At 46.5% G+C, this 57,671-nt stretch carries 61 protein-coding genes and 1 riboswitch (2 of these 62 only partly in view); of the genes, 9 read left to right on the forward strand and 52 right to left on the reverse strand.

From position 1 onward, the window contains the following. The 3 genes from DCC85_RS11800 to DCC85_RS11810 all read right to left on the reverse strand — a co-directional run. Window positions 1-410, reverse strand: the start of a protein-coding gene (locus tag DCC85_RS11800) for a hypothetical protein (protein ID WP_234414148.1). It extends 862 nt beyond the left edge of the window; 410 of the gene's 1,272 nt are visible here — the first part of the coding sequence; its start codon is at window positions 408-410; its stop codon lies off the left edge, out of view. 20 nt (window positions 411-430) lie between these two features. Then, window positions 431-1,156 (reverse strand): phosphonate ABC transporter ATP-binding protein, encoded by a 726-nt coding sequence (locus DCC85_RS11805; RefSeq protein WP_108465767.1) that lies wholly within the window; start codon window positions 1,154-1,156, stop codon window positions 431-433. Window positions 1,157-1,236: 80 nt separating this feature from the next. Further along, window positions 1,237-2,421, reverse strand: a complete 1,185-nt coding sequence (locus DCC85_RS11810) for an MFS transporter (protein ID WP_108465768.1) — start codon at window positions 2,419-2,421, stop codon at window positions 1,237-1,239. Window positions 2,422-2,563: 142 nt separating this feature from the next. Between DCC85_RS11810 and DCC85_RS11815 the strand changes: the two genes are divergently transcribed. Together DCC85_RS11815 and DCC85_RS11820 are read left to right on the forward strand one after the other, a co-directional pair. Beyond that, window positions 2,564-3,481, forward strand: a complete 918-nt coding sequence (locus tag DCC85_RS11815) for an ArsR family transcriptional regulator (protein WP_108465769.1) — start codon at window positions 2,564-2,566, stop codon at window positions 3,479-3,481. 88 nt (window positions 3,482-3,569) lie between these two features. Continuing rightward, entirely contained in the window at window positions 3,570-4,298 is a 729-nt protein-coding gene (locus DCC85_RS11820) for an HAD family hydrolase (protein WP_108467835.1), read from the forward strand. A 29-nt stretch (window positions 4,299-4,327) separates the two neighbouring features. On the opposite strand, the gene DCC85_RS11825 is transcribed toward DCC85_RS11820, so the two are convergent. The 9 genes from DCC85_RS11825 to pdhA form a co-directional block, all read right to left on the reverse strand. Continuing rightward, on the reverse strand, window positions 4,328-6,586 hold the full coding sequence (locus DCC85_RS11825; RefSeq protein ID WP_108465770.1) for a type IA DNA topoisomerase: 2,259 nt from the start codon (window positions 6,584-6,586) through the stop codon (window positions 4,328-4,330). A gap of 157 nt (window positions 6,587-6,743) precedes the next feature. Further along, entirely contained in the window at window positions 6,744-6,983 is a 240-nt protein-coding gene (locus DCC85_RS11830; RefSeq protein WP_108465771.1) for a hypothetical protein, read from the reverse strand. A gap of 225 nt (window positions 6,984-7,208) precedes the next feature. Further along, a complete protein-coding gene (locus tag DCC85_RS11835) occupies window positions 7,209-8,696 on the reverse strand; it encodes a glutamate synthase subunit beta (RefSeq protein WP_108465772.1) in 1,488 nt (495 codons plus the stop codon). Window positions 8,697-8,818: 122 nt separating this feature from the next. Next, entirely contained in the window at window positions 8,819-9,307 is a 489-nt protein-coding gene (locus tag DCC85_RS11840) for a dihydrofolate reductase (RefSeq protein WP_108465773.1), read from the reverse strand. 37 nt (window positions 9,308-9,344) lie between these two features. Then, entirely contained in the window at window positions 9,345-10,139 is a 795-nt protein-coding gene (gene thyA, locus DCC85_RS11845; protein WP_108465774.1) for a thymidylate synthase, read from the reverse strand. A gap of 204 nt (window positions 10,140-10,343) precedes the next feature. Continuing rightward, complete coding sequence (gene lpdA, locus DCC85_RS11850) at window positions 10,344-11,759, reverse strand: dihydrolipoyl dehydrogenase (protein WP_108465775.1); 1,416 nt, start codon at window positions 11,757-11,759, stop codon at window positions 10,344-10,346. 3 nt (window positions 11,760-11,762) lie between these two features. Then, window positions 11,763-13,373, reverse strand: coding sequence for a 2-oxo acid dehydrogenase subunit E2 (locus tag DCC85_RS11855; RefSeq protein WP_108465776.1), 1,611 nt, complete (start codon window positions 13,371-13,373; stop codon window positions 11,763-11,765). 28 nt (window positions 13,374-13,401) lie between these two features. Then, window positions 13,402-14,379, reverse strand: a complete 978-nt coding sequence (locus tag DCC85_RS11860; protein WP_108465777.1) for an alpha-ketoacid dehydrogenase subunit beta — start codon at window positions 14,377-14,379, stop codon at window positions 13,402-13,404. Window positions 14,380-14,453: 74 nt separating this feature from the next. After that, entirely contained in the window at window positions 14,454-15,521 is a 1,068-nt protein-coding gene (gene pdhA / locus DCC85_RS11865) for a pyruvate dehydrogenase (acetyl-transferring) E1 component subunit alpha (RefSeq protein ID WP_108465778.1), read from the reverse strand. A gap of 252 nt (window positions 15,522-15,773) precedes the next feature. Between pdhA and DCC85_RS11870 the strand changes: the two genes are divergently transcribed. Further along, window positions 15,774-16,502: an alpha/beta hydrolase gene (locus tag DCC85_RS11870; RefSeq protein ID WP_108465779.1), complete on the forward strand. Its 729-nt coding sequence runs from the start codon at window positions 15,774-15,776 to the stop codon at window positions 16,500-16,502. Between the two features lie 46 nt (window positions 16,503-16,548). On the opposite strand, the gene DCC85_RS11875 is transcribed toward DCC85_RS11870, so the two are convergent. Beyond that, complete coding sequence (locus DCC85_RS11875) at window positions 16,549-17,208, reverse strand: trimeric intracellular cation channel family protein (protein WP_108465780.1); 660 nt, start codon at window positions 17,206-17,208, stop codon at window positions 16,549-16,551. Window positions 17,209-17,366: 158 nt separating this feature from the next. Between DCC85_RS11875 and DCC85_RS11880 the strand changes: the two genes are divergently transcribed. Together DCC85_RS11880 and DCC85_RS11885 are read left to right on the forward strand one after the other, a co-directional pair. Continuing rightward, window positions 17,367-18,011 carry a thiamine diphosphokinase gene (locus tag DCC85_RS11880; protein ID WP_108465781.1) on the forward strand — a complete coding sequence of 215 codons (645 nt, stop codon included), beginning with the start codon at window positions 17,367-17,369 and terminating at the stop codon, window positions 18,009-18,011. Between the two features lie 266 nt (window positions 18,012-18,277). Next, on the forward strand, window positions 18,278-18,793 hold the full coding sequence (locus DCC85_RS11885; RefSeq protein ID WP_199909915.1) for a C40 family peptidase: 516 nt from the start codon (window positions 18,278-18,280) through the stop codon (window positions 18,791-18,793). Between the two features lie 67 nt (window positions 18,794-18,860). Here DCC85_RS11885 and DCC85_RS11890 read toward each other — a convergent pair whose 3' ends face one another. From DCC85_RS11890 to rnz, 20 genes are all read right to left on the reverse strand, one after another. Next, window positions 18,861-19,550, reverse strand: coding sequence for a response regulator transcription factor (locus DCC85_RS11890; RefSeq protein ID WP_159081860.1), 690 nt, complete (start codon window positions 19,548-19,550; stop codon window positions 18,861-18,863). Between the two features lie 74 nt (window positions 19,551-19,624). Next, window positions 19,625-20,710 carry a MoeB/ThiF family adenylyltransferase gene (locus DCC85_RS11895; protein WP_108465783.1) on the reverse strand — a complete coding sequence of 362 codons (1,086 nt, stop codon included), beginning with the start codon at window positions 20,708-20,710 and terminating at the stop codon, window positions 19,625-19,627. Between the two features lie 80 nt (window positions 20,711-20,790). Continuing rightward, window positions 20,791-20,994, reverse strand: coding sequence for a sulfur carrier protein ThiS (thiS, locus tag DCC85_RS11900; protein ID WP_108465784.1), 204 nt, complete (start codon window positions 20,992-20,994; stop codon window positions 20,791-20,793). A 196-nt stretch (window positions 20,995-21,190) separates the two neighbouring features. Further along, a riboswitch (TPP riboswitch) is annotated at window positions 21,191-21,302 on the reverse strand. 22 nt (window positions 21,303-21,324) lie between these two features. Next, window positions 21,325-22,875: an ABC-F family ATP-binding cassette domain-containing protein gene (locus DCC85_RS11905; RefSeq protein ID WP_108465785.1), complete on the reverse strand. Its 1,551-nt coding sequence runs from the start codon at window positions 22,873-22,875 to the stop codon at window positions 21,325-21,327. A gap of 130 nt (window positions 22,876-23,005) precedes the next feature. Beyond that, the gene (locus DCC85_RS11910) at window positions 23,006-23,989 is read right to left on the reverse strand and encodes a hypothetical protein (protein WP_108465786.1); all 984 of its coding nucleotides are present in this window, start codon (window positions 23,987-23,989) and stop codon (window positions 23,006-23,008) included. Then, complete coding sequence (locus DCC85_RS11915) at window positions 23,976-24,515, reverse strand: hypothetical protein (protein ID WP_108465787.1); 540 nt, start codon at window positions 24,513-24,515, stop codon at window positions 23,976-23,978. The genes DCC85_RS11910 and DCC85_RS11915 overlap by 14 nt, the downstream gene beginning before the upstream one ends. Window positions 24,516-24,538: 23 nt before the next feature. Beyond that, a complete protein-coding gene (locus DCC85_RS11920) occupies window positions 24,539-24,946 on the reverse strand; it encodes a hypothetical protein (protein ID WP_108465788.1) in 408 nt (135 codons plus the stop codon). 10 nt (window positions 24,947-24,956) lie between these two features. Beyond that, the gene (locus DCC85_RS11925) at window positions 24,957-25,442 is read right to left on the reverse strand and encodes an ABC transporter permease (protein WP_108465789.1); all 486 of its coding nucleotides are present in this window, start codon (window positions 25,440-25,442) and stop codon (window positions 24,957-24,959) included. A gap of 20 nt (window positions 25,443-25,462) precedes the next feature. Next, entirely contained in the window at window positions 25,463-27,517 is a 2,055-nt protein-coding gene (locus DCC85_RS11930) for a hypothetical protein (protein WP_108465790.1), read from the reverse strand. Further along, window positions 27,507-29,279 carry an ATPase, T2SS/T4P/T4SS family gene (locus DCC85_RS11935; RefSeq protein ID WP_108465791.1) on the reverse strand — a complete coding sequence of 591 codons (1,773 nt, stop codon included), beginning with the start codon at window positions 29,277-29,279 and terminating at the stop codon, window positions 27,507-27,509. The genes DCC85_RS11930 and DCC85_RS11935 overlap by 11 nt, the downstream gene beginning before the upstream one ends. Window positions 29,280-29,281: 2 nt before the next feature. Further along, window positions 29,282-30,106: a hypothetical protein gene (locus DCC85_RS11940; protein WP_108465792.1), complete on the reverse strand. Its 825-nt coding sequence runs from the start codon at window positions 30,104-30,106 to the stop codon at window positions 29,282-29,284. Next, on the reverse strand, window positions 30,103-30,819 hold the full coding sequence (locus tag DCC85_RS11945) for a hypothetical protein (protein ID WP_159081862.1): 717 nt from the start codon (window positions 30,817-30,819) through the stop codon (window positions 30,103-30,105). The genes DCC85_RS11940 and DCC85_RS11945 overlap by 4 nt, the downstream gene beginning before the upstream one ends. After that, a complete protein-coding gene (locus tag DCC85_RS11950; RefSeq protein ID WP_108465794.1) occupies window positions 30,816-31,706 on the reverse strand; it encodes an SAF domain-containing protein in 891 nt (296 codons plus the stop codon). The genes DCC85_RS11945 and DCC85_RS11950 overlap by 4 nt, the downstream gene beginning before the upstream one ends. Further along, entirely contained in the window at window positions 31,706-33,184 is a 1,479-nt protein-coding gene (locus DCC85_RS11955; protein WP_108465795.1) for a serine/threonine-protein kinase, read from the reverse strand. The genes DCC85_RS11950 and DCC85_RS11955 overlap by 1 nt, the downstream gene beginning before the upstream one ends. Window positions 33,185-33,363: 179 nt before the next feature. Further along, window positions 33,364-34,434: an SAM-dependent methyltransferase gene (locus DCC85_RS11960; RefSeq protein WP_108465796.1), complete on the reverse strand. Its 1,071-nt coding sequence runs from the start codon at window positions 34,432-34,434 to the stop codon at window positions 33,364-33,366. Window positions 34,435-34,468: 34 nt separating this feature from the next. Further along, on the reverse strand, window positions 34,469-34,819 hold the full coding sequence (locus DCC85_RS11965) for a cyclic-phosphate processing receiver domain-containing protein (RefSeq protein ID WP_108465797.1): 351 nt from the start codon (window positions 34,817-34,819) through the stop codon (window positions 34,469-34,471). 26 nt (window positions 34,820-34,845) lie between these two features. Then, window positions 34,846-35,709 carry a deoxyribonuclease IV gene (locus tag DCC85_RS11970; RefSeq protein ID WP_108465798.1) on the reverse strand — a complete coding sequence of 288 codons (864 nt, stop codon included), beginning with the start codon at window positions 35,707-35,709 and terminating at the stop codon, window positions 34,846-34,848. Then, the gene (locus DCC85_RS11975) at window positions 35,702-36,514 is read right to left on the reverse strand and encodes an Fpg/Nei family DNA glycosylase (RefSeq protein ID WP_108465799.1); all 813 of its coding nucleotides are present in this window, start codon (window positions 36,512-36,514) and stop codon (window positions 35,702-35,704) included. Before DCC85_RS11975 ends, DCC85_RS11970 begins: the two co-directional genes overlap by 8 nt. Window positions 36,515-36,589: 75 nt before the next feature. Then, a complete protein-coding gene (locus tag DCC85_RS11980; protein ID WP_108465800.1) occupies window positions 36,590-37,402 on the reverse strand; it encodes a TIGR01457 family HAD-type hydrolase in 813 nt (270 codons plus the stop codon). A 208-nt stretch (window positions 37,403-37,610) separates the two neighbouring features. Further along, window positions 37,611-38,546 carry a ribonuclease Z gene (gene rnz, locus DCC85_RS11985; RefSeq protein WP_108465801.1) on the reverse strand — a complete coding sequence of 312 codons (936 nt, stop codon included), beginning with the start codon at window positions 38,544-38,546 and terminating at the stop codon, window positions 37,611-37,613. 401 nt (window positions 38,547-38,947) lie between these two features. Here rnz and DCC85_RS11990 point away from each other — a divergent pair, with 401 nt between their 5' ends. After that, a complete protein-coding gene (locus tag DCC85_RS11990; protein ID WP_108465802.1) occupies window positions 38,948-39,490 on the forward strand; it encodes a 1,2-dihydroxy-3-keto-5-methylthiopentene dioxygenase in 543 nt (180 codons plus the stop codon). A 77-nt stretch (window positions 39,491-39,567) separates the two neighbouring features. On the opposite strand, the gene DCC85_RS11995 is transcribed toward DCC85_RS11990, so the two are convergent. The 4 genes from DCC85_RS11995 to DCC85_RS12010 form a co-directional block, all read right to left on the reverse strand. Continuing rightward, window positions 39,568-40,374, reverse strand: coding sequence for an HAD family hydrolase (locus DCC85_RS11995; protein ID WP_108465803.1), 807 nt, complete (start codon window positions 40,372-40,374; stop codon window positions 39,568-39,570). A 44-nt stretch (window positions 40,375-40,418) separates the two neighbouring features. Beyond that, the gene (locus DCC85_RS12000; protein ID WP_108465804.1) at window positions 40,419-40,946 is read right to left on the reverse strand and encodes a hypothetical protein; all 528 of its coding nucleotides are present in this window, start codon (window positions 40,944-40,946) and stop codon (window positions 40,419-40,421) included. A 29-nt stretch (window positions 40,947-40,975) separates the two neighbouring features. Next, on the reverse strand, window positions 40,976-41,152 hold the full coding sequence (locus tag DCC85_RS12005; RefSeq protein ID WP_108465805.1) for a DUF896 domain-containing protein: 177 nt from the start codon (window positions 41,150-41,152) through the stop codon (window positions 40,976-40,978). 122 nt (window positions 41,153-41,274) lie between these two features. Beyond that, a complete protein-coding gene (locus DCC85_RS12010) occupies window positions 41,275-41,568 on the reverse strand; it encodes a LysM peptidoglycan-binding domain-containing protein (RefSeq protein ID WP_108467837.1) in 294 nt (97 codons plus the stop codon). A gap of 259 nt (window positions 41,569-41,827) precedes the next feature. Between DCC85_RS12010 and lexA the strand changes: the two genes are divergently transcribed. Further along, window positions 41,828-42,454: a transcriptional repressor LexA gene (gene lexA, locus DCC85_RS12015; protein WP_108465806.1), complete on the forward strand. Its 627-nt coding sequence runs from the start codon at window positions 41,828-41,830 to the stop codon at window positions 42,452-42,454. 181 nt (window positions 42,455-42,635) lie between these two features. Continuing rightward, window positions 42,636-43,505, forward strand: coding sequence for a YitT family protein (locus DCC85_RS12020; protein WP_234414149.1), 870 nt, complete (start codon window positions 42,636-42,638; stop codon window positions 43,503-43,505). A 61-nt stretch (window positions 43,506-43,566) separates the two neighbouring features. On the opposite strand, the gene DCC85_RS12025 is transcribed toward DCC85_RS12020, so the two are convergent. The 7 genes from DCC85_RS12025 to DCC85_RS12050 form a co-directional block, all read right to left on the reverse strand. Next, window positions 43,567-44,340 carry a M15 family metallopeptidase gene (locus DCC85_RS12025; RefSeq protein WP_108465807.1) on the reverse strand — a complete coding sequence of 258 codons (774 nt, stop codon included), beginning with the start codon at window positions 44,338-44,340 and terminating at the stop codon, window positions 43,567-43,569. Between the two features lie 111 nt (window positions 44,341-44,451). After that, entirely contained in the window at window positions 44,452-44,607 is a 156-nt protein-coding gene (locus DCC85_RS22975; RefSeq protein WP_234414150.1) for a hypothetical protein, read from the reverse strand. Further along, window positions 44,597-44,803 carry a hypothetical protein gene (locus tag DCC85_RS12030; protein WP_108465808.1) on the reverse strand — a complete coding sequence of 69 codons (207 nt, stop codon included), beginning with the start codon at window positions 44,801-44,803 and terminating at the stop codon, window positions 44,597-44,599. The genes DCC85_RS22975 and DCC85_RS12030 overlap by 11 nt, the downstream gene beginning before the upstream one ends. Before the next feature lie 149 nt (window positions 44,804-44,952). Continuing rightward, window positions 44,953-45,834, reverse strand: coding sequence for a glycosyltransferase family 2 protein (locus DCC85_RS12035; protein ID WP_108465809.1), 882 nt, complete (start codon window positions 45,832-45,834; stop codon window positions 44,953-44,955). A gap of 166 nt (window positions 45,835-46,000) precedes the next feature. Next, window positions 46,001-46,588 carry a hypothetical protein gene (locus DCC85_RS12040; protein ID WP_159081864.1) on the reverse strand — a complete coding sequence of 196 codons (588 nt, stop codon included), beginning with the start codon at window positions 46,586-46,588 and terminating at the stop codon, window positions 46,001-46,003. A 290-nt stretch (window positions 46,589-46,878) separates the two neighbouring features. Next, window positions 46,879-47,397, reverse strand: coding sequence for an NAD(P)H-dependent oxidoreductase (locus tag DCC85_RS12045; RefSeq protein WP_108465811.1), 519 nt, complete (start codon window positions 47,395-47,397; stop codon window positions 46,879-46,881). 158 nt (window positions 47,398-47,555) lie between these two features. Beyond that, on the reverse strand, window positions 47,556-47,996 hold the full coding sequence (locus tag DCC85_RS12050) for an Lrp/AsnC family transcriptional regulator (protein ID WP_108465812.1): 441 nt from the start codon (window positions 47,994-47,996) through the stop codon (window positions 47,556-47,558). A 122-nt stretch (window positions 47,997-48,118) separates the two neighbouring features. Here DCC85_RS12050 and DCC85_RS12055 point away from each other — a divergent pair, with 122 nt between their 5' ends. Next, entirely contained in the window at window positions 48,119-48,535 is a 417-nt protein-coding gene (locus DCC85_RS12055) for a carboxymuconolactone decarboxylase family protein (protein ID WP_108465813.1), read from the forward strand. A gap of 751 nt (window positions 48,536-49,286) precedes the next feature. Here the strand turns inward: DCC85_RS12055 and glnA are convergent. The 8 genes from glnA to DCC85_RS12100 all read right to left on the reverse strand — a co-directional run. Then, window positions 49,287-50,615: a type I glutamate--ammonia ligase gene (gene glnA / locus DCC85_RS12065; RefSeq protein ID WP_108465815.1), complete on the reverse strand. Its 1,329-nt coding sequence runs from the start codon at window positions 50,613-50,615 to the stop codon at window positions 49,287-49,289. 100 nt (window positions 50,616-50,715) lie between these two features. Then, window positions 50,716-51,126, reverse strand: a complete 411-nt coding sequence (locus DCC85_RS12070; RefSeq protein WP_108465816.1) for a MerR family transcriptional regulator — start codon at window positions 51,124-51,126, stop codon at window positions 50,716-50,718. A gap of 84 nt (window positions 51,127-51,210) precedes the next feature. Continuing rightward, window positions 51,211-52,464 carry a methionine gamma-lyase family protein gene (locus DCC85_RS12075; RefSeq protein WP_108465817.1) on the reverse strand — a complete coding sequence of 418 codons (1,254 nt, stop codon included), beginning with the start codon at window positions 52,462-52,464 and terminating at the stop codon, window positions 51,211-51,213. A 79-nt stretch (window positions 52,465-52,543) separates the two neighbouring features. Beyond that, entirely contained in the window at window positions 52,544-53,833 is a 1,290-nt protein-coding gene (gene hflX / locus DCC85_RS12080) for a GTPase HflX (RefSeq protein WP_108465818.1), read from the reverse strand. Window positions 53,834-53,874: 41 nt separating this feature from the next. Beyond that, window positions 53,875-54,849 (reverse strand): stage V sporulation protein K, encoded by a 975-nt coding sequence (gene spoVK / locus DCC85_RS12085; RefSeq protein WP_108465819.1) that lies wholly within the window; start codon window positions 54,847-54,849, stop codon window positions 53,875-53,877. A gap of 86 nt (window positions 54,850-54,935) precedes the next feature. Beyond that, window positions 54,936-55,592 (reverse strand): YdcF family protein, encoded by a 657-nt coding sequence (locus DCC85_RS12090; RefSeq protein WP_108465820.1) that lies wholly within the window; start codon window positions 55,590-55,592, stop codon window positions 54,936-54,938. After that, window positions 55,589-56,161 (reverse strand): ribonuclease FAU-1 family protein, encoded by a 573-nt coding sequence (locus tag DCC85_RS12095; protein ID WP_108465821.1) that lies wholly within the window; start codon window positions 56,159-56,161, stop codon window positions 55,589-55,591. Before DCC85_RS12095 ends, DCC85_RS12090 begins: the two co-directional genes overlap by 4 nt. Before the next feature lie 151 nt (window positions 56,162-56,312). Next, window positions 56,313-57,671 carry the 3' portion of a PBP1A family penicillin-binding protein gene (locus DCC85_RS12100; protein WP_108467839.1) on the reverse strand. The gene runs 1,314 nt beyond the window's last position, so the window shows 1,359 of its 2,673 coding nt (coding positions 1,315-2,673); its start codon lies beyond the right edge, outside the window; its stop codon occupies window positions 56,313-56,315.

The raw sequence follows: 57,671 nt of genomic DNA on the forward strand, positions 1-57,671 counted from the left end.
TTTCCGTCATTCTTCAAATCACGCAGATCAACCGACTCAAGAACCTGGCCTTCAACATCGAAATTAGTAACGGCTGTCCATGTATCTCCTTCGGTCGTGAAAATAACACCGTGAATACGAACCGCATCATCCGGGGTTTCGTAAAAAACAACAGCCTCGGACTTCCCATCATTATCCAAGTCCCTGACACGGATTGAGCTTGCATCGCCCAGCTCACGGGGCTTGATGATCGAACCGCCGTTAGGAAGCCGGCTTAAGTAAGCGTTGACTACACTCTTCAGCGATTCTTTATCTGATGATAGTAATGGTGGTGATATCAGCTGCTTTGGATCCTGAATAAAAGTACAGCCGCTGAGCAATACAATCGTAAAACAGGAGGTGACCATAAGCAGCCGTTTTAAGCTTTTCAAGTACAGCCCCTCTTTTCGTCTTAAATGGAATTCTTCTCGGCACTTGTCAGTCTTCTTCCTGTAATGTCCCACAATAACCGCCCTTCTTTGATTCCCCACAATCTTGTGCACCAGCGTTCTGCCAAGTCAACCGGAAGCACGGTAATTACAGTCTTCCCCTTGTTCTGACAAAGCGATTTCAGCTCGGACAGCACTTTATCTGCAGTCTGCGGGTCCAGGCCGACTACCGGTTCATCTGCGGCAAGAACGTTTGCTCCGTGCACCAGCGCCCGGCTAATCGCTACGCGCTGCTTCTCGCCACCGCTAAGCTTCCCCGCAGGCAGCTTGGCTTTATCCAGCAAGCCAAACCGCTCCAGCTCATCCATAGCCCCCATGTAATCATCGGAGCGAACCATCCCCGTCAGTCTACGCCACCAAGGCGTTTGTCCCTTTTGACCGATCAGTACATTCTTAAGTGCTGTCTTCTCTCCATACAACTCGGGATTCTGCTCTAAATAAGCAAACTGGGATCTATATTTCATAGAGGCTCGCCCGCCTCCATTAATGATAATCTGCTCATCCATCTTAAACGTACCGCTTGTCCAGCTCTCACGCAGTGAGAGGCACCGAAGCAGCATACTTTTGCCGCCACCGCTTGGCCCCACTACGCCAACAAATTCACCCTGCTCAAATTCAAGATGAATATCCTTCAGTACCGTCTTCTTATCCTCTGGCAATGTAAGACTCAGATCTTTAATGATGAACATAGCTAATCTCCTTCTCTCCCGCCATCTCTACTCTTTAGTGTAGGGTAAAAAGTGCATAAAATCCATGCGAACAATCGTTCTTATTCTTGGCTAGCTGACTTCCTTCTTGAGAGAAAACCGGATGCGGCGAAAAGCGCATAAGAAGCTCCCATAAAGATGAACAAGCTGCTCGCTGCCCCAAGTTCCATCGCGGCTCCGCTCAAATTAGGACCGACAATGGAGCCTATGCTGAAATGGAACGAAGCAATTACATTTGCCGCTGGAAGCAATCCCTTCGGAAGAATATCTGCCGCATAGGCAAGTCCCAGGGAGAAAAACGAACCGACCAGCCCGCCGGCTACCATAAAGACGGCCAGTAAGGCCCCCATATGGGTACCGCACAAAGGCACTATAAGAAACAGAATTCCACCAAGCATCCCGGCAGCCATGAGCACTTTCTTCCGGCCAATCCGGTCACTCAGCAGTCCCAGTGGAAGCTGGAGAATGAGCCCCCCAACGCCAAAGAACGGCAAGAGGGTCGAAATTTCACTCGGACTAAGACCGATCCGAAGTCCATAGATTGGAAAGCTGCCGTTCATTCCGGCCTCTAAATAACCATATAAAAGTGCCGGAATAAGCGCAAACCAGGCCATACGGTAAATCGCCATATATTTTCTATGACCCTGCTCAGCTCCAGGTTGCTGCTTCTCCGGAAACGCCGCCCGCAATTTGAAGCAGACAATGAGAAGCATAATCAGGATGAAAATCGCTAATAATGCAAAAGGAGCCATATGTCCAAAATGAAGGAGCTTAATGCCTAGCGGGCCTGCGCTGAAGCCTAGCCCATAGAACATGCCATAGAGTGAGATAATTTTTCCCCGCTGGGCAGGCGGGGTAACCAGCAGCAGCCACAGCTGTGCGGCAAAGTTAATTGCACTGTCACCTATACCTACAATCAACCGCAGAATAAACCAAAGACTTAGATTCGTAAACAATGGGAAAAGAGGAAGCGCTACCGTCACCATCACCAAACCGACAATTAACAGCTTTTTAAAGCCCATTCGATCCAGCAGCCGCTCGGCCACCAGCGACATGGCGAAGGAGCCGATATAGAGAGCCGTTGCATGCAGGCCATTGACCGATGAGGATATCCCCCTCTCCTCCATAAATATAGATAAAACCGGAAGTAACAGCCCTTGGCTAAGCCCTGCCACCACCACAATAGAGATAAGAATAAACACAGGAGCCTTGGCGCTTTTTGTAAGCGAAGATGTAATTGACAACATAATTCCTCCAAATCTTCCATACCAAAATAGATGCTACCAGAATGTGATATGCTCAAACTAAGACATTATAGTGGACAACAGAGCTTCCTACAAGCCATAATGGAAAAAGAATGCAGTGCTTTTTTAGGAGGTTAACTCTTATATGTCCTTTAAATTGAACATAGATGCTTCACCGATTTACGAGCTTCTCAGCAGCTTCATGATTTACACCACCAGACGCTGGATTGCTAATCTGGATCTCACTTCAGCATGGATTGACGACATCGAAGCCCTGCTTGAGCCTGGTGAGCTTGAAGTTCTTCAACCTGCGGCCCAGTGGCCATTCAGCGATTACGATATTCTCTTCGCATGGGCCATCCATAGACAAGCCGGGGTTTCTGTTGAAAAATTTTTGGATGACTTGGAGCATACTCCAGCCGCTGAGCTGACTGAGCGGATCTCTACCTTGCTCCCAAGCTTGACTGCAAAAGAGGCGGAAATGATCCGCTCCCGTTATTTGCCTCTGCTTCGCCTATGGCATACCCGCTATTTTTCCGGCATAGCCCGCGAGATGGAGACGGCTCTTCTTGAAGATGCCGAGGACAAGCGTTCGCTCCTGTCCAAGATGGAGCCTTCAGCCTTTATAGAGTATGCTACAGGCGGGCTCGTTATGGATGCCAAACTGCACATGAAAGAGGTCATTTTGCTCCCGACAGTTCATTTTAAGCCGCTGAACACTTACTGCTTCTATAACGAACTGTTGTGCATTCAATACCCGCTCGATGAATCTGAACCCAGTGGCAAGGAACCTCCAAGCATCCTGCTTAGACTCACCCAGGCGCTTGCCTCATCAGAAAGACTGCGCCTGCTGCGCATTGTCGCGGAAGGCCCTAAAACCTTGGACGAAATTCAGGCCGCCGCTTATATGCCTGAAGAGCTTGTCCGGCAGCATCTGATGCAGCTGCGTTCCGCGGGACTCCTGCGCATTCATCTGGAGGGACCGGACAGCGAACGAATCGGCATACGCCGCGATGGGGCCGCCGAGCTGCAAATTTTCTTGGAAACCTATATTGGTTTGTAATTGAAACCGTGCAAAGTGGAAAGGCAAACTGAAGGAGTGAACACCCGTTTTGAAAACAACAGGATTAAAACAACAAATTATTTTTGATATGGATGATACGCTTGTGTACTGCAACAAATATTTCGATCAGGTGCTTGCAGAATTCGCAAACCAACTGCAGGAATGGTTTGGCGCCGAGCGGCTATCCGAACAAGACATACGCTCCAAGCAAATCGAAATCGACGTAGCCGGCGTTCATCAAATCGGCTTTACCAGCTCTCATTTTCCTCAATCCTTGGTCGATACGTACCGTTATTTTTCACATGCACTGAACCGCCCGGCAAACGATCTCGAAGAGCTTAGGCTCACCAAGCTAGGCTTAAGCGTCTATGAACAGAAGGTGGAGCCTTACCCCGGAATGGTAGAAACCCTGGAAATTCTAAGCCATCAAGGGCATGAGCTGTTCTTATACACCGGAGGTGAGAACGAAATCCAGCAACGCAAGATCGATCAGATGAAACTGAGCGCATATTTCAAAGACCGGATTTATATCCGGAGGCATAAGAATGTTCAGGCGCTGGAGGAGATTTTAGGTTTCCATTCTTTTGACCGCAATGTAACTTGGATGATCGGCAACAGCCTGCGCACTGACATTGAGCCTGCCCTACAGGCAGGCATCAACACCATATATATTAAGCGTCCCGATGAATGGGTCTACAATATGATCGAACTCAAGAACAACCCGGATGCAGTTATGTACACTGTCTCTTCCCTGGAAGAAGTTCCGGGGATTATTGCAGAGCATATGTCTCTTAAAGCTTTCAAACGGACCCTCTGAGGGTCCGTTTGTGTTTTTTTGTGCAACATTTAACTTCGTTCGAGAGCGAGCTTCCCACTGGCCTTATCCGTCAAAATAATCCGGGCCTTATAATCACCGGAGGCCGAATCTTTGAAGGTGAGCAGCTGGGTGTTACCCTTTGTCAGCAAAGCCGTCAGCATCGTCTCAGTAATCCGCTTGCCAGCGAATTCCTTCCAGATCACAAAACCGCAGCCCTGCTTAAAATGAGTGCAGCCATATCCCTTCTTCCCTTCAATCATCTGCCCCCCGCAGCCTTCTCTTGGACAGGACCCTAACAACTTACGTTCGGAAGAAGATGAAGAGTTCCTCCCTGCGGTATTACGGGGCATAGATTTCTGTTCTCCTTCTGAACGCTGTCTTCCCGCACTGCTCCTGGCCCTGCCGCGCCCGGATGGCTTCTCCTTGGCAGAGGCTTCAAATAGGGAAGCATCCGCCTTCGGCTGGGTGCGAACCTTCTCGATAATGGAAACGGTGAACCTCTTCACATTCTCCATGAATTTATCGCCGCCCGCTTCCCCTTTCGAGATCTGGTACAACCTGCGTTCCCACTGGCCCGTCATTTCCGGCGAGGTTAGCAGTTCAACACCGGCATGCCGAATCAGCTCGATCGCAGCTCTCCCCTTCGTCGTAACGGTAATCTTCTTACCCTGCATAGAGATGTAGCCGACCTTCTTCAGGCGCTCAATCGTAGCTGCTCGGGTGGCAGGTGTACCTAATCCCGCATCCTTCATTACCTCACGCAGCTCCTCATTTTCCAGCTGCTTGCCGGCACTTTCCATAGCTTTGAGCAGCGTGCCTTCCGTATAAGCTTTAGGAGGCTTGGTCGCCTTCTCTTTCGCTTCCGCTGCCGTACATTTTACCGGAAGATTTCGCTCCAGCGAGAAAGGATCGCTAACCAGCTCTTCGTCCTCCTCGTCGTCCTTCTTCCTGCCCCGACTTCCGGATTTGGCTCCGCCTGAAGTCTCCTCTGTACTCTGACATACCTTCCAGCCCAGAGACAGGAGCTCCTTAACATTCGTCTTGAACCGCTCCTTCTCCACTTCGGTCATGACGGTATGCTGCTTGTATTCTGCTGGCGGATAGAAGTGCGATAGGAATCTTCGGATGACAAGGTCATATAAATTTTGCTCATCCTTGCTCAGGGTGCCCGGCCGCTTCAGCGTGGGCAGGATCGCATGGTGGTCTTCCACACGCTCAGGGTTACAAACAGACTTATTCCCTTTATGCACCCTGCGTGAATCGGCGCCATTAGCCAAATCCCGATAATCGGTAGATTTCAGCATATGGAGCGCCTTCTGCATGCCGTCGATATTTTGCTCGGTAACATAGTTGGAGTTCGTCCGGGGATATGAGATGACCTTATGCTTCTCATACAAAGCTTGAGCAAGATCCAAGGTCTTCTTGGCGGAGTAGCCGTACTTGGCGTTAGCCTCCCGCTGAAGCAAGGTTAAGTCATACAGTTTAAAAGGATATTCCTTCGTTTCTTTCACTTCATACTCTACAATCCGTCCTTCTTGACCGTTAACCTTGTCCGCTATAGCTGCAGCTTTCTGCGGATCAGTTAATCGGTCACCCTGCCAGGTTCCGCTGTACTTCCGGTCATTCTGGTTAAATGCCGCCTTTACCTCATAGAAGGTCTGAGATTCAAAGGACTCTATCTCCTTCTGACGGTCGTAAATGAGCGCCAGCACGGGAGTCTGAACTCGTCCTACGGACAGCAGCTCCCGGTGCTTGGTCGTAAACGCTCTGGACGCATTCATCCCAATCAGCCAATCCGCCTCACTGCGGGCACGTGCAGCGAGCGTCAAATTGTCAAACTCCCGGCTGTCTCTTAGACTTTCAAATCCCTTGGCAATACTCTCCGCCGTCAGATCTGATATCCACAGCCGGCGAACCGGCTGCGTTAACTTTAACTGCTGCTGAATGAGTGCAAAAATATACTGCCCCTCCCGCCCGGCATCACAGGCATTAACGATCTTGTCACACCGTTTGGACAGCTCTCCAATCGTCTTTAGCTGGTCCTTTGTCTTAGGATTGGGAACGATCTTAAAGCTCTCAGGCAGAATTGGCAGGTCTGAGAAATTCCATCTCTTATATTTCGGATCATATGCATCTGGCTCAGCCAATCCGAGCAAATGGCCAATCGCCCAGGTGATGATATAATTCTCACCCTCTAAATAGGAACGGTTATTCTTCGCCCGCGGTTCAATCACAGCGCTAATCGTCCGGCCCATATCTGGCTTCTCGGCAATAACGAGCGTTTTCAAACAAACTTCCCCTCTTTCGCTTGTCCACAGAAGAGGACTTTCGCCAACAAGCGCGAAAGTCCTCTTCTGCCATGCTTATAACACTACTATATCACAATTCTGCCGAACCCGGCTAAACCTTAGGAGGCCTCATTTTGACCATTCACTACTCTAAGGCCTACTCTTCTTTTCTAAACTCTATGTAGTCTACCTTCTGCAAATTAACAACAAACAGCTTATTCTCACCTGTAGTCGTTTTGAAGGCACCGGGTTCCCCTGCTTTAAAGGCCTCGTAAAACACCTCTGAGAACTCCTCGATCGTCTCATCAATCTCGGCTTCCGTCATTCTGAACTCCTGCTTGATCTCTACCTCTTTCTTACCGCCCCCGGTAAAGTAAAAATCAAAAAATAGTCTCATATCACGACCTCCTCCTCCATTAGACTTTGAATGATTCTTCTATATAGATTGATCTAAAGTTTTACATTGACCTTTCTATTTATATTAATACGGCCCTATAACATTCATCGCTTTAGTTCATTCTATATAACTAACAAAGCTTGTGCCCCCTCCCAGCAGCTGCCTTCATGACGTCTGGTATGGAAAAAGCACAAGCTTAGTAATCATATGAAAAATTAATAGGACTTAGACCAAAACCGTAGCGCCTGTCAAAAATTTGTCAACCTCACGAGCGGCTTCGCGTCCCTCGTGAATTGCCCAAACTACAAGACTCTGGCCGCGGCGCATATCTCCAGCTGCGAACACTTTGTCCACGCTGGTCTTAAATTTACCGTATCCCGCTTTCACATTGGTCCGGCGATCCGTTGCAAGACCCAGCTGTTCCACCAAAGTTTGCTCCGGTCCGTCAAAACCAATGGCGATCAGCGCTAGCTGAGCTGGGAAAACCCGTTCAGTCCCTGGGACAGGCTGATAAATCTTGCGTCCGGTCTCATCAACGGTACGCTGAATTTGAATGGTATGCAGCTCCTTGAGATTGCCATTCTCATCCCCAACAAATTTAGTAGTCATAATAGAGAACTCACGCGGATCTTCACCATAAAGTGCTTTGGCCTCTTCCTGCGCATAATCCAATGTGTACACGTTCGGGAATTGCGGCCAAGGATTCTGAACCTGGTCCCGCTCGAGTGGAGCCTTGGCATGTGTACCGAACTGGGTAACACTGCGGCAGCCATGGCGAAGCGCTGTAGCTACACAGTCTGAACCAGTGTCTCCGCCTCCGATCACAATGACATCTTTGTCCTTGGCAGACAAGTAGCTGCCATCTTCCAGACCGCTGTCAAGGTAACTCTTAATCGTGCCGTTCAGATAAGGCATTGCATACTGCACCCCGTTCAAGTCACTGCCTTCAATATTGAATTCACGCGGTTTGGTTGCGCCTCCGCACAGTACAACCGCATCAAATTCATCCACCAGCTGCTTCGCAGGTATATCTTTGCCGATCTCCGTATTTGTGATGAACTTAACTCCTTCAGCAGCCAGCAAACCTACTCTGCGCTGAACTACAGCCTTGTCAAGCTTCATCGTAGGGATACCGTAAGTAAGCAGTCCGCCAATCCGGTCCGCTCTCTCATAGACGGTTACCTCGTGACCAGCTTTATTCAGCTGTGCTGCACAGGCGAGACCAGCAGGTCCAGAGCCGACCACGGCCACTCTTCGGCCCGTCCGTTTCTCAGGCGGGTTAGGCACGACCCATCCCTCTTCGAATCCTTTATCAATAATCGCTTGTTCAATTGTCTTAATCGTAACAGGCTGTCCAATCAAGCCTACTGTACATGAGCCCTCGCAAGGCGCCGGACAGACACGTCCAGTAAATTCCGGAAAGTTGTTCGTCTTATGCAGACGATCAAGCGCTTCCTTCCACTGATTACGGTAAACTAGATTATTCCACTCTGGAATCAGATTGTGTACAGGACATCCCGAGGTTCCTCCCGTCATATCCATGCCTGTATGGCAATAAGGGGTACCGCAATCCATACAACGGGCTCCCTGCGTACGCAGTTCTTCTTCCGACATATGTTTGTGGAATTCTTCCCAGTCTTTAATCCGTTCCAATGGACTCCGATCTGCTGGCAGCTGGCGCTTGTATTCCATAAAACCCGTTGGTGTAGACATTTACTTTCCCCCATCTCTCTTGCTTGTTTACTGATCTGGTGTCGATGTTTCAAATAGTTTAGCACCTGCGAAGAGCTTAGTTTAATGGACTATTCCATTAAATATTTGCACTATTATACATATTAAAAAATTCGATCATACGTTAAAAATCTGTAATCATAGGGATTTTTCTCATCACGAACTCCCTGTTTTTCATCCGTAAGCTCAAATTTTGAGAGGTCAAAATCAGGCATCACCACATCGCCTTCAATCTCTTCATTGATGAGAGTCACTAGGAGACGGTCCGCCAAAGGCAGGAATAGCAAGAAAATTTCACTTCCGCCAATGATCATGACCTCCTGCTCCTTGCTTAATTCCAGAACCTGTTCTATGGAATAAATTGCTTCAGCGCCTTTCGGCTTAAACGCTTTATCGCGGGTAAGCACCAGGTTTGTACGGTTTGGCAGTGGTTTGCTTCCCATTGACTCCCATGTCTTACGCCCCATTACGATGATTTTGCCTGTGGTTTGCGCTTTAAAAAAGGCTAAATCCGAAGGCAGTCTCCAAGGAAGCTTATTATCGCGCCCGATCACGCGGTTTTTGGCCATGGCCCATATCAGAGTGAGGCTCATAGTCATCTCTCCTCCACATCAAAGTATCAACCCATCATTAAATGGCTATCGGGGCCTTAATGCCAGGGTGATGCTGATAGTTTACAAACTCAAAGTCCTCATATTTATAATCGAAAATAGAATCCGGTTTCCGATTGATTTTTAACTCTGGCAAATCATAAGGTTCACGGGCTAGCTGGGTCTTCACCTGCTCCAAATGATTGCTATATATATGCACGTCTCCTCCAGACCAAATTAGCTCACCGACCTCCAGTTCACATTGCTGAGCTATCATATGGGTGAGCAAAGCATAACTCGCAATATTAAAAGGCAGGCCTAGGAACGTATCAACGGAGCGCATATTGAACATACAAGATAACTTCCCATCGGCCACATAGAATTGGAAAGCAAAATGGCATGGCGGCAGCTGCATCCGATCTACTTCCGCAACATTCCATGCGCTGACCAGATGGCGTCTAGATTCAGGGTTACGCTTAATTGAATCGATCACTTTTGTAATCTGATCAATAACCTCTCCATTAGCTCCTTGCCACGAACGCCACTGTGAGCCGTACACCGGTCCCAAATTGCCATTCTCATCTGCCCATTCATCCCAAATGGTAACCCCGTTTTCTTGGAGATACGCAATATTGGTCTCACCGCTGAGGAACCACAGCAACTCATGAATGACTGATTTAAGATGGATTCGCTTCGTGGTAATCAGCGGGAATCCTTTAGCAAGATCAAATCTCAGCTGGCGGCCGAATACGGAAATTGTTCCCGTACCAGTTCGATCTCCTCTTTCGGTCCCATGTTCCAGAATATCTTCAAGTAAATTCAAATAGTTTCTCACGTTACACCTCATCCGACTAAAATAGCATTGTAAAGCAGTTTATCGTTAATTATAACAAAGTATGTGACATTTATATATACAGCCTCTGAACAGAAAAAGGCAGGCACACTGATAAGCAATTCCTATTGGTAACCTACCAGATTTTAAATAAAAAAAACAAGCAAAGGCGCAGCAGCACCTTTGCTTGTTCTAAGTAACGATATATTAGCGAGAAATCACGTGAATAGGGTGACCTTCTACCAATTCGGCAGCTTCCATCACGATTTCGCCCAGGGTAGGGTGAGCGTGAATAGTCAAGGAGATATCCTCCAAGGTAGCGCCCATTTCAATCGCCAGGCCCAGCTCAGCAATCAGGTTGGAGGCTTCAATACCCACAACTTGAGCACCAATCACTACATGGTTATCCTCATGAGCAATCAGCTTGATGAAGCCATCTGGTTGATTCAGGGACAAAGCGCGGCCGTTACCTGCAAATGGGAACTTGCCAGCTTTAACTTTGTATCCTTTGTCTTTAGCTTCCTTCTCAGTGTAGCCTACGCTAGCACATTCTGGATCCGTGAAGCAAACAGCAGGAATAGCTTTGTAGTCTACTACAGAAGGCTGACCAGAGATCGCTTCAGCAGCTACCTTACCTTCATAAGAAGCTTTGTGTGCAAGCGCTGGTCCTGCAACTACATCGCCAATTGCGAAGATATTCGGGTTGGAAGTACGGCCTTGGTGGTCGACTTCGATCAGACCGCGCTCACCAACTTTAACGCCCGCAAGCTCAAGTCCAAGATCTCCGTCTGTGTTAGGACGACGGCCAACAGTTACGAGCAGATAATCTGCAGTGATCTCTTTGCTCTCACCATTCACAGAGTACTTAACTGTAACTTCTTTATCGTTCTGTTCAGCACTTTCAGCCTTAGCGTTAGTGATGATCTCGATATTTGTCTTCGCCATGTTCTTGGCAACCAGACGAGTCATATCCTTGTCAAATCCAGGCAGGATGCTGTCCATACCTTCAATGATGGTTACCTTTGTACCAAATTTGGAGTACATTTGGCCAAGCTCGGCACCGATGTATCCGCCACCGATCAGCACGAGGCTTTTTGGAATTTCTGGCAGTTCCAAAGCTTCGGTAGAAGACAAGATGCGTCCGCCGAATGGGAATGGCTTAAGCTCAATCGGACGGGAACCCGTAGCGATAATGCAGTTCTTGAAACGGTAGCGAGGGGATTCATGCTCGTTAAAGCAGCGCGCCTCGTTCTCGTTAATGAACATGCACTCACCGTTGAATACTTCAACCTTGTTGCCTTTGAGCAGACCAGCAACGCCGCCAGTCAGCTTTTTAACAACACTGTTCTTAAATTCTTGAGTTTTGCCAAAGTCCACTTTGACATTCTCAGCAGTAACACCGAATGCACTTCCATGCTGTGCAGACTCATATTGATGAGCAGCTGCAATCAGTGCTTTAGATGGGATACATCCGCGGTTCAAGCACACGCCGCCCACTTCGGATTTATCTACAATCAGAACCTTTTGGCCCAGCTGAGCGGCACGGATTGCCGCTACATAACCACCAGGACCTGCACCAATGACTAATGTATCGATATCAAGAGAAGCGTCTCCTACTACCATTGATTACACCTCCATAACAAGCAGCTCAGGGTTAGCGAGCAGTTGTTTAATGTAGTTCATGAAGTTTTGAGCAGTTGCGCCATCGATCAAGCGGTGGTCAAAGCTCAACGAAAGAGCCATTACAGGTGCTGCTACGATCTCACCGTTCTTCACAACCGGTTTCTCGGAGATGCGTCCAGTACCCAGAATTGCAACTTCAGGATAGTTAATAATTGGAGTAAAGAACATACCGCCAGCAGAACCGATATTAGTGATGGAGATCGAGCTGCCCTTCATTTCAGCAGGGCTCAGCTTACCGTCACGGCCGCGAGCAGCCAGGTCACGGATTGCATCAGCGATCATCCAAATGCTCTTACGGTCTGCATCCTTGATCACAGGAACGATCAAACCGTTGTCTGTATCTGTAGCAATACCGATATTGTAGTACTTCTTGTAAACAATTTCGTTGTTCTCTTCGTCAATAGATGCGTTAAGCGCAGGGAATTGACGGGAAGCAGCAACGAGTGCTTTAACGATGAATGGCAGGTAAGTTACCTTAACGCCTTTCTTCTCAGCGATCGGCTTCATGCGGGTACGGAACGCTACAAGCTCGGTTACGTCAACTTCGTCCATGATCGTAACGTGAGGAGCTGTATAAGCGGATTTAACCATAGCGTTGGAAATCGCTTTGCGGATACCCTTGAATGGTACGCGTTCTTCTTCCCCATTAGCCGCAGGAGCAGAAGCCGCTGGTTTAGAAGCAGCTGGAGCGGAAGCCTTAGGAGCTTCTTGTGCTGCCGGAGCTGCTGGAGCCGCAGCGCCGCCTTTCTTGAAGGCTTCTACGTCTTCTCTAGTGATCTTGCCAGCTTTGCCGCTGCCCTTCACTTGTGCCAGGTCTACGCCTTGCTCACGAGCAAATTTGCGGACGCTTGGAGTAGCCAGTACTTCTGCATTTGGAGCACCCGGAACGGTACCTGCAGTGTTAGCTCCGCCCTTAGCAGCGTCAGCTTCTTGTGCTGCAGCTTGTGCAGGCGCGGACTCTTGCTCAGGCACATCACCTTCAGCATCAATAACAGCCACAACCTGACCCACGCGGAAGACAGCGCCGTCTTTACCGAACACTTCAAGCACTGTACCGTTGACTGGACAAGGAACTTCAACTACAGCTTTATCGTTTTGAATTTCCATGATGATGTCCTCATCGGTTACTTTATCACCTGGTTTAATATGCATTTTGATAATTTCGCCTTCATGCAGACCTTCACCAAGTTCAGGGAACAAGTACTGGAATTTGGTAGAACCCGCTGCAGCAACAGGTGCTGGCGCAGCTTCAGCTGCCGGAGCTGCAGGCTCGCTATGGGATTCTGGAGCAGCTTCTTGCTCAGGAATGTCGCCTTCAGCCTCAATTACGGCTACGACTTGACCCACGCGGAATACTGCGCCATCCGTACCAAATACTTCTTGTACTACACCGTTCACAGGACAAGGAACTTCAACAACAGCCTTGTCATTCTGTACTTCCATAATAATATCTTCGTCGGTTACTTTATCGCCCGGCTTGATATGCATTTTGATGATCTCGCCCTCGTGCAAGCCTTCGCCCAACTCGGGAAAGCGATATTCAAACTTTGCCAATGAAAAGACCTCCTCTGGTTTGTATAAATTAAAATTCGAGAACTTTATTGACAGCGGCTACGACACGTGCCGGAGACGGAAGCCACTGATCTTCGATTTGTGCGAACGGATAAACAGTATCCGGACCAGTAACACGCAGAACAGGTGCTTCCAGGTGCAGGATTGCTTTTTCGTTGATTTGTGCAATAACTTCAGCAGCGATCCCAGCAGACTTTTGCGCTTCTTGAACCACAATTGCGCGGTTTGTCTTCTTAACGGAAGCTACAATTGTATCAATATCAAGCGGCACGAGTGTCCGCAGGTCAATCACTTCAGCTTTGATTCCGTTCTTCTCCAGCTCATCAGCAGCTTTTTGCGCTGTGTGAACCATCAGACCGTAAGCAATAATCGTTACGTCAGAACCTTCACGAACGACATTTGCCTTACCCAGCTCAACGGTATATTCACCGTCTGGCACTTCTGTACGGAAAGCATGGTACAGGTTCAAGTGCTCCATGAAGAAGACAGGGTCGTTATCACGGATGGCAGAGATCAAAAGACCTTTAGCATCATAAGGGTTGGAAGGCACTACCAATTTAATACCCGGAGTTTGGGCAATCAAACCTTCCAATGAGTCGGTGTGAAGCTCAGCCGCTTTTACACCGCCGCCGAACGGAGTGCGGAATACGACTGGCGCATTGTAACGGCCGCCGGAACGGAAGCGCACACGAGCTGCTTGAACCAGGATTTGGTCCAATGCTTCAAAGATAAAACCAACAAATTGGATTTCAGCGATCGGACGGAATCCTTGAATCCCGAGACCAAAAGCCAAACCGCCGATTGCGGATTCAGCCAGCGGTGTATCAAATACACGCTCTTCCCCAAACTCTTTTTGCAGACCTTCTGTTACACGGAATACACCGCCTACATGGCCTACGTCTTCCCCGAAGATCATGACATTCGGGTCGCGGTTCAATTCCACACGCATTGCGTCGCGGATCGCTTCTTTCATATTCATCTGTGCCATTGCTATTACTCCTCCTTAACAATTTCCAGTTCACGTCCGGATGGACTTATCTATTTGAAGCTAATAACGATCAATTATTGAAAATCAGCTTTTTGCTCTTCAAGATGCTTAGGTGTAGTCTCGAACATGCTGTCGATCAGACTAGCTACAGTCATCTTGTCAGTTTGCTCAGCCTTTTTGATTTGCTCGTTCACTTTAGCTTTCGCCTCTTCTTTAACACGAACTGTGTCTTCTTCAGTCCACAGACCTTTTTTCTCTAAGTATTTTGCAAGGCGGGCAATCGGATCCTTCTCGCTCCATTGTCCTTCTTCTTCTTTGGTACGATATTTAGTAGTATCGTCAGACAAGGAGTGAGGACGGAAACGGTAAGTAACAGCTTCGATCAAGGTTGCGCCTTCGCCGTTGCGGCCGCGTTCAGCTGCGTCTTGAACAGCTTTGATAACTGCGAGCACGTCCATGCCGTCGACCTTTACACCTTTGATACCAGCAGCAACAGCTTTGTGTGCAATGGACAGAGCAGCTGTTTGCTTAGCAAACGGAGTTGTAATCGCATAGCCGTTGTTTTGAACAAAGAAAATAACCGGCAGCTTGTATGCTCCAGCATAGTTCAGACCTTCGTAGAAATCACCTTCAGAAGATCCACCGTCACCCGTGTAAGTAATAACGACTTGTTTTTGTTTTTTCAGTTTGAAGCCCATAGCAATACCCATTGCATGAAGGATTTGCGCGCCGATGATGATCTGTGGCATCAGGACGTTAACACCTTCAGGGATTTGTCCGCCATGTTGATGTCCGCGGGAATAAAGGAACGCTTGATAAAGCGGAAGTCCGTGCCATACGATTTGCGGCATATCACGGTAACCAGGACAAACGAAGTCTTCTTTTTGAAGTGCAAATTCACTTCCGACCATAGTTGCTTCTTGACCAGATACAGGAGCGTAGAAACCAAGGCGTCCTTGACGACCCAGGTTGATAGCCCGTTCGTCCCAAGTACGTGTAAATACCATACGGTACATAATTTCTTTAAGCTGATCATCGGTTAATTCAGGAAGAAGTTTTTTGTTAACGATTTCACCGTCCGGCGAGAGCACGGACAACGCTTCAACTTCCTCGGTATATACTTCATAAGGAACCTTGCTCATTTTCTTCACCTCGACAAAAAATTTGAATATCATGTTCCGCTGTTATAGAATTATTATACATCTGTTTCACCGTTGAAGTCAAAGGATATACTACAAAATGTATTAATAATCTTGTTTTGTATGTATAACAGCGTTTCAAAAATAGTATAACAACAGTGATCATTGTCACAGTGTATGGGCTGTCCAATACATGGTTATCTTAACTGATCGCGTTATCAAATGCAAAACGGGAATGGGAGAGTGACGAGCGTCATGACGGATTCAAGATACTTGAAACGAACCGTGGTCAAAGAGGAAATCGAAAGTGCTTATTTGGGTGAAAAACGAAAGCTGCGCATTTATCTGCCCCCCGGCTATAACGATGTGCTGAGTTACCCGGTTGTCTACTGTCAGGATGGTGAAGAGTTCTTCAATTTTGGTAGAATTGCAACCCATGCCAACCGCCTGATCCTTGACGAGGATATTGAGCCATTCATTATTGTTGGTGTTGAAGTCAACACCTCTGTACGCACTGCGGAATATGCTCCTTTCGGCAATCGATTTAACGCCTATACATCATGCTTCACGGAAGAAATTATACCCTACGTAGAAAAAAATTATCCGGTTCGTCAAAACCGTGAGGAACGCATCTTGGCTGGAGATTCTTTAGGAGGCTCGGTCTCGCTCCATATCGCCATGAAACGGCCTGACCTTTTCTCCAAAATTATTAGCTTGTCTGGGGCCTACTACATTCCTTCACAAGAAATGATTGCAGCGGAGACAGATTTGTCGGGTCTTTCCTTATATATGGTTGTTGGATTGCAAGAGCGCGATTATCAAACGGATACAGGAATCTATGATTTTGTGGCGCTGAACCGTTCGACGAAAGAGCTGCTTGAGAAGCGCGGCGCAAAGGTCGTCTATTTCGAAAAGGACGGCAAGCACTTATGGGGCTTCTGGCAGCAGGAGCTGCCGGATGCGCTGAGCTACTTCTTGAAATAAACATAAAGGAGGGAGACTCATTTCTTGAGCCTCCCTCCTTTTTTCACTAGCCTGCTTTCCTTGATTTCATCAAGGCTTGATCCGACTGCGGCTGAGCAGGAACCACCTTCAGAGAGCGTCTTGGCAGCTTCCAGCGATAGTGTACGGAGAACATCCGAAAAATCACCACTGCAGCAAACAAAACAATGAGCTCAACATTGCTCTGAGTCCATCCTAAGCCGACGATTGCCCCTGCCAGCATAGCCCAAACCGCATAAATCTCATCCCGCAGGACAAGCGGCTTTCTGCCGGCAAGCAAGTCCCTTATGATCCCCCCACCGATTCCTGTCAGAACCGCGGCTACAATAACCGCGCTGATGGGATGCTTCATTTGTGTCGCATACAGCGCCCCTTGGATCGCAAAAGCCGACAAGCCAATAGCATCAAACAGGACCTCCGTCCTCTTCCAATGCTTGATCCAGGACATAGGCAGGACAAAAGCTGCGATTACTGAGAAAATAGCCAGCATAATCAATGGACCCTGGCTCCATAGCGTGGTTACCGGTACCCCGATTAACACATTGCGGACAATTCCTCCACCAAATGCTGTTGCCAGGCCCAGCACCATAATTCCTAAGATGTCGTAATCTTCCTCCATGGCTACAAATGCGCCGGACATCGCGAAGGCAATCGTACCAATAATGCTGAAAATGTCAAAGATATGCATGATGTTCTTCGTCCTACCCTCTCTTCGTTCAAGCTGACCCACGATGTAAACATTGTATTCCTTCCCGCTTCAATTGTGCAAGACATAAATCTGAACTATACTATTAGAAAGAAAATTGGGAATATACAATGTTCAATTAAAGAAGGAGATAACGAAAGATGCGACCATCCAGCAGAGTATTGATTTTTTCGGGAGGAAGCAACCATGCGGATCAGCTGAAGCACATCCAGCAGGGAGATTTCATTATTGGAGCTGACCGTGGAGCCCTGTTTCTGGTAGAGCATGGAATAGTCCCTGATATGGCCGTAGGTGATTTTGATTCTGTAACTATGGAAGAACTTGAAAAGGTAAAAGAAACGGGGCGCAAGCTCGTCACCTGTGATCCCGTTGATAAGAATCTGACCGATACAGAACTTGCTTTCGAAGTTGCCATGGATCAGCAGCCCGAAGAGATTCTGCTCTTCGGCGTGCTCGGCTCAAGGTTCGACCATTCTTTTATCAATATCCAGCTTTTAATTAGAGCTATGCAGCATCAAGTCAGCTGTGCCATTTTGGATCAAAATAACTATATTACTTTAACAGGTTCCACATGTACGGTTCACGATAGAGGATTTTCGTATGTGTCCCTGCTTCCCATCACTGCCGAAGTAACGGGAATTACACTAAGTGGCTTTATGTATCCACTGGACAAAGCAACCCTGAAAATGGGGCAATCTCGTGGAATCAGCAACAAACTTCTCGGCGAAGAAGGCACTGTTCAGATTGAGAGCGGTCTGCTGCTCGTCATTCAAAGCAAGGATTAATAATTACATTTATGTAACCAATCCTGCGTCAAGCCCGACCTCAGATTCAGTCCTAAACCCTTGTTATGACAAGGATTTAGGACTTTTTATTTGTTCAGAATTCTGGAGATTTTCTTAATTTTTTGTAAACTTTAATCGTTTTTTAATAATCAGGCCCAAACCTATGTGGGCCGTAAGTTTGCTGCAGCTGTGGAAAAATATAGGCCTTATCAAACCTGTTATACTTCAGTCATCCGAACACAAAACATTTTGGAGGTATAACAACAATGACAATGCAACGCAGATATATCCAAAAGGTAATGGCAGTAGGACTGGCAACTACAATTGCTTTCACAGCATTCGCCGCAGTCGGCCAACAAACCGTTCATGCACAAACAACAGCGCAGAGCACCAGCGTGTCCAAAGGACAGCAAATCATCAACTATGGCAAGAAGTTCTTAGGTAGACCTTATAAATTTGGTGCATCTACATCAACCACTAAAAATTTTGATTGCTCCTCTTTTACAAAATACGTCTTTAAGCATTATGGAATTACCCTTCCACGTACTTCCGCTCAGCAATCTAAAGTAGGTAAATTTGTATCTAAAGCCAGCCTGCGCGTAGGGGATCTAGTGTTCTTCTCCAGCGGCAGCCGCGCGAACGGCCATAACGTTACACATGTAGCTATCTATGCCGGAAACGGTAAGATCTTGCACACTTATGGTAAGCCGGGCGTTACGATCTCCAATTTGAACAGCGGCAACTGGAAGAGAACTTATTTAAGTGCACGCCGCGTTCTTTAAATCATATTCCTAAGCACTCAAATGAGGCCTTATCCAATTGGATAGGGCCTCTCTTATTAGGCAACAGTCACTCAAGTAAATATCCTGTTCCCCGAACCGTGTGGATCAGTTTACGTGAACGTCCCCGATCTATTTTCCCCCGCAAATGTCTGATATAGACGTCCACTACGTTCGTCTCCACATTAAACTCATAACCCCATACTTCCTGAAGCAGCACTTCTCGTGAGCAAACCCGGTGAACTCGATGAACGAGGAATACTAGCAGCTCATATTCCTTAGGCGTCAATTTGATTAGCTCTTCCCCGCGATAGACCTTGCGGTCATGTAGCCTTATACGCAAATCCTCATAGGCTAAGACAGACAATTCATCCAGCTGCATCCTGCGAAACAAGCTGTGTAAATGACGCAGCCTGACCGCCAACTCTTCTACAGGTGCCCCTTTTCCCAAATAATCATCTGCTCCGGCCTCAAACGCTCTAGTCAGACTAGTTGTTGATGGACACCGTTCAACGACAATGACCGGAATTAGTATGTCATTAGCTTCTCTTCTAAACTGTGCAAGCCACCGTAGTCTAATATCTTGATCGCAGTCTATCGCCAGAAGCAGGGCTATCGGCTTAGATTCCCTCAGCTGTTCCTGTACTTGTTCAGTTTGGTCTACAGTTAATACAGCCAATCCTTGTTCAGCCAGCTTTCGGGATATGATATAGGCGTATGTCGGGTCGGTATCCTTGATAAACAGAATATAATCCTCCAAGTTGAGCAGCCACCTCTTACCCAAATTCACGGTGCTTCTGCTTATTCTGCAACAGGAGGAATGACTTCATACCTCTAGCCGAAATAACGTGTATACAGAGTCTTAGCCTCCGCGATATTCTTCGTTCCATGAACTAACGCGCGTCCATCCTTAAATAGCACCATTCTGTGACCTCCAATGGAATAAGCGAGCAAGAAGGGATTGCGCTCGACCTTGCCTTCGCATAAGGCTTCAAGTTTTTGGGCAGCCTGAGACAAATCAATCTCCCGCCGGAACGGCGGCCTGATCTGAACCGTATCCCTGCCGCAGAGAACTTCACTTCGGGTTCGATTCTCTGCAGACAAATAAGGAAATACCGCGTTTGGCCCGCAGGAAGGACAATCCTCTTGCTTGGCATTCTCAACCTTAATTGAAGTTTGTTCATTCCTCCACAGATCGAAGGACAGAAGGGTTCCACGCAGAGCAGCTTGCTGGCCGGTTAGCAGCTTAAAGGCTTCTGTTGTCTGATGGGCAACCACCGTGTGAACAGCCATAGGAATAATCCCCGCCGTATCGCAGGTATCCCCTCCGAAAGGAACGGAACGCAAGAGGCAGTTAAGACAAGGTGTATCACCCGGAAGAACGGTAAAAGTCATACCATAGCTCCCTACACAGCCGCCATAAATCCAAGGAATCTGCCACTTTTGAGAAATATCATTGATTACTAATCTAGTCTCAAAATTGTCTGTAGCATCCATAATCAGGTCCACTTCCTTGACCAAAAGCTCAAGTTCCTCTGCCGTAACATCCATTACCCTCGCGTCTACCTCGACTTTAGAATTGATGGCAGATAGTCTTTGCTTAGCTGCGATCGCTTTCGGTAGTCTCTCCTTCGCATCCGCTTCAGAGAATAGCTGCTGACGCTGCAGATTACTCCATTCAACATAATCTCTGTCTGCGATCGTGAGCCTTCCTACGCCTCCTCGGGCCAGTGTTTCCGCAATTGCTGTTCCCAGTGCGCCCGCTCCAATAATAAGCACGTGGGATTGCAGCAGCTTTGCCTGGCCTTTGGTGCCGATCGGAGCGAATCGGATCTGTCTGGAGTAGCGCTCCACCTCTTCCTCAGGAACCTGAAGTTTTTTATCATCTGTCTGTTCTACATTTACGTCGCTTTCTTGCATGAACTATTTCCTCCCTGCCGTACTATAACCCGTTACTCCAAACATTCTATCATAGCCTTTGCAGATAATTATTTTTATTTTTATCCGCCTCCGACAAAATGAATAATTTCTATGCGGTCCCCGTCCTGCAGCTGCTCCTTTGCCTGCTGCTCAATAGGCACAATCTGATGATTGACCTCCACGACAACCGAGTTCATATGCAGCCCAATATATGTGAGCAGCTCCTTTATAGTCCTTGTTTTCCCAGAACAGGTAACGAGCTGTCCATTAATAGTTAATTTCATAGCCAAGCTGTTCCTCCTTCGTTCAAGTTAGCCAAGGAGGGGTTCTTGAATAACAAGCAAACAAAGAACCGCCTCCATAAGGAAGCGGCTCTATTCTCGATATGGCTGCGTTCAGCAAGTCTTCACAGTGACTGTACTAAAAATCACCGTATTGTTCCGCTGATCATATTAATATACGCCGCAAAGGCCGTATGTCCATATCGAATACCCACTTCCCTACGCTGGCATAATCCAGATCAGGTTGTAAGGGTCCGGCAGATTCATCCCCCGTCTCAGCCGCCTAATTCGCAGCTCCCCTAGTGAATAATTCAATTGTGTAACTGGAGTGATTTAGTTATGTGTTGACCAAGCTTCAACATCCCATACCTTGGTTACCCAGTCTTCATAGAAATCAGGTTCGTGTGATACAAGCAGCACAGTACCTTTGAATTCCTTAAGTGCCCGCTTTAGCTCTTCCTTGGCGGCAACATCCAGGTGATTCGTAGGTTCGTCAAATAGAATCCAGTTTGTCTCACGCATCATCAGCTTGCATAAACGTACCTTCGCCTGCTCGCCACCGCTTAGTGCACTGAGCTGACGGGTAATATGCTCGTTCTTAAGACCGCAGCGGGCCAAGTGAGCACGAACCTCATGCTGATTCAGATGCGGGAATTCGTTCCATACGTCATCGATTGGAGTTAAATTCCCGGGACGCACTTCTTGCTCGAAGTAAGCAGGATACAGGAAATCGCCGGTGTATGTTTTGCCGCTAACTGGTGGGATTTTCCCTAAAATGGTCTTTAGCAGTGTTGATTTTCCCACACCATTACAGCCAACAATAGCTATCTTCTCGCCGCGTTCAATAGTCATACTCATCTTCGGCAGCAGGGCATGGGAATAACCGATCTCAAAATCAATTCCTTCGAAAACCGTCTTGCCGCTGGCGCGAGATTCTTTGAAGCCGAATACAGGCTTAGCTGCTTCCTCCGGCTTATCGATTCGCTCCAGACGGTCCAGCTGTTTCTCCCGGCTCTTAGCTCGGCCGGATGTTGAATATCTGGCCTTATTGCGCTGAATAAAATCTTCCTGTTTCTTAATATACTCCCGCTGCTTCTCATAAGCATCAATATGCTGATTCTTATTGATATCAGCCATCTCAAGAAATTTCTCATAGTTGGCCGAATACCGGGTCAATTTAGCAAATTCTAAATGGTAAATGACCGAAACAACCTTGTTCATAAACTCTGTATCGTGAGAGATCAGAATGAAGGCATAAGGATATTCTTGAAGGTAATTCGTCAACCATTGAATATGCTCGACGTCCAGGTAGTTGGTTGGCTCATCAAGGAGAAGAACATTCGGCTTCTCCAGCAGAAGCTTGGCAAGCAGTACCTTTGTCCGCTGACCACCGCTCAGGGCGGACACGTCTCGATCTAAGCCGATAGCCGATAGCCCGAGACCATTTGCCATTTCCTCCACCTTAACATCGATAAGATAGAAATCTCCCAGCTCCAGCTGTTCCTGAATATCGCCCATCTGTACAAGAAGCTCTTCCAGCTCTTCCGGTGTGGCGTCACTCATTTTCTCTGTAATGGTCATCATCTCTTGCTCCAATTCCAGCAGAGGAAGAAAAGCGTCTTTCAGGACATCGCGAATCGTCTTGCCTGGCGTCAATTTTGTATGCTGATCCAGGTAACCATAACGTACCTTAGGCGTCCACTCTACCTTTCCGCTGTCCTTCAGCAGCTGTCCGGTGAGTATATTCATTAAGGTCGATTTTCCCACCCCATTCGCACCGACCAAGCCTACATGCTCGCCTGCCAGTAAACGAAAGGATACATTCTTAAATAATGTGCGGTCTCCAAAATTATGAGACAAATTATCTACAGTCAATAAACTCATTGTAATGAAACGGCTCCTATCACTATGATAATGAATGCCTTATCAGCCTCTATTTACGGCATTCCCTCTTATATTAACACAAGGAGCCATACTTCCGAAATATCGTGTTCATCCCTTAGCGAAATTAAAGCTATTTAGTCAGACAAGGAGCCTCAAAATATCCTCTCACCGCTGCTTCACGCTCATTCGTAAAAACTTCCTCAAGCTTATAGCTACCCTTACAAGACTCACGATAATAATATTTAATACCGCTGCTTAGATCGACACCTCCATAAATAACCTTCCGTTTGATCAGCCGTCCTCCCCCAAAGCTATAATTGTTATAATATTGCTCTCCCACCGGAATACCCTGCAGGAATACAAGTATTCCAACGTCTGCTAAGGTATTGTCCCAATCCTCATCAGGAATTGTTGGCAATGTGAACGTATATTTGAGTCCTGTCTGTCTAGCGTATGTATTGTGCTTATTAATAACCCCTGCCAGATCATCTTCTATGCAGCGGACAATTGTAGTCCTGCGAATATCATCAAAGCGGGCCTCCTGTTTAAGAATAGTGATATCCTGAGAAGCAGCCAGTTCTGCCCGCCTGCCGCGAGACCATTGTCTTCTCTGCGAGTCTAAAACCTCTACTTGATCATCTAATGTGAGTCGGATTGCCTTTCCCTGCTCATCTATTAATGTGTAGGGCTTCTTCTCAGACCATAGATGCTGGATTTGCGGTTCGCCATTCTTACTTAATGTCTCCTGGGAAGAATAAATGTAGTATCCATCATAATCAATGACCAGAACCGCAGGGATATATTGCAACAGCGCTTGTTGTGCTAAGGGATCGTCCACCACTCCGAAGTTAACATATAGCGTATTCAACAAGGCACTTAAAGCCCTCTCCTTGTTAGCTCTAAAATAACGCTCCGAGTCGTAGCCGGCTTCATACTTCTGCAGCTCGTTCTCATTCAGCCTGGTCGCTCCATCCTGAGCAGCAGTCCTAATTACGGCATTATACCTTTGTTCAATCAAATAACCCGCCCTTTGCTGAGCAGCATGTAGATCTTCGGCCCAGAACAAGCCACTGAAGACCATCACAAAAATCATCGCCCAATTAGTAATCTTCATTAAGCACCATGCCTCCATAAATGAGCGGGGATGCTAACATAGCCTGGCTCTCTCCGTACAGCAGCCGCTCAAGCGGCCCGGACGACAATTCTCCTGAAGATTTAATCTGAACAGAAAAATAATCTCCGCTCTCAAGATAGTATCTTCTATCTCCGAAATTCGTTCCTGTCCCCTGCTGTCCATACATACTTTCTAAGATATCATCCGTATAAAAAGCCTCATCTACAACATTATATTGATTCAGAAATGTAGTGGGATCTGCTGTATCTGCATACTCAGGTTGATACACCTTATGACGGTGCTCCATTTTCAGCTCATATCCATGAAGTGACAGCCCTAACTGGCGGTTGAATTCCTCATACATCCCCTGAGTGATATAACCCTTGGTTCGGACAGAGTCCACAAAGCGCTGCTGATCACGATATACGGACATTAGCGATAAGTCATCCTGCATCTTGGCGGTCTGCATCGTAGGATAGAAATATAGCAAGAGAACAGCAAGCAGGGCGGCCGTTATTTTGGACAAAGCGTTTGTCAGTTGAACCCCTCCTACTCTCTTGTAAATTCTATCCGGGTTATGTTCCCTCGGTCGTTACGCTCATAACTGGCTCTATACTTTCCCGCAAGGTCAATCCATGGAACGGTAGATGCGATTATTTTATCCTCAGGCGCCTCCACAGCCTTTTCCAGCTTATGTCCATCCACCTCGATTTCCAAACTCTGTTCATAATGATCTCTCCATAAGTAGAAAATTTGAGTACCCAAGTAGATTTCAATGTCTGTAGTTAATGCAGTACTCTGGGTATTAATTATTCCTTTCTGATTCTGCTTGCTGACCTCTATACTTTGAAGTCCCTTCTTCGCTAAATCCAGTCCCTGTAAAGCATAGACAGCAGCTCCCACCCATAACGCTAACGATGCAGCGATCCAAAGCATCTGTTTGACATGCCCGCTCATAGTTATCCTATCAACGCACCGTTGTTTGCGTGAAAATTAAGCCGCGCACAACATTTGAGCTGTCCTTGATGACATTAGCCTTGAATTTCCCGCTAGGATTCACATACTCATTGTCTGCCTCATTCCAAGTGTTTGCTATATCCCCTCTTCCCTCGTAGAGCACCGAACCATAGTCCGGATTTCCGGCAGCCTGAACGGCAAGCTGATAACCATACCATTGTCCACCGATGTTTTTACCTGTTTTTACCTGGATGCCGAATTGATCCTTACCTTTGTATTTCCTTAGGGCATTAGTCACCTGGGAACCACTAATGGTCGTCTCGTCATATACCGTAAAAGATGCTTGGGCCAGTTCAGTTTGAATATCCGAGAAATTGTTCTGTGCCGTCTTCGTAGCCTCCTGGGCTGAGATAAACAAGATAACTACAATCGTGATTAGAGCAATCGTTAGAAATATACCTGCAGCGACCTTTAAAGCTGATGAAGCATTATTCATTCTTGAATCCTCCTTATAAGTTAGGAAATATGCTGGATCTGTTCGTAATACACACCCATCTGATTAAAGCTCATCCATAATAGCGGAATCACAAGATAAAGGAACACTAGAGCATACATAGGCGTAAATCCGATCATTCTGCCCAGGTTCGCTTTACGATCTAGTAATTTCTCATATTCAAGCTTGCGTTGTTCGAAATAATAGCCCATCTCTTGATCCAGGTCATCAAAGGCTTTTCTTACCGGGAGCTTATCTACGGCGAGCATTAACTTATCTGTCAAAAGCTTAAATTCTACCAGCCCCACATCCTCTTTAAGCTCCTCAATCGCCTGAAGAGGGTTGTACTCATAGTTCAATAGGCATTTCTGAATTGGCGTTCTGAACATGATGGAATAGGAGTGCAGCCACTCCAGAATTTCTTCCGCAGAGATCCGCTCTATTTCTTTCAATATGCCGATCATTGCATAAAATTGATACACCTCGTGCTTCATATCCATCGTTCGAACTCTTCTGTAGAAATAGAGCATCCATAAAGGGGCATAGTAACCACAAAAGCCAGCCAAGAAGGCAACTAGCACCTCCCACCATTTCACATATTCGCTCTGATAACGCTTAAACTTAAATTCGAGACGCTCCGCCCAAACTTCAAGCTCTTCTTCACTGGGATGATTCAAACCCTCAGCATCGTAATAGTGCTTTAACTCATTCCGATCTAGGGAACCAGTTCCTTGAATTTGCCTCATAGCCCGTTGGTCCAACCGCGCCTGCTCTTCAGCTCGTGCTTGATCCTCTTTGGTCATTGTTCCAAACAGAATATTTGTAGGTTCCGTCGTTACAATGCGGTCTTTAGCAAGCAGATGCAGAAGTACGGCGATAACCATAGCGGCTGCAAATCCGATAATAAAATATAAAAATCGTCTGAGATATAACCACTCTACCTTCCAAGGAGTATCCGTATCTCTTATCAAAGCCTCGCTCCTGATATACGAAGATGATCCTCTTGCCGGCATCAGCTTTGAGACCACCCGTCTGATCCAGGACACGTTATACATCCTTTGTATCCACTCTCCCCGCCTGCCCGTCGCTTGGTAACCGGAATCATCCTCACTTCGCATACGTTTTAATAGGAGGTAAGCAATAAAGATAATAAGGTAGATTAAGATCTTGATAAGCATACCTGCTTTGCTTAAATAGAAGTCATTCATTAACGGGAAATTATTACGAGCCCACACCTCTACCGGTTTTGTAAAAAAGAGCGGGGCCAAAGCTATCACAGTTAAACCTTTAAGCAAATAATCCAACCGGGAGAGCCTTAGCAAATCAAGGTATATCTCTTGCTTGAGCCCTGATAAGGCATGAAGAAAAACCGACTTGCCTTCTGCCGGCCGATCCCCATACTCCATAATGAGGTAGCACAGCCCTGCATAAGATTTCAAATATCGTCCCGGTTGGGTCTCATAATACTGCTCCAAGGCTGCTTGCGTTCGTTCAGCCGACAGCGCTTCGGCAATAGTGTATGCATGCCTGGAAATTTGATCCTCTGCCTCCTCAGCCGCTTCAAGCACCGCTTCTTCCACGATTCCGTGCCGCTGATACGCATGCCTGGTCAGAGATAACAACTCCGAGGTTTGCCTTAGCAAATGCCGCTGCAATCGGTTTATACAGCTGCCAAGTACAACTTGATCCATGATCACCGCCGTCAGCACCAGGACCAAGAAATAAAACCAATCGGGATTGAGCAGCAGGAGCAAAGCTATGACAGAACCGTATCCCCCTAACAAAAGGTACACCATTCCTGTTACATGCAGCCTCAGCTCATACTCATTTTGCAGTGATATATGCGAAATTGCTTTTCGAACATGCTTTACGTACGTTCGTAGTGGAGGAATTTGCATGAATAACAAGTAAGATTTCTGCAAATACCCCTGCAACTTCCCTTTCAAGCTTTGTTGTTCGGAGATAAAAATAGCTTTTGTCCGAACGAGTCGCTGCTGCCGCTTTATGAGGAGAGCTGCAGCGATCAGCCCAGCTATCGCTACCGCTAAGATTAGAAACAATACCTCTTTAAGCCCCAAGCTTCTCCCTCCAATAACAGCCTATAAATCGGCCAAACAATCCAGCATCAGCAGAGGTCATTTCTGACTTCATGGAAGAGACCGTTGACTCTGTCATTGCCCGAGCGGGTTCATAACGACCATCACGATAGACGATGATGTCACGTTGTTCGAACAGAGCCTGACCACTCTCGCTCTCGCAAGGAATACATTCCGTGATCCTCTCGATATAGCGTTTGCCTGTCATATCATGCTTAAGATGAATGTCAAAATGAATAACATCCACAACTTGCCGCTCAGCTATGCGTTCATCTCGGAACACGCCCGCCTTCAGCAGAGAGTTGCGAAGAGAATGAACTAACGAAGAGAAGGTTCTCGCGTGGTGTGTAAACAAGGTAAACAAGCTGGCGACTTGGGCGGTCTGAATCATCCAGGCAGCCACCTCATCTGTAGCTACTTCCCCCAGAATATTCACAGTGCCGTCCGTCTTTTTCTGTAAATCAAGACCAGCTTGACCTGTTACATAATCGGTCTCACGAAATGTCAATATGTTCCTTGTCGGATAGAGCCTTCTTAAATGAAGCTCGAAAGACATTTCCTGAACACGCAGAGTATAAGCTTGGTAAATATATTTCACTAGCGCCATCAACAACGTAGTCTTGCCAGATCCTTGAGCGCCAGTGATCGCCGTAATTCGGCTGCCTTTCATCAGATAGGTAAGCAGTTCAACGACCATCTCCGCGTTCTCGCCAACGATAAGCTCTTCAAGTGCAGTTTTGGAAGCATCAAATTTACGGACAAAAAAAGCCCAGCTTTCCGCAAATGGTGGTCTAACCACAACTACTCTTGACCCATCCTTCATCTCATTCACCTTAAACCCATTTGCTTCCGATAAAGGTCCCGGCAGATTATATTTATAGATGTTCTGACAGACTCTCTTGAGTTCGCCCTCCGAGCCAAAGCTTAGGAAGGATAGATGAATGGACTTTCCTTTGAAAAAGATCCAGATGCTGTCCCAGCTTCGCTTGCCGGTGAAATCCTGCAGTGAATGGTCCAACGATATCTCCTGCGGAATACCGCTTACCCCGCCGCTCACGCCGTCTATATTTTGATCCCTAATCTCGTCTATAACCGACAGTCCTTTGTATTGCTGGTATACACGCTGCGCCACAAATTCAAGCTTCTCCTCATAAGTCAGCTTTCGATATTCCAGGTAAAAGGCGCGATCCACGTCTTCACGAGTGATCTCATATCTCCAGCCTGTAGACTCTCCTGCCATCTCCTTAGGATGATCCCAGTTATAATCAGTAATTAAGGCTGCTAATGCAGCATGACCATAACGAAGTTTATAAATATACAAAATCAGTTCAAAGCGGTCTTGAACAGTTAAGAGATTTCCTTCTTCGAAGGGAATGACAAAGTCGACATGTTCCGCCCCCAATCCATAGTCTGTCTGCAGTAGATTTGATATATAGCTTTTAACAAATCTTTTATCCTGCTCGTCACCAGTGACACAGCCCTTCAGAGCCTTCCTGAGCTCTGCCCGCTGATGCCTCCTGCGCTTATAAGCCTCCTCACTTAATCCGTAATCCTGCTGTTGATTCCTGCTGATCTCATGCATACTGAATTTGATATAAGCTATGATAGAATCCAAGCTGTATTTATCTCCTTGTGAGCTTTCGGCTGGTGAATGCCTACTCCTCGACAGCTTAATTAGAAGATAGCAAACAGACAGAAGGAGGATGGCCGCGAGCGCCAAGGTATTTAGTGCTGCATGTCCCATAGCTACGCTCCTTTCACCTGTCCGTCTGGACCTAATCCGCTCAAATATTGTTTAATTTCAGTAGTGATTGTCTGAATGGAAGACATAAGAGGATGACCTCCCCCCCTTCCTTGGTCCAGACTGTAGAATAACCGCTGAAAGAACGGGACCACTTCACCAGCATTCCAAGCATCCGTAAATTGAGTGTTGTAGGGTATACCATACACTCTGAATTGTTGACCATATTTCCTTTGCAAGTTCCGGGTAGAACAGGAAGCCATGGGATCATAGCTCCAAAGAGTAATGATAATAGGAATCCCTATGGTGCTCAGTCTGCCAGCATGCTCAGTAAAAAATCGTCTAATGCTGCCAGCGTTCTGACGAAGAACTACAATTCCCAGATCACCCGGCTCCAGCATGCTAAGTGCTGCTTGCTCCTCGGTGACATTTACATATACGCCATCGTAGCACTCTGCAGCTATTCGCCAGATATGGTGAACGTTCTGGATAACCTCAGAATCCTGCCAATGAACAGGCAGCTGATAGCCGGTAACTAAGTCCAGCCTTTCCTTGATTAGGGGACAAGTAAAGTTCTTAAGGCTTTGAGAATGAAGCCTACCGCTTTCTGAAAGCCTGTACAAAGCAGTAAACCCTTCATCCATTGCCGGAACCAAGCCTTCGCCCTCCAGCCGCTGCCCCAATCCTTCATCTACACTGGTGCCCCTTGGCCCGTGGTGCCCAACGATCACTCCCCCACTGTATTGCAAGCTATGGCTCACAGCCAATGCGGCCGTGATTTCTTTCGCTCCGATGGCATCCTCTGCGTTCCATACGATAACTTTGTTCATGCCTTTCTCCTCTCTGCCAGCTTTAGGGCACGCTTCGCTTGGGCCCCCTTCCAACCCGCCACCTGCACAACCAACTGACTAATAGATTTCTTATACGTTCTGGTCAATCTTCTTAAGGAAATAGCCCGGTCATGCCCATTCTCGATCTTAGCAGCATAGGCCAGCTCATCCGTTGCGATTGTCAGAGGCTCTTCACTCCACTTAACGGGCAATCCGCTAGCCAGCATTTGAACGTACTCAGGTGAGATTCTGCAATCCAAGTGATGCAGGAATACTGTCCGAATGAAGATTCCTTGAAGCTTCGGATACATCTGGAGCAGCCGTGCAAACCATTCTGTACTTCGCTCGACTTCAAAACGATCCATACTGCTGACCCACCAAACCGACTCCGCCTCAAGCCAGATCTCTGTAGACCCAAAAGACAGCTTCTCTAAATCGTAAATTACAATGTCATAGCTCTTGATATCCGTGCCCTGCTGTTCCAAATATTCTCTCAGTCCTTCATCTGAGAAAAATCCATCTGCAACCTCGAAGCCATAGAACTCAGTAACAGGGATATGCTTATCAAGCTTGCTTATCGAGTAGCGGTAGGTTTGCCTCTCGGTAGCATCAACTAAAAGCACTCTTAGGCCTGATACGGCAAGCAGACGTGACAAATATAGAAGCAGGTCCCTCTTGTCGCTTATACCGGTAAATATCCAGCTTCTCATCATTTTTCACCTTCTAGATCGGCAGGCTCACTGCCTGCATTGCTCTTGTTCATGGTCTGGCTGCTCTCATAGCTTGCAGCTTCCTGCGGGGTAACCATGGTCAGATTTTGTTCAAGCAAGACTCTTGCCGCCTTGCTCAGCGCATTCTCAGCCTTGACAACAATGTTCGGGTCTCTTTGTATTAATTGAAGAACTCGCTCGTTTACTGGATATGTAGAGACAGCCTCTTCCTGGAGCTCAGGTTCGACATATGTTAATGCATAGATAGATGCCTTATGCAGATAAGCATCAACAATAGCGCTGGACAAGGATAAAATCTCATGTTCTTTGAGTGTTACGGAAATGGTGTCTTTCGCAAGAGAATTTATTTTCTTCTTCGATAACAAAATATAATCCTGTCCGGTTGGAAATTGAATCCGAACATCTACCGTGTCGTGATTCTTTAAGGCCATAGGCAGCTGTACGAAGCTCATTTCCCGATTTCGCAAATCCGCTGTGGCTGGTTCATCGTTGTAAAGCAGAGTACTTGTTAACAACGTTTGTGGCTCCAAGCGAACTTTTGCCGTTTTTCCAATGACTTGATCTAACTCCGTTGCTGCATTGGCGGGGAGTATCGCCTTGGGAACTTCAACCGTTGCTACCGCCTCCTCTGGCACCTTATCCCCGGCAGCCACTGCCCTATTCACGGTATACACTGACTGGATCGTGAGATTCTGTGCCTCTTTAAACTTGTCTAGTTCAGCTTGATAATTGCGTTCCAATGCGGACTGCCTTGCAGCTGATTTTGCGTGTATCGTTATAAGAACGATAACAAAGATCAATGTGGTCACCAGAATGCCTGATAAAACGGCATAGATGATCTGTTTATTTCTTCTGCTTATTGAGACCATCACAATCCTCCCTGATCGAATTTCATACCTCTCCAAAGCCTTCGTAATCCTCTTCTTGGCGGTTCGGTTCCTCCAGTCAGCTTGGAACAAACCTGTTCAGCCCATTGCCGGCTCAGTTGCCGCGGCTCAAACGGGTTGGGGTCGGAAGGCACGGCGAAAGCTTCCTCAATTTCAAGCGTTCTTTGCAGAACAGAAATAGCTCTTTCATCCGCTGCCGGAAAGCAATAATACCGATTATCGGAGGGATGCTGTTCAAGCCATCCCCTTAATTCGTCAAGTTCCTGGCACTTCCAGATGGCGGGGGAAGATACGATTATCTGTAAATCCGCCCTAAGAAATTCCTCTAGACCTTCTTTATCCGTACTGCTTCCAAGATCCAGCACAACGGCGCCTTCTCCCGAGCCTAAGAGCGAAAGAAGTTGATTGCGGTTAGACCGCCTTATGTACTGAACACCTTCTATTTCAAAAGATTGTCCGTATTCCCGATCAGCCAAGACTTGACCAATCCTCTCGAAGGCCTTCGACTTCTGCTCCCAATCCATTAGCGTAAGCTTTGAATAACGAGCTTTCAGCGCATGACTTAGCAATATCGCCGTATGCGTAGTCCCTACGCCATGTGCAGTCCCCATTACTGCGATGACAATCGGTCTCGTCAGACCGCTATAGCTGCTTGAAGAAGCAGGCGGACTAACACTGCGAAATGCATGCATTACTTCTTGAGCGGATTGAAAACGATTTTCGGGCTTGTACTGAAGAAGCTTTCTGATCACCTTTACAAAAGAGGGCGTTAACTGAATACCGGGAATCTCATCTTGGGGGAAATTCCATTCGCTATACCTTCCCGATGTTGCTGCATATAGCAATATTGCTCCAAGCGCATAAAGATCGGTTCGCCCATCCGTTTGACTGCCTCCATACTGTTCTGGCGCAGCAAAGCCTATCGTTCCGAGCTGAACGGTATCCTCCGTTCTCTCCGCTTTGTATTCGCGTGCTGTGCCGAAATCAATGAACCGAAGCTCACCGTTTGGCTGAATCATGAGATTCGAAGGCTTAAGATCCCGATAAATAATCGCCGGCTGCCTGCTATGCAAATAATCTAATCCTTCGCAGATTTGCTCGCCTAATTTAATCAGAGTCTGCTCAGTCACTTGCTTGGTAGTCCTGACTGTCTGCTCCAGGGTTACGCCATCAATAAGATCCATAATTAAATAAGTCTCTCCTTCGGTTCCTGGAGGGAAAAAATCAACAATTCTTGGCAACCGAGGGTGCTGCAGCGTAATCAGCATGGTCGCTTCTTCTTCTATGTAGGCATAAGAACTTGTCTCTGCCACACTCTGCTTGACTGCCCATATCTTACCAGGCAGCCTTAGATCAGCTGCGGCGTATACCCTGCTTGTCCCACCGTGTCCAATAGGACGGACAACTTTGTATCTATTACCGATGATTGTTCCAGGTTGCAGCAGTTGAGGCAGCTTCATTTCTTCTCCTTTCCGAGCGCAAAAAAAGAAAGCACCCTAACCCGTTATTCCACCTTTGGAAAAAAACGGATTGGGATGCTTTCCCTGCGTCCTAATGGTTAATTTTGGTATTAGTATAAACCAGCTGGCGATCAAATGTAAAGTAATAATTTTAAAAAGGGGTATATTGTTTAATATCTTTAATATTTAATCATATAAAGTGTTATTTCGTCCCTATTATGGAACAGCTGTTTAGCACGTTGTATTTGCATGTTAGCATCTTCATACAGTTGTATGACTTCACGAATCAAGGCAAGCGGCTTTTTGGACAACAGCTTGATCGTAACTACTGCGGTTCCACCTGGAACAAGACTGTAAAGCAGCTCAGTAACCAGCTTTACCGTTAGCTTTGGACTCCAGCTCATATCACACACGAGAAGATCAAACTGATTGTCCCGGAATTTCACACTGTCTGCATTTCTCTTCAAATATGTTAAATCAGGATGATTCAGAAGAGAGGGATGCATGTTAGCCGGATCAACTGCTGTTACCTTTAGGCCCCTCTCCAGCAGAAAGGAAGTCCACCCTCCTGGAGCAGCACCAATATCAAGTGCGCTGTGAAAGGACGTAAAATCAATGCCAAAGGTTCGTTCCGCCTCAAGCAGCTTGAACTTAGCCCGGGATATTTGTCCTTCTTCACGTTGAAAGCGAACTGCACCGCCGTTCCAATCCGACAAATTAGCTTCAGGCTTGGAGATCCCTGCATAAAGGAAGCCACCTGCAGCGTATACAGACAAAGTCCAATCTGCATCCTTAACTACAAACTGTGCTCCAGTAATATTTATACGTTCCTCTAACCGTTCCTTAAGCTCAAGTGCAGTGCCTTTCCATCCGCTTGAGGATGCTTTGCGAGCCTGTATGACAATCCGGGATGCATCGAGCATACTATTGCCGGAAGCAAAATCAACCACAGCACTAACTGCTTCATCTGCAGAATCTAGCTCGTCAAAAGATATCTGTACATCTAGAGGAAACCAATGCCTCAAAAAAACCGGATTCTCATCAACTAAGCGTCTAACGGCTTCCTCCCGAACTACAGGCAATGTAGCTAGAAAGACTTCTCCCTGTTCGAGAACACGGCTCTTGACCGAACCAAACGTTCTTCGAAGCTCCTCCTGGGCATAAGAAGCAAAGCCGTGATTGGCCGTACATATAAATTGGGATCCTGTAAATTCCGATGCGGTTGCATCTATATTTTCATTTAACATCATTTAATTCTACTTCCCTCTGGCTTATTGCCGGTATCTACTTTTCTTTCTCTTCTGCTTTCTCTGCAATTTCATCCAGCCGTTCGAACGGGATTGGACAGCTATGCACGACCACTCCCTCAGGCTTATTAGGATATAACAGTTCATACATACTGTTCTTTCCATGAATGCTGGATGTATGCAAAAATATTTCTTTGGCGTACAGCCCTTCACGAACCATGGCAGCAGCCACCTCAGTCCCTGTCATTCCATCCGGACCCATATCATGGTCCAAAGATAAAATATCCACTTCCATCTCCCTTAACAGCTCCAGACACTCTTCGCCTGTCCTTGCAAGTACAAACCCTTTGGGACAACGGCGAAGGTCATCCATATATAAGTGAATCACACCCGTTCTTCCTTTCCCTCTCACGTTTATTCCAGTCCAGCTTCGCTCCACAGCTCTATCTGATGCATATCCTGCATATAGGTTCCATCCCTGCCTGTCTCGCTTTCCAGCACCAAAGGCAACCCCTTCAGCTCGGGTATGCTGAGCAGCCAACGAAAGCCTGCCTCACCAATGTGCCCTGTTCCGACTCTGGCATGTCGATCTTTACGGGAACCTGCAGGATATTTGGAATCATTGAAGTGTAGCACCTTTAGGGCTTCAAAATAATTCAAATCCCTTGCCTTATCCAGGAATGCCGTATCTCCGGCTCCTCCCCAAATTCCAGCTGCAAAAGCGTGACAGGTATCCAGGCAAAAGCCAATATGCTCTGGCCGCTCACAGAGCTTGCGGATCTGCACCATTTCCTCGAGCGTTTTGCCTTCCTCACCATGATCACCGGCTTGGTTCTCCAAGAGAAGTAGAGCATTTCCCTTCCACCCCTGAAGCACTTCATTGATACATTGTATAATATTTTTATAAATTTGTAAGGGGTTTCCATCCCTGGAACTCCCAAAATGAACCACAATACCTAAGGACCCGCAGGCCTCTGCAATTTCAAGGTCATTGCGCAATGAATCTACTACCTTAGAACGAGCCTCTTTCTGAGTGACCGGTTCAAGAGCTAGATTGCTCGGGTAAGGCGTGTGAGCCACCGATACGATTTCCTTCTCTCCACATAGCACTTTGCATCGCTCGGCATCTCTAGGATCAACCTGCTTCACCGACAGGCTCCGCGGGTTCTTTGGAAAATACTGAAATACCCCTGCTCCTTGGGCAGCAGCAGCCAGAGCGGCACCTGCAAACCCCTTACGTATGCTTAGATGTCCTCCTACCCTAACCATTCTATTCATGCTGGCAGTTCGTGCAATAAAATACTTTTCTACCAGAAATTTCTGCCTTCACAATAGGTTGGCCGCACACCAGACATGCCTCGCCTCCACGATCATAAACCCGGCAGTGCTCATTAAATCCGCCAGTTAATTGATCTTCTTGGGTTAACGGCAGCTCTATATATCCGCCTTGCCGGGTGGCCTCTGTCAAAACCTCACGAGCGGCATGGTACAGTTTTGATAGATCCTCAGCAGTTAGGCTTTGAAGTTTAGCGTCCGGCCTAATTCCGGCTACAAAGGCGATTTCATCCGCATAGCAGTTGCCAATCCCGGCAATGATGCTCTGATTGACAAGAGCCGTTTTAAGATTTCCACGGCGCTTTCCAAGCAGCTCCGCAAATTTATGTTCGTTCATGCGTCGATCAAATAGCTCGGGGCCAAGGTCGGACAAAGCCTCTTCCGTCTCCTTAGCACTTAACAAATGAAGATAGCCGAGTCGAAGACCAATGAAATACAGGGTCTGCTCTCCAAATGATATTTCAATTTGTGTCGTTCGGGCCGGCTTATGTTCCGCCCCTCCGAAGTATAACAACCCGCCAAGCATCAGATGCAGCAGCAGGCGGCGTCCATTATCCAAATGAAATACTAAATGCTTGCCTCTCCGCTCTATAAAAATTATCCGTAGGCCCATTAATTCCTCAGTGAAGCGATGAGGCTCGACATTAATGGATTTCTCCCGGTTTACGGCCACTTTGGTGATCGGTAGGTCTAGAATATGTTGTGACAACTGTATTTTGTAATTCTCCATTTCCGGCAGCTCCGGCATGGTGCATTCTTCCCTTCCATCCTAAGTCCTGTTAGAACAGACTCAAGACCTTCTCATAATATTAAAGTAATACCATTAAGGACAGATGTTGTGTAAAAGGTTGTCCAGGTTTTCACAGACCAAATCAGGCGTAATCCCTGTTTTTTGTAAATAGTATTCCAGATTCCCCTCTGTTGTAACACCCGTTAATGTCAGGATTGTTCCACATCCTGCATGATCGCCGGCAGAAATATCTGTCAGCATATTATCCCCGATGACAGCCACCTGCTCCGCAGGCAATCCAAGACGGTCCATCGCCTGCTTCATCAAAATGGCAGAGGGTTTGCCAATCGTCAGCGGCTCCACCGCTGTAGCAGCCTGAATAGCGGCAGACAGACTGCCAGCTCCAGGCATAAGCCCCTCATCTGAGGGCAGGAGCAGATCGGGATTGGTCAGTACATATTTGGCTCCCCCATGGATCCACCGCGCCGCTCTTGTTAACGTCTCATAATTGAAAGAACGGTCAATTCCTTGAACCACATATTCGGGTTCTTCATCCGTCAGAATTAATCCCGCATTTTCCAAAGCATGAACTAAACCGTTCTCACCAATTGCTGCAACCTTGCAGCCAGGGCTCTCTTCCGCAAGATGGCTTGCAGCAGCCACGGCAGAAGTGCAAACCTGCTCATGGCTGGCGGGAATCCCCATCCGTCTTAATTGTTCTGCAACTTCCTCCGGCGTTTTGGACGAATTATTCGTTACGAACAGAAGCGGAATATTGCGCCGATTCATTTCCGTAATCAGCTTGTCTGCACCGGGAATCATTACCGGACCATGGTACATCGTCCCGTCCAAATCAATTAAAAATCCCTTCCAAAGGGCTGTATGATGCCCGGAAGACCAGGTCATGCGATCACCTATTTTCAATATGTAAATTTACGTTAGATTCAGATAAACAAATACTATTGTATTCGGTTAAGGTACGCATTAGCAAATTTGTTTTTTACAGCATAGCTCGGCACTTTCGTCGAACGACCTCGAAGAGTCGTACCTTGCCATATTGCCAGACCAGAAGTTTGCTGCGCCGTGTCATTTCCTGCGCTTTCCCGGAAAATAATCAATCTGCTTCATGTCTGGTCACAGGGTAAAGCTCATGTTCGATAGCCAACTGAGTCTCGGGGAATACCGTTCTTGCCTCCTCAAGAAGCCGAGTCAAATCATGGTCATCCTTATATCGCGAGCTGAAATGAGTAATGATCAGCTGCTTTGCCCCTGCCTGAACCGCAGCTTCGGCCGCCTGAATGGCTGTACTATGATGGTACTCATAAGCCGTATCTTTGAGTTCATGCAGAAAGGTTGCCTCATGCACCATAAGATCAGCATCCTGGGATAGGTGAACCGCAGCTTCACATGGCCGAGTATCGCCGAGTATCGTTACTATTCTTCCACGCTTGGGCTTGCCAAGCACTTCTTCTGGTCGAATGGTAACCCCGTCAGGAGTTATGATGCTCTCCCCGCGCTTAAGCTGACCATATAGAGGACCAGGCTTAATCCCATGGCGGCTAAGTACGTCGAAATCCAATTTCCCAGGTCGATCCTTCTCTACAACGCGGTATCCATAGCTGTCAATCCGGTGTTCTAGCAAAGCAGCTTCAACCCGGAATGAGTCATCCTCAAACAGCAGGCCGCCCGCATGCTCCTTAATAACAAGCTCATAATTAATTCGGGATTCACTGATCCCTAAAGTTGTCTCCACAAAAGCCTTGATCCCTTTGGGACCGTATAGCTCAAGTGGAGCATCCCCTCCCTGATAAGCCCGGCTTGACAATAACCCCGGCAGACCGAAGAGATGATCTCCATGCAAATGAGTAATAAATATCTTCTCCAGCTTGCTAAGCTTCAATGGGGATTTCAGCACTTGATGCTGCGTGCCTTCCCCACAATCAAACAGCCAAAAGCTGCGCCGCTCCTCAAACATTCGCAAGGCCACCGAAGTGACGTTTCGCTGTAAGGAAGGGACGCCCGCATTTGTTCCCATAAAATAAAGCTCCATAACCCGCATCCCTTCTTCCTTTGACCAAATAAGATGTATCTATTTCTATCGAGCCTTCTCGTTCTACTTTTATACCCAAAATGTTATGCCGATAACCGAATGGAAAGCGAATCCTTAAGGGGTATATTGCCAATAATATTACCAATCATTCGCTCAAATAAGTGTACAGCGGCAGCATATTGGGAAAGGAAAAGTCCCAAGACTCCGATTGTTGAATAATTAATATCATTAACTTATGTACGGCTTTATCAACCCTGCTTAGTATCCCTTAGTTTATCAGAAGCAATCCTTGAAGAAAAGCAGCGCTGGATATAGACTGATTTTAAATAAAATATAGGTCGACATCCAAGTTCCCATCCTTTATAATCCATACTATACTCATTTGAAAGCGGGGTAATCCTATGGCGTCTATCAGAATTAGAAATACTAACACAACAATTACGGATGAAAATGAAGTGAGTAATTTCCTAAGTGGTTTTGATGTCGTTTACGAACATTGGAATCCGAACAAGCTTCCTGAAGACCTGAAGAATAACTTCCTTCTAAATGACGAGCAAAAGCAGCGTATCCTGGATACCTATGAAGAAGAGATCAAGGATCTGGTAGCACGTCGTGGCTACCGCACCTGGGACGTGATCACCCTCTCAGAGACAACACCAAACATTGAGGAACTGCTTGCTAAATTCGAGCAAATTCACACCCACACGGAAGATGAAATCCGCGCCATCGTCGCTGGCTCCGGCATCTTCATTATTAAAGGGGACGACGAGACCGGTTACTTTGATGTCGTGCTTCAGCCAGGCGACCTGATCTCTGTTCCAGAGAACACTGTTCATTTCTTCACCCTCACCGAGGAACGCAAGGTTGTTGCTGTCCGTTTGTTTGTAGAAGAGAACGGCTGGATTGCTCACCCGCATGAAGATCCGACTTTTCAGAAAGCTTAATGGACTGGATTATTGATATAAAAAGCTGATGCATTTCTTCCAAGTAACGGCGGAAGAAAGCATCAGCTTTTTTATGTCTATATTACCCTTGCATCAAGATTCTGCATTAAAGGAAGCAAATCCATAAGGCTGTGTATTTCGTAATTTGGAACAATTTCGTCAGATCGATCTTTGCCGTCCCGATTGATCCATACAGCCGTAATTCCAGCACCCAGCGCCCCTTTGATATCTGTGGTCAGTTTATCCCCAACCATCAGTGTCTCCTCAGGTTTGCAGCCTAGCAAGGACAAAGCATGGTGGAATATGGAGGGATCAGGCTTCCCCTTTCCGAATGTCCCCGATACAATAACCTCGTTAAAATAAGGGGCGAGCTTAGGAACTCCATCCAGCTTCTCTTGCTGCAGAGCGGGGCACCCATTCGTCAACAGCAGCAGCTTTACTCTACCTTGCAGCTCTTCAAGCAGCTGGAATGTTTCCTCATACACATGCGGACGCGCGCGCCGCTCAGCACCAAATTGCTCTGCCAGCCGCTTAGCTAGTGCAAGGTCGTCCACTCCCTGATCAAGCAGCCCTAATCGCCAGGCTTCCTGACGATAAACGGGGGCCAGCTGTTCCAGCTGTCTAAATTCCGGCTGTTCTCCACCGTTAAAAGTAGCCCACAATCCTTCAAATGGATTAATTCCAATCATCTGAGTGAACGGATAGGTCTCATAGGATTCATATAATGAACGGGCTGACTTACGTACAGATTGCTCCAGAGCTTCAGCATTCAGCCCTTTCTCGGCTGCTGCTGTGCGACATACTGCCTCAAAAGCCTCGCGAACACTTCGTTCATCCCATAACAGCGTATCGTCCAAATCAAAACAAACCGCTTGAATACTCATCTGCCAGCTCCCCCTCTTGTACCTTAAGACTTCGCTCTCTTGACTTACTTCTTCTCGAAATCAATTTTGTGCGTAGCTGCAAACTGTTCCAAGCTTTCCCCCATGGCAGTCGTATCGAAGAAATTACGACCCCGGGAGAACTTCCAGTTAGATTCCTTACCTTTAGTTACAATCACAACGGAGTTCTTGCTTTGCTGAATCTTTGAAATGCCGTTCGCATCAAGGCGCTTGTCGCGATTGTATTTCGACGTAAAAAGCGAGCCTTTAAAAATCCGCAAATAAGGTCTTCGGAAAAACACCGCAGCCGCTAATATTAAGTACAAGGCCATGGTAATAATTGTGAGGGTATAATTCGTCTTTTGGCCCGCACTATTGTTACCAACGATCCCTATAACCAAATATAGGAGTCCCAGAAAGACTAAAAGGGACGGGAGTAAAACATTACGGCCTCTAAAGGTCTCACCTTCTCCCTTACTGCCGAGGCTTGTTCCCGGCTTGATCCCCTTTTTCTTCTGGTCTTGCTGCAGCTTCTGGCGGTTCTTCTCCACCTTGCGTTCAAAAGATCTGGACATTCACTTTTTTCCCCCTACAAAAGTTGCGGTTATTTTTCGTCTACAATCTCAATGGAATCCAATTGTTGACGGAAATTTCTTCTTATATTCTGAAGGTAAACTTCGCGGAGTTCCGCGCGTTCCAGTTTCTCTTCGTTCGTTAACCCTTCGGCCTTGTTCTTGCGGGCCAATTCATTTATACGTTGTACCAGGCTGTCGATATCCATAAAATCCTCCTTATAATTAGGCATTCACATCTACTTTGACATGACAAAAAGAGCTTGTCAAGGCATCTCGGGTCCATGACAAGCTCTAAATTACCATCAATTCTGTATTAGAAATATGTGTATCATATCGAAGGGAGATTTAAGATATCGCCAGCCTGAATTTCACTTCTCTTCATGCCGTTCACATCTTGTAATTTCTCAATATATACTCGAATATCCATCCCCTCTGGTTTATGGGAGGAAGCAATACTCCAGAGAGAATCACCCGGTGTGACAACTACAGAATCTAGCAATACATCCTCTGAACTTCGATTAGTAGAAGCGAAGGCATTCAATACGCCTGTACACGCTATGGAAATCATGATCATGGCAGCCAAGATCATTACAAACCGCTTACTGAATTTAAAATTATTCATTATAGAGGCTGACTGAACGTTCCTGCCGGCTTCCTTATTATCATAAATACTGTTATATGTACTATATCTCAACACAACTCACCACTCCAAACATTTGTTCTTATTCGCAAATTCAATATAACACGAACATGTGTTTTGTTCAAGCCTATTTCAGAACAATTGTTCGTACCTATAACAATTGCAATAGAACCCTTGTTTGTGCGAACGGAAGTTCTATGTTATACTTTTTCCATACGTTACTAAATGGGGTTGATAGAATATGTCGAAGGTTTCCAGCCGGCAGCAGGCGATATTGGAATTTATACGCAATGAAGTACGCATGAAGGGCTATCCGCCCTCCGTCCGCGAAATTGGCGAGGCCGTGGGACTAGCTTCCAGCTCGACGGTACATGGTCATTTAGATCGCTTGGAGAAGAAAGGTCTAATAAGAAGAGACCCAACGAAACCTCGGGCTATCGAGCTGCTGGGCCAAGAGGAATCGGAGAATATTCATATGTTCTCACAGACCGTTCTGCGTGTACCGGTTGTGGGGAAGGTTACCGCCGGTGTACCTATAACGGCTACCGAGAACATCGAGGACTACTTCCCGCTGCCAAGCCATTATAGTACCGATGCAGAGATATTTATGCTTGCTGTAATGGGCGACAGTATGATTGAAGCAGGGATTCATAATGGTGACTATGTCATCGTACGACAGCAGCAAACTGCTGAGAACGGTGATATTGTTGTTGCAATGACTGAAGAAGACGAGGCAACAGTGAAGACCTTCTACAAGGAACGCGATCATATACGCCTTCAGCCAGAGAATCCAGCCTATGAACCGCTTCTCTTGAAGCATGTTTCCATTCTTGGGAAAGTCATCGGCTTGTTTAGAGATTTTCATTGAACTTATTCATGCGATAAGAGACTACGTTTTTGTAGTCTCTTATTTTTTGCCTCTAAAATTAACAAAAATACGTTCATATATAGTGATATTCATCATAGTGTGTTATATTGATAAAAAAGATAATTGATCCGATAAATATTTCTTATGAACTAAAAAACAATGAAGAGAAGGTTAGAATCAAGTGAATTTCCAGGAGTATCCCGCCATTCTAAGAAAGAAGTCCCTTACGCTGAGACCAGCACAAGAAGTGGGCTTAATTCTGGTGTCCGCTTTACTTGTTGCAGCAGCCCTGAACCTATTTCAGATTCCACATCAGCAGTTGTCTGGAGGCATTGCTGGCGTAGCTTCCATTATTGGCTATTTGACCGGATGGAATATCTCGCTTGTTTATTTTGTGCTCAATGTTCCTCTAATCATTTGGGGCTGGAAGGTTGTCGGCAGAAAGTACATTGTGCTTAGTCTCATCTCGGTGCTTAGCACCACTTGGTTCATGACCATCATTCCTGTCGTCAACATCACGCATGACGCTACCCTTGCGGCAGTATTCGGGGGAATTATCTCTGCAGCTGGAATCGGCTTCTCTCTTAGAGTAGGCGGGTCTACCGGCGGTTTTGATATTGTGGGTTCGATCGTGACCCGTCGGCGTGACGTTCCTATGGGAAATATTTTATTTATACTTAACGGGGCGGTTATTCTTATCCTTGGCTTCTACAAGAACTGGGATCTTGCCCTTTATTCTATGCTCTCCACCTTTGTCAAAGGTAAGGTTGTCGATATGATCCATGTCGGCCACATCAAGGTTACATGCTTCATTATTACGAAGGAGAAGGATAAAATGCTCTGTCAGCTGCGTAAGCTGCATCACGGCATTACCTGTGTCGATTCACAGGGCGGTTACAGCGAAGAAGGCAACTATATGCTAATGACCGTAACGACCCGGTATGAGCTTGCCGCTGTTCGCAAAACAGTACTAGATACAGATTGCCACGCTTTCATGAATGTGGTCCAGTCAACCGAAATCGTCGGCCGATTTGCTAGGCCGGTCAAATAGATGCAAAGAACAAAATGTCCAGAGTAGCAGATCATCTGCCCCTGGACATTTTTTATAACTATTAGGATGGGGAGTTGGCATCTAGCAGGCCTGCTCGATGCATTACGGCAAGGAGACGGTAAAAAGTCAGACTCCCGCCGTTAGGAGTATTAATTAAACCTGCGCTTACGGCAGACTGTACAGCTTCTTTGGCCCATTCGGGAACGTCCGTAAATAACTGCTCCTCGACCAACTTCACGCGGTTACTCAGCTGACTGAATGATTCAATCAGCCTGGCCTGCTCCTGCACTGCGGCTTGTAAGGCTTGAAATTCCTTCTTCTCCTCGGGTGTCATGGCTTCCTCCTCCTCTAATTCTCTTAACTTCTCCATGACCTGTCTAACCTGATCTGCGGTTGGCTTCTTCCGGGCCCGATATTGAGCGGTGGTCAAGTCAAAAGTTATCTGAAGATGAGGATAGTCCTTGAAGCTCCTCCAATCGCCTCCCCACTCAAAGCCTAATTCCTTGGCCATGCTCACGACCTTCATCCAATCCGCATTAACCGTCCAGCTCACGCTCTTACCATCCGACTGCAAAATAGCAAAATCAATAGCAACCCCAAAGTTGTGATAACTGCTGCCACCTTTGGCATTAGTGACAATGTTCCCCGGCTTGCTGCGTCCCTGTTCGTATAAGGCATTTTGCTCTGCTATTGAGCGATACCCCTGCGTGATGATTATATTTATCCCTTGCCGATAACTGCGCTTTATTAACTCTTGGGCTGCAGACAGAACTGCCGGGTGAAGCCCCTTCAGCTTGGCAGAAGACTTGCCCATCAATTGATCCAAAGTTAGCATCTAGGGCCGCCCCCTTTACAGATCATTTACCTTAACCGACGAGCATTCGCTTCTTTCCCAGCCTTCAATGATCACAATACCCTGTAAGTCCGTACGATCAGTCCATACAATTTACTGCTTCTCCTCCAGGTGCTGCAATCCCGCCAGAATGGATATCTTATGCCGCCCTGTCATTCGCTGCAACTCTTCCCACGTCGGATTCCTCCTCCGCTGGCTGGATATATTCCATAGAATTCGAAGCAGCTTACGTTCCAAATCAGGAAGCATGACGTTCACCAGCTTTCAGCACTGAAAAAGCGAGCACCTGCTCCGTGCGAAAAGATCTCGGCTGCCCTGTGGCCAGACAATTCGCACGAATTAGGCCGTTATGAATGGCATGAACTTCAATGCTTCGCTGCGTAATGCGTCCAGCCCGATCCATATAGATAATCTCAAGTGTTGTTCCGATATACTTATTGCTCATAGATCCCTCACCTCACACGAACGTTTGTTTGTATTATATGCGAATATATGTTCGTTATTCAATATGAAATTACAGGAGGGGAAGCAGGGATCATGTGCGTCATTCTTAAAAAGGATTGCGTCGATCGAGACATCCAAATACATCATATTTTAGTAAGGAAGATTAGAAATGCAACGTGAAAATGCCATATTCAGCATCTCTTGATTGTAAACACCATACTTTCGATTTTGTTCAAGCACCCAGTTAGCAAAGCCTACTGCACGATTATAGTTATTGTTATCATGTGCATGAAGATTAAAATGCATAAAATCCAGCATGATCTGATTCTCTTCATCCGATAAGGCAAGCCCAAGCTGGCTGAATTGTCTTTGGCGCACCTTTCTTGCTGATTCGGCTTGAGTAGCTTGATGCTGATTAGACACTTGTCCACTGTGCAGCCGGTAATACAACAAATTGATGGGAAGATTAGCCATCTGGATATGCGGAGCTAACCGATTCCATAATTCGTAATCTTCGGCATGGGGATAATTATGATCATACTGAACATTCAGCCGATGAATCATACTGCTTCGCATAATTGTCGTTGGGTGGCAGATACAGCAATGGAACAAGAGCCAGGTTCTTATTTCTTCATGACTGACCGGATTTACTTTAGGTGTACCGCCAATAGAGGTAGTAAAGGCAGAACCGCTAAGATCAATAGATGGATGCTGATCCATGAATGTAATCTGAATGCCTAACCGATCGGGGGCAGCAAAATCATCACTATCCATGCGTACAATATACTCCCCTGTTGCCAGGCTTAACCCTTCATTCAGGCTGGCTACAAGTCCTCTATTTTGTGAATGAAAAACCTTCCTTACCCTTGGATCCTCTATTAATGAGATAAGATAGGACGAACCGTCTGTTGATCCATCATCAATGAGAATAAGCTCGAAGTCTGTATAGGTTTGCACCAATATACTGTGTATCGCTTCTTGGACATAAGCTGCATTATTATAAACCGGCATGATCACGGATGCCCTTGGCACATAATCTCCTCCTATTCTTTGATAAGAATCTATAAATGACCCAAGCAATTGATAGGTTCGTTTCATTGTATGTTAGAAGCATAAATCGGACAGGGCATATAGGTAACAAAAAAGACTCTGCAGTCTTAAACCGCATGAGCCTTAATTCAGATTATATTTAATGGCATTAACTAATCCGCCGCTGCTCCTTCTTTTTAAACTTTGTCACTCCATATTCCTTATAAACTTCAATAGCCTGCTGGTTAATTAACATGCTTAATAATTGATCCACTTCACTAACTGTTAACGAAGTCTCCGTAAGGATTTCCTCTCTAGAAATTCCAGCATGCTGCTCTATCGTCTTGAGAAGACTGATTAATCGGTTGTTTGACTTATTAAAATTATTAACTACTTCCTTTACCTCATATAGATTTGAAATCACCTTATTCTTCATTTCCGGCTCGATCTCAAATTCCTTAATTTGCTGAACTGTGTTCTCAACAATATCATTCGCCTTATTCATATTCTTCATAAAATTATCTTCATCTCGGTAGTCACTTGGAGCATATAAAGCTTGGGGCCTGTACCATAAAGTCACGAAGAAAGACAGAACCAGCAAGATCGGAAACAACATGACAAACCAGATGAATACCCTCTGAACCTCAGCGGCGATGAGCCCCAAAGCGACAGTGGCAGCAACCTCTGCAATACCGGCAAAAATAGCAATGATCGTTAGCGGATTGCTCACCTTGTTAATCTTATCGATCATGTTCATTCCTCCATTCTCCCTCTTAACCTGAGGTTCATAGATTACCTGAATCGCAGCTGGTCAAATCCATTAGGTGTATGTACCATTATAGTTTGTATACTATATTTTGTAAATTTAAATAAATTTTGGAGAGTGATTAAATTATTTTACCGCTCTATCTTGCTTCAATTTGTCACCACTAGTCAAAAAAAGCCTCATTAGCTGTTGCTAACAAGGCTTCTTTTCACTACATATTCATCCTACCCCTAGAATATCCTCACCTAAATCCGTGTTGAATCCCTTCAATAAGTCAGATCTCAAGACTGAACTACATTCGCATAATCACGTGCAGAACGATCCAGCTCATCGTCAGTAAGCATGGACGCGTTATACTGAACAAAATAAGGAAGAAGCTTGATACCAATAAGATTACTGGTAGCTTCCAGCGGCCGCAACAGTTCCTCTATTGTAAATTTATTTCTTCCTTCTGGCCGATAATTCTCTATAGGGCTCCCTGCCGACAAAGCCACTAAAAGTTCTTTACCATGCAAATTATCCCCTTGTGATCCATAAGCCCAGCCATAGGTCAATACGAGATCCTGCCATTTTTTCAGAAGCGGCGGTGTGCTGTACCAGTAAAATGGAAATTGAAATACAATTCGGTCATGCTCCATAGCAAGCTGCTGCTCACGCTGTACATCAATCTGCTCATCCGGATAGACCTCATACAGATTATGTACGGTTACACCTGACTTCTCCTTCAGTTCCTCGACCCATCGTTTGTTTATACAGGATTTTTCAAGATTGGGGTGGGCGACAATCACCAGTGTTCTCATGGTTTTCCCTCTTTCCTATTGTTAGAGTTGGCTATATCCATAATGATACAACACTAAATTATATTGGGACTTTCACACTTATTATGTCATCATCCTTCATTTCATTCAAGAACATGTCCCCGTACAAGTAGGCAGAACTGCTTCTCAATACCAATAGGTCAGTCTGAATTCATTTTTAAATTAGTCTCGATCTGAGAAAAGATAAAATGCGTTACTGTATGAGCATAAGGATTTACATCTTCAATAAACTGTTCTGCTTTTGCAAAAGTATCGAACTGCATTTTAAGCATATAACAGGCGTTTCCCGCGATTCGATAGCAAAATTCCACATTGGATAACCCCTCGATATATTTCTTAAAAGAGTTATAGTCCCCGTTTTTGACAGTCGCTTCGACAATGCACTGAATGGGTAGGCCTAATTTCTCGTAATCCACCTCAAGTGTATACTTCTTTATAATTTCAAACGATTCCAATCTCCTTACGCGCTCTGTTACGGATGGGGAAGATAAATTGATTCTTCTCCCGATTTCACTCATCGACAATCTGCTATTTTCTCTTAGGATATCAATGATTTTCTTGTCCGTAGAATCAATTTTCATAATTAAAGTTATTCTCCCTGTTTTCATTAAATTTCATAAATAATAAGTTGAATTGAATTGCGTATTCAATGTTATATAACCAAATAATTCGATATTATAAATTGTACAAGGAGGTATGAATTATGGCAAGAATCAGAGAATCAAACTATGGAATGACCCCTTTTCAAAAACTGTTAGGACATAATAAGGAGGTCATGAATGCATGGAATCAGCTAGGCGATGCGTTAGAGAAGGACGGAAGACTCTCAGCCCAGTTAAAGGAACAAGTACGGAGAACTTTAGCGCAAAATAACGGCTGTGAGTATTGCAAAGCAAAAGGCAAGCCAGAACCTCATCTATTCGATGAAAAAATATCGCTCGCGGTAGGATTCGCAGAGATATTTATTAAACAAAAAGGAGATCTCTCAGATGGGATCTTCAATGTCTTAAAAGAGTCCCTAACTGATGAGGAAATTAGTGAACTTTGTGCCTTTATTACATTCACAACGGCTTCCCAGTATTTTGGAGCTTTGATGCAGCTGGAAGCCCAGGAGAAATGAGACGATGTTCTTTTTTAGAAGAGAGATATTATATTTACAATAAAAGGGAGATTGTGTTAAGGTAGTTAAAAAAAATCAATGTTATATCTGATTTTAAGAGGTGCATTTAATGACCCTACTTTCCAGAAAACACAATTATAATACATTTTTTAAGATGTTTTATCTTGGATATGCTGTTCTAATGCTAGTATCTTATAGCGCGTATGCCTGGATGGACCATCACCGGATGAATTTATCGCAAAAATGGTTACAAAAAAGCATTCTTCGTCCTGATGATATTGCAATCATTCACCAAAACGGACAAAGATCAGAAATGCTTCAATTGACTTTCCTCGCCATATTTCTGATAGCGATGTGTATAATCCTTATTTGGTTCCGCAACAACAGGGTTGGACAATTTGTGTTCTTTATTGCAAATGCTATTTTATTCATTGTGATTATTATTGGAGGATATATATTCTCCCTTAACTCATCTTCATCCATTGGCAACCTATTCGAACCATTAATCACTCCGACATGTACCCTGATAGGGCTATTGTTCTATTTGTTACTTGTCAGGAAGAGAAAAGCGAACGTTTAAGCGCAACTATATAAGACACAGCAAATACCCGCTGCTTAAATTAAACAGCGGGTATTTTGCTATTCCCCTTTCATCCCGCACCACTTCATCTTCAGGATCTATTGAGCCAGTTACAGCTGTAAATGAAATAAGAAAAACCCCCAGCGCCTACAGCGCCAAGGGTTCCCCGTCTTAATACAACGTCATATATTGGTCACGTTCCCAAGCATGAACTTGTGTTCTGAACATATCCCATTCAATTTCCTTCAGTTCATAGAAATGAGTCAGGGCATGCTCACCCAGAGCCTCAACAATAACTTCATTCCGAAGCAATTCGCCCAAAGCTTCTTTCAAATCTGCAGGCAAGCTTGGAATGCCTTCTTCAACACGCTCTTCTTCCGACATCACATAGATGTTACGGTCGATTGGATCTACGAGCTTGTACTCGTTCTTGATCCCGTCAAGACCTGCCTTAAGCATAACTGCCAATGCCAGGTAAGGGTTGGCAGCCGGGTCCGGGTTCCGTACTTCGACCCGAGTGCTGAGTCCGCGCGAAGCCGGGATACGAATCATCGGACTACGGTTGCTCGCCGACCAAGCTACGTAGCAAGGTGCTTCATAGCCAGGAACAAGGCGTTTGTATGAGTTCACGGTTGGGTTTGTGATCGCAGCAAATGCACGGGCATGCTTAAGTACTCCAGCCATGTAATGGCGTGCAGTCACACTCAAGCCAAGTGTATCGCTCTCGTCATAGAATGCATTCTCATCACCCTTGAACAGGGATTGGTGACAGTGCATACCCGAACCGTTTACACCAAATAACGGTTTTGGCATAAAGGTTGCATGCAGGCCATGCTGACGGGCAATGGTCTTAACTACAAGCTTAAAGGTTTGAATTTGGTCGGCAGCTTTAATAGCATTTGCATATTTAAAGTCAATTTCGTGCTGGCCTGGGGCTACCTCATGGTGAGAGGCTTCAATTTCAAAGCCCATCTCTTCAAGCGTCAGTACGATTTCACGACGGCAGTTCTCGCCCAGGTCTGTTGGAGCCAGATCAAAGTAACCGCCTTGGTCGTTAAGCTCCAGGGTTGGATTACCCTTCTCATCCGTCTTGAACAGGAAGAATTCTGGTTCTGGGCCTACGTTCATTGAGGTATAGCCCATTTCTTCAGCTTCCTTCAAAGCACGCTTTAGGATTCCGCGAGGGTCTCCAGCGAATGGCGTACCATCAGGCATATATACATCACAGATCAAACGGGCAACACGGTCCTCAGCTACCCAAGGGAAGATCACCCAAGTGTCAAGATCAGGGTAAAGATACATATCAGATTCTTCAATGCGGACATAGCCCTCGATTGAGGATCCGTCAAACATCATTTTATTGTCGAGCGCTTTCTCAAGCTGACTTACGGGAATCTCCACATTCTTGATGGTCCCGAGCAAATCCGTAAATTGCAGTCGAATAAAACGAACGTTTTCTTCCTTGGCAATGCGCAGAATATCCTCTTTTGAATAACTCACTGTACCCTCTCCCTTTCATAGTTAAGTAACTTGGTCTACCACAAAAAAATTACCTAGGGATACTCCATACAGGACAATCCCCCTCGCGGCAGGACGCGATTTATGATTTAAAAAAACGGGATAATTCACCTTGGATCAAGGATACCTGACCCGGTTTTCTCCCTGTAACCAACTGCTGCTTCAACATTCGATAAAGTTGCGAGTCCGTAAGTTCCCGGCGCTTCTCTTCAGTATCTGTGGTTATGACAGTAGCCTCCTGAGATTCTTTGCCCATCGGGTTCATCACCTGCTTAATGCCGGCAATATTCACACCCTTGTCAATTAAGGCTTTGATCTCAAGCAGTCTCTCTACGTCATTAAAAGAGAACAATCGCTGATTTCCGGAGGTTCTGGCCGGTACAATTAACTGATGCTGTTCATAATAGCGAATCTGGCGAGCAGATAAATCGGTAAGCTTCATCACAATACCGATAGGGAATAAAGCCATATTTCTGCGGATTTCGTCACCCATCGCTCTCAACCTTCCAATAATGAATTAGTCTGATTCGATTGTATGTCATGTTGTCTAACATGTCAAGCTAGAATCAGGTAACCATTATAGTAGATTTTGTTCCTTCATCTTCTGCAGAGCGGCTAAGATCCCATACTTAACATGAGATAATGTCAATCCTCCCTGCATATACGCAATGTAAGGTTTGCGAATTGGCGCGTCCGCACTTAGCTCCAGACTGCCGCCTTGAATGAAGGTTCCGGCAGCCATAATCACCGGATGCTCATAACCCGGCATATCCCATGGCTCAGGCACCACATGTCCGTCTACTGCCGATGCCCGCTGTACCCCTTGAACAAATGCGATAAGGTGCTCACTGCTTGTAAAAGAGATCGCCTGGATCAGATCCGTACGCGGCTCGTCCCAGCGGGGCTTCGAGTCAAACCCGGCCGTCTCAAATACGGCGGCAGCAAGGATGCTGCCCTTCAAAGCTTGTCCAACGATCGTGGGGGCCATAAATAATCCCTGGTAGATGCCCCGTGTTGTCCCAAGCATAGCCCCTACCTCTCCGCCAATGCCCGGAGCGGTTAGTCGATATGCGGCCAGCTCCACTAGCGAAGCCCTGCCGCAAATATATCCGCCGGTCTCAGCCAGTCCTCCCCCTGGATTCTTGATTAGGGAACCGGCAATCAGATCAGCGCCTACTTCTGTCGGTTCCTGTATTTCCGTAAACTCGCCATAGCAATTGTCTACGAATACAATAACATCGGGCTTTATCGCTTTCACTCGGCGAACCATCTCCGCAATCTGCTCGACCCGAAACGAACTGCGCCAATCATACCCGCGTGAACGCTGAATCCCAATCACCTTCGTATGTTCATGAATACCGGCCTCGACAGCTGCCCAGTCCACCGTACCCTCTTCGAGTAAAGCCGCTTCGCGATAGCTGATTCCGTAATCTCGCAGGGATCCTGTACCATCTCCTGCTTGTCCGATTACTTTATGTAATGTGTCATAAGGACGGCCCGTGATGTAGAATAGCTCATCCCCCGGCCGAAGTACACCGAATAGAGCCGTAGCAATCGTGTGTGTTCCTGAGGCGAAATGCGGTCTTACCAATGCGGCTTCCGCTCCAAATACGTCAGCGTATACGAGGTCGAGTACCTCACGCCCCCGGTCGTTATACGCGTAGCCTGTTGATCCTGCGAAATGAAAATCACTTACCTGATGCCGCTGAAAAGCTTCAATCACTTTCCATTGATTGTGATCAACAATACGATCAATTCGCTGCTGACTCTCGGCGGTTAACTCTTCAGCCTGTCTGAGCCAACCCTTAATTTCTTCTGAAAAACCTGCCATTTCTTCTTCTCTCCCTCATAGATGACAGGCCTGCCGTTCAACAATGGAACGACAGGCCGTAAACTTCTTGTTAACTAACCTAACCTTCGTTAATGATGTAGGATTCAAGCTGATACCCAAGCTTCTCATAATCCGCTTTATTCAGCTCAACGCGGAACAGGATATCATCCTCATCAAAAGTCTGCTCCAGCACCTCACCAACCCGGTAAACTATTGCTGTTAAGTCCCCCCGTCCCGCAGGAATTCTGAACAGACGTGTGTCGCCGGTAAGCTGCTTCTGAATTGCTTCTCTAACGAGTTCTAGATCTGCCTCGTCATAAGCGCTGATCTTGAAGGAATGCTCGCCGGATGGAAGCATCTGAAGCTGCTCTGGAGTGCACAAATCCTTCTTGTTAAAGAGAACGATCTGCGGCTTGCTGCCGGCTCCCAGATCATTCAGAATCTCTGTAACTACAGCCATCTGCTCTTCCCGATTCTCCGCAGAAGCATCCACAACATGCAGGATCAGATCAGCTTCATTCGCTTCTTCGAGCGTCGCCCGGAAGGAAGCGACCAGATCATGCGGCAGGTTCTGGATAAAGCCAACCGTGTCTGTCAGGACGATCTCCTTACCGCTTGGAAGCTCCAGAGTGCGTGAGGTCGGATCAAGTGTAGCAAACAATTGATTTTCCACATAAATATCAGATGCCGTCAGCTGCTTTAACAGCGTAGATTTACCGGTATTAGTGTAACCTACGAGGGCTACCTGAACTACCCCGGTTTCCTTGCGGCGCTGTCTGTGCAGCTTACGATGCCGGGTAACTTCGTCCAGCTGGCGCTTCAGATCACTGATCCGGCCGCGAATGTGACGGCGGTCTGTCTCAAGCTTACTTTCCCCCGGACCTCTAGTTCCGATACCGCCGCCAAGACGAGATAAGTTCTTGCCATGGCCCGACAGTCTCGGGAGAAGGTAGGAAAGCTGTGCAAGCTCTACCTGAATGATCCCTTCACGCGTTTTGGCACGCTGAGCGAAAATATCCAGAATAAGCTGTGTACGGTCAATAATTTTAACATCCAACGTCTCTTCGAGATTCCGAACCTGGGCCCCTGAAAGCTCCTGATCAAAAATGGCTGTGTTGGCCTCCTGAGCTTCAATCGCTTCCCGCAGCTCTTCGACCTTGCCTTTCCCGATAAACCATCGTGAATCCGGGGTTTCCCGGTTCTGGACGATCACGTCCTTTACTTCAACTCCCGCTGTCTCTGCCAAATTAACCAGCTCATCAAGCGAATACTTAGCATTAATTCCGCTTCGCTTGACTTCATCCGTTACAAGGCTGACTAATACCGCTTTGTCGGTAAGTTCCGTCTTTGTCTCATATGTTGCTCCCATTCATTCACTGCTCCTTCTAAAGGCCTTATAATTGCTGCTTCTTATTTCTTATCTACCCTTAAATCCTCGGTTCTAATAGTCATCAGCTCCAGTTTACCTGGAGAAGCGCTCGAATATTGATTTAACAGCCGCACCGCCTGCTGGCGAATCGAACGCTCGATCATATTCCTCACGTATCTAGCATTGCTGAAGGCATGTAGGCTCTCCTGCTTCTCATTGATCAGGTGCTGCTTCAGCTTGAGGATTGCCTGCGGCATCAGGATGTAATCTCGCTCCTTCACCATCATCTCCGAGATTTGGATCAGCTGATCGACCGAGTAATCCGGAAAGTCCATCTGAATCGGAAAACGGGACGGCAGCCCTGGATTTGTCTGCAGGAAGAATTCCATCTCGTCCGAGTAGCCCGCGAGAATTAGAATAAACTGGTTCTTATGGTCTTCCATGGCTTTGACCAGCGTATCGATGGCTTCCTTCCCGAAATCCTTCTCGCCGCCCCGGGCCAAGCTATAAGCTTCGTCTATGAACAGAATGCCGCCAAGAGCCTTCTTCACAAGATCCCGGGTCTTCTGCGCCGTATGTCCAATATACTCTCCCACCAGATCAGCGCGTTCTACTTCCAGCAAATGCCCCTTACTCAGCACACCCATCTTCTGAAACAATTTGGCTATAATGCGAGCTACTGTTGTTTTCCCAGTACCAGGATTCCCTTTAAACACCATATGAAATACCTGGGAGCCGCTTAGTAAACCAACCTCCGAACGCATCTGAGCGATTTGCAGGAGCGCAAAGATTTCAAACACCAGCTCTTTAATACCGTCCAGGCCTACTAATTGATCCAGCTCGCGCTGGATCTCAGCATAAATCCCCTGCTGCACTGCCGCTGTCTTGGCAGCGGACGGAGCCGCCTCGATCTCGGGAGCCGTTTGAGAAATAACAGGCGGCTCAGAGGTACGAAGTATCACATTAATCTGTCTCGATGGTCTCTCGCTGTTGCCGGCCATGGCACGCCCTTGCATTGCGGCATCACCTCTTCCAAAAGTGGGACTGTAGAAACTTCTTAGACAATTGTATTCTATTGATCGTCCCGTTATTAGAAGTTTCCTTACTCTCCACGGATAAGGATGAGCGCTTGATCCATTTTCCACTTCGTATAAGCCAATATTTCCCGAGCCTTATTATATCCCATATTTAATACTTTAGAATCCGTCAACGATAATTGAGGATCTTTATAATCAAGGGTTCTTGCGATTTCAAGAGCTCTTCTTCCGTGATAGTTATGCGTGATAATGACCGCAGTATTGAAATGATGCTCCTTCATAATCTGCTTGCTGAATTTAAGATTTTCCACAGTGCTGGTAGCTTGATTCTCAAGCAGAATCGCTTCCTTCGGAATGCCTAACTCTGTAAGATACAACGCCATCCCCTGTGCTTCTGTGCGCTTGGCTTTTGGTGAATCAAGGCCGCCGGTAACCAAAATATAAGGGAACTTCCCCTCGCTATATAACTGGGCTGCCAGATTCAGCCGTTCCTTCAAGCCCGGACTCGGTACATCATTCCATAACGAAGCTCCTAGAACGATCCCTACATCAGCTGGCTTCAGTGACTTCGTGCTTTTCCCGCTCTCAATTTGCAGCCAAGCGTAAGCAAGCCATACCAGTCCTAGCAGGATGATCAGCCCAGCGGCTTTGACCAGCTGGCGAGCAGGCCCTGCTTTACGTGTACGGGGAGGGACTTTCACAGATTCGGCGGAATTATTCATGCAGATCCTCCATGTAGGCCGAATTTCAATTCGCTTAGCTCCATTCCTTGATCCCGGTGTGCGAGTGACATGAGGAAGTAAGGAAAGGAATGCGAATCAATAGCACGAAGCACATCACGTGCTGTCTGGGAAGCAAGCTCATAATCGCGAGGTGTAATCAGCCTCCGGGCAAGCGCATCGTCCAGTTCATCCTGATCCAACAGAAAAACCTCTCCATTCTTCAGCACCACAATATCTAGATACAAATCATCAAACCAGGGAACGCCTTGATCGGTTACGCCTTGATTCTTGCAAACATCAATGTACCATTCTACAATCTCATGCTTGTCATCAAACATTGCCGTAACAATAAAATGCTCTCCAGCCGGATAATACTGAAGCCAGCTATAACCCTTGTCTGCAATCCGAAAGGTGTGCCTTCCATAGGTTTTCCATAACGGCTCACGTAGGGTCTGGATCGTGTACAGAGTGATATACCCCGTAAAACTAGCACTTTTCACATACCTTGAAGCAAACTGCCGCTGTGTCACACGGCGCCAATTTGCCCGGTCTCCAAATTTTCGCTTCATCGGTTAATACCCTTTCACACATGTTATGTTCAGCTTATCATATTTGAAAGCTACTCACAAAAGGCATTTGGCAAAAAAAGCAAAGAGCTTCCTTCTCTCGAACTCGAAAGAAATGGAAGCTCTTTGCATGACTATGAATTATCCTCTTCGATTACCCGGCGTTCTGTGAACCTGCGGGATTCGAGGGGTCAGGGGCGAAGGTACCGTCTCCACTGCTGCCTGTAGTACCATCGCCGGTTCCTGAATTGGTCTCCGGTCCGGAGGTTCCCCCAGAACTATCGGGAGAGTCTCCTGAACCGCTGCCGCGGCCATTCGACTTGCCGTTTCCTTTACCTCTTCCCTGCTTGTTGCTTTGATCATCCGGAGAGGTTGCAGGGTTCCCGGTGTCTCCCGAATTCCCGCCATTATTGTCAACTCCATTACCGCTGGAGTCGCCCCCCTGGTTCGTATTCCCTGTGTTATCCTGGTTGGTATTCGAAGGAGTATCGCCTGGATTTAAGTTGCCACCGTTCGGATCAGTTCCATTCCCCGTATCCGGAGGTGTGGTCTCATTCTGATCTTCTACGGCAGGAATTTCAAACCTGACGACATTCGATCGGTCACTTTCCGTATCCGTTGCCGGATCATAATACGTTACATAGTATTCATAAGCAGTTGCAGGTGCAACTGTTAAATCCTCTGCATCTGTCGTTGCAACGTTCATGAGGAGCGAATAATCAGCATCTGTCGAGGCCTTCCGGTAGATCCGGTATTGTCCGCCTGCCTGGTCCACTCCATTCCAAGTTAAGGATACCGTTGCAGTTCCTTCGTCATAAGTACCGCTCAAGCCTGTTACGCCCTTCGGCTTAACCGGCTGCTCTTCTTCTTTCTTCGGCTTGGACAGTTTGGATGGAACATCAAAATCTTTGACAGGTACGCCCTTAAGCGCCTCAGACATGACAGCCGCGAACATGGCAGCCGTTTGGCCGCTGCTGCCATTCAGCAGATGGTTCTTATCCACCTTGTCATAACCCATCCAGATAGCAGCAGTCCACTCAGGGGTATAACCAACAAACCAGACATCACGGTTTTTGCTGCTCTTAAGGCCTGAAATTCCGTGCTGTGTAGTACCTGTTTTCCCTGCCACAGGACGATCTATTCTTGCTTTCTTCCCTGTACCATCAGTAACTACGTTTTGAAGCATCTTGGTCATGTAATAGGCGGTGTCTTCACCAAGGATCTGTTCCTGTTTAGGTTTGCCATGCTGGTACACCGGGGTTCCTGCATGGTCCCGAATTTCTTTAATGGAGTATGGGTCATTATGTCTTCCCTTATTCGCCAGTACACTGTAGGCTTCGGCCATCTCCATCGTCGTGGTACCCTTGGTCAATCCCCCCAGCGCGACGGCCAGGTTGCTATCATTCTTATCGAGCGTGATCCCCATCTTCTGGGCATAATCAATACCTGTCTTCACACCGATCTGATTAAGAATCCATACCGCAGGAATATTTTCAGATTTTGTAATCGCCTG

This window comes from Paenibacillus sp. CAA11 (genome assembly GCF_003060825.1).
In the GTDB taxonomy this organism is placed as follows: domain Bacteria; phylum Bacillota; class Bacilli; order Paenibacillales; family Paenibacillaceae; genus Fontibacillus.

Bases quoted from the DNA above. Each gene is read 5' to 3' on its own strand.
- DCC85_RS12090 (WP_108465820.1), bottom strand. From the start codon at position 55,592: ATGAATAATTCCGCCGAATCTGTGAAAGTCCCTCCCCGTACACGTAAA.
- DCC85_RS11940 (WP_108465792.1), bottom strand. From the start codon at position 30,106: ATGAACAAAGTTATCGTATGGAACGCAGAGGATGCCATCGGAGCGAAA.
- rnz (WP_108465801.1), bottom strand. From the start codon at position 38,546: ATGGAGCTTTATTTTATGGGAACAAATGCGGGCGTCCCTTCCTTACAG.
- DCC85_RS11980 (WP_108465800.1), bottom strand. From the start codon at position 37,402: ATGACCTGGTCTTCCGGGCATCATACAGCCCTTTGGAAGGGATTTTTA.
- DCC85_RS11810 (WP_108465768.1), bottom strand. From the start codon at position 2,421: ATGTTGTCAATTACATCTTCGCTTACAAAAAGCGCCAAGGCTCCTGTG.
- DCC85_RS11920 (WP_108465788.1), bottom strand. From the start codon at position 24,946: ATGAGCGGGCATGTCAAACAGATGCTTTGGATCGCTGCATCGTTAGCG.
- DCC85_RS12010 (WP_108467837.1), bottom strand. From the start codon at position 41,568: ATGAATAATTTTAAATTCAGTAAGCGGTTTGTAATGATCTTGGCTGCC.
- DCC85_RS11815 (WP_108465769.1), top strand. From the start codon at position 2,564: ATGTCCTTTAAATTGAACATAGATGCTTCACCGATTTACGAGCTTCTC.
- DCC85_RS12030 (WP_108465808.1), bottom strand. From the start codon at position 44,803: ATGAGCAATAAGTATATCGGAACAACACTTGAGATTATCTATATGGAT.
- hflX (WP_108465818.1), bottom strand. From the start codon at position 53,833: ATGGGAGCAACATATGAGACAAAGACGGAACTTACCGACAAAGCGGTA.
- DCC85_RS12005 (WP_108465805.1), bottom strand. From the start codon at position 41,152: ATGGATATCGACAGCCTGGTACAACGTATAAATGAATTGGCCCGCAAG.
- DCC85_RS12000 (WP_108465804.1), bottom strand. From the start codon at position 40,946: ATGTCCAGATCTTTTGAACGCAAGGTGGAGAAGAACCGCCAGAAGCTG.
- DCC85_RS11950 (WP_108465794.1), bottom strand. From the start codon at position 31,706: ATGGTCTCAATAAGCAGAAGAAATAAACAGATCATCTATGCCGTTTTA.
- DCC85_RS12095 (WP_108465821.1), bottom strand. From the start codon at position 56,161: ATGAAGCGAAAATTTGGAGACCGGGCAAATTGGCGCCGTGTGACACAG.
- DCC85_RS11945 (WP_159081862.1), bottom strand. From the start codon at position 30,819: ATGATGAGAAGCTGGATATTTACCGGTATAAGCGACAAGAGGGACCTG.
- DCC85_RS11880 (WP_108465781.1), top strand. From the start codon at position 17,367: ATGCGACCATCCAGCAGAGTATTGATTTTTTCGGGAGGAAGCAACCAT.
- DCC85_RS11995 (WP_108465803.1), bottom strand. From the start codon at position 40,374: ATGAGTATTCAAGCGGTTTGTTTTGATTTGGACGATACGCTGTTATGG.
- DCC85_RS11870 (WP_108465779.1), top strand. From the start codon at position 15,774: ATGACGGATTCAAGATACTTGAAACGAACCGTGGTCAAAGAGGAAATC.
- DCC85_RS12055 (WP_108465813.1), top strand. From the start codon at position 48,119: ATGGCAAGAATCAGAGAATCAAACTATGGAATGACCCCTTTTCAAAAA.
- DCC85_RS11910 (WP_108465786.1), bottom strand. From the start codon at position 23,989: ATGAAGATTACTAATTGGGCGATGATTTTTGTGATGGTCTTCAGTGGC.
- thiS (WP_108465784.1), bottom strand. From the start codon at position 20,994: ATGAAATTAACTATTAATGGACAGCTCGTTACCTGTTCTGGGAAAACA.
- DCC85_RS22975 (WP_234414150.1), bottom strand. From the start codon at position 44,607: ATGCTTCCTGATTTGGAACGTAAGCTGCTTCGAATTCTATGGAATATA.
- DCC85_RS11990 (WP_108465802.1), top strand. From the start codon at position 38,948: ATGGCGTCTATCAGAATTAGAAATACTAACACAACAATTACGGATGAA.
- DCC85_RS11805 (WP_108465767.1), bottom strand. From the start codon at position 1,156: ATGTTCATCATTAAAGATCTGAGTCTTACATTGCCAGAGGATAAGAAG.
- DCC85_RS11925 (WP_108465789.1), bottom strand. From the start codon at position 25,442: ATGAATAATGCTTCATCAGCTTTAAAGGTCGCTGCAGGTATATTTCTA.
- DCC85_RS12040 (WP_159081864.1), bottom strand. From the start codon at position 46,588: ATGAACATGATCGATAAGATTAACAAGGTGAGCAATCCGCTAACGATC.
- lexA (WP_108465806.1), top strand. From the start codon at position 41,828: ATGTCGAAGGTTTCCAGCCGGCAGCAGGCGATATTGGAATTTATACGC.
- DCC85_RS11885 (WP_199909915.1), top strand. From the start codon at position 18,278: ATGACAATGCAACGCAGATATATCCAAAAGGTAATGGCAGTAGGACTG.
- DCC85_RS11960 (WP_108465796.1), bottom strand. From the start codon at position 34,434: ATGATGTTAAATGAAAATATAGATGCAACCGCATCGGAATTTACAGGA.
- DCC85_RS11830 (WP_108465771.1), bottom strand. From the start codon at position 6,983: ATGAGACTATTTTTTGATTTTTACTTTACCGGGGGCGGTAAGAAAGAG.
- lpdA (WP_108465775.1), bottom strand. From the start codon at position 11,759: ATGGTAGTAGGAGACGCTTCTCTTGATATCGATACATTAGTCATTGGT.
- DCC85_RS12075 (WP_108465817.1), bottom strand. From the start codon at position 52,464: ATGGCAGGTTTTTCAGAAGAAATTAAGGGTTGGCTCAGACAGGCTGAA.
- DCC85_RS11860 (WP_108465777.1), bottom strand. From the start codon at position 14,379: ATGGCACAGATGAATATGAAAGAAGCGATCCGCGACGCAATGCGTGTG.
- DCC85_RS11895 (WP_108465783.1), bottom strand. From the start codon at position 20,710: ATGCAAGAAAGCGACGTAAATGTAGAACAGACAGATGATAAAAAACTT.
- DCC85_RS12045 (WP_108465811.1), bottom strand. From the start codon at position 47,397: ATGAGAACACTGGTGATTGTCGCCCACCCCAATCTTGAAAAATCCTGT.
- spoVK (WP_108465819.1), bottom strand. From the start codon at position 54,849: ATGCAAGGGCGTGCCATGGCCGGCAACAGCGAGAGACCATCGAGACAG.
- DCC85_RS11820 (WP_108467835.1), top strand. From the start codon at position 3,570: ATGGATGATACGCTTGTGTACTGCAACAAATATTTCGATCAGGTGCTT.
- DCC85_RS11935 (WP_108465791.1), bottom strand. From the start codon at position 29,279: ATGGGACATGCAGCACTAAATACCTTGGCGCTCGCGGCCATCCTCCTT.
- DCC85_RS12070 (WP_108465816.1), bottom strand. From the start codon at position 51,126: ATGGGTGACGAAATCCGCAGAAATATGGCTTTATTCCCTATCGGTATT.
- DCC85_RS11835 (WP_108465772.1), bottom strand. From the start codon at position 8,696: ATGTCTACACCAACGGGTTTTATGGAATACAAGCGCCAGCTGCCAGCA.
- DCC85_RS12025 (WP_108465807.1), bottom strand. From the start codon at position 44,340: ATGCTAACTTTGGATCAATTGATGGGCAAGTCTTCTGCCAAGCTGAAG.
- DCC85_RS11970 (WP_108465798.1), bottom strand. From the start codon at position 35,709: ATGAATAGAATGGTTAGGGTAGGAGGACATCTAAGCATACGTAAGGGG.
- pdhA (WP_108465778.1), bottom strand. From the start codon at position 15,521: ATGAGCAAGGTTCCTTATGAAGTATATACCGAGGAAGTTGAAGCGTTG.
- DCC85_RS11955 (WP_108465795.1), bottom strand. From the start codon at position 33,184: ATGAAGCTGCCTCAACTGCTGCAACCTGGAACAATCATCGGTAATAGA.
- DCC85_RS12050 (WP_108465812.1), bottom strand. From the start codon at position 47,996: ATGAAAATTGATTCTACGGACAAGAAAATCATTGATATCCTAAGAGAA.
- DCC85_RS11840 (WP_108465773.1), bottom strand. From the start codon at position 9,307: ATGAGCCTCACTCTGATATGGGCCATGGCCAAAAACCGCGTGATCGGG.
- DCC85_RS11905 (WP_108465785.1), bottom strand. From the start codon at position 22,875: ATGAGTTTATTGACTGTAGATAATTTGTCTCATAATTTTGGAGACCGC.
- DCC85_RS11875 (WP_108465780.1), bottom strand. From the start codon at position 17,208: ATGCATATCTTTGACATTTTCAGCATTATTGGTACGATTGCCTTCGCG.
- DCC85_RS11975 (WP_108465799.1), bottom strand. From the start codon at position 36,514: ATGCCGGAGCTGCCGGAAATGGAGAATTACAAAATACAGTTGTCACAA.